The 57,671-nt window shown below is 56.0% G+C and carries 51 protein-coding genes (1 of these 51 running past the window's edge); 31 read left to right on the top strand and 20 right to left on the bottom strand.

Annotated elements, in window-relative coordinates; genetic code table 11:
* Window positions 1-756, top strand: partial view of a zinc-dependent alcohol dehydrogenase gene (locus EU556_RS20495; protein ID WP_135436020.1) — the 3' portion only. It extends 411 nt beyond the left edge of the window; only the last 756 of its 1,167 coding nucleotides appear in the window; its start codon lies off the left edge, out of view; it ends in the stop codon at window positions 754-756.
* A 13-nt stretch (window positions 757-769) separates the two neighbouring features.
* Window positions 770-1,330 (top strand): hypothetical protein, encoded by a 561-nt coding sequence (locus EU556_RS20490; protein ID WP_135436019.1) that lies wholly within the window; start codon window positions 770-772, stop codon window positions 1,328-1,330.
* A gap of 606 nt (window positions 1,331-1,936) precedes the next feature.
* Here EU556_RS20490 and mtgA read toward each other — a convergent pair.
* Entirely contained in the window at window positions 1,937-2,677 is a 741-nt protein-coding gene (gene mtgA / locus EU556_RS20485; RefSeq protein WP_245327815.1) for a monofunctional biosynthetic peptidoglycan transglycosylase, read from the bottom strand.
* A 402-nt stretch (window positions 2,678-3,079) separates the two neighbouring features.
* Here mtgA and EU556_RS20480 point away from each other — a divergent pair, with 402 nt between their 5' ends.
* Window positions 3,080-3,721 carry an LON peptidase substrate-binding domain-containing protein gene (locus tag EU556_RS20480; RefSeq protein WP_135436017.1) on the top strand — a complete coding sequence of 214 codons (642 nt, stop codon included), beginning with the start codon at window positions 3,080-3,082 and terminating at the stop codon, window positions 3,719-3,721.
* A 100-nt stretch (window positions 3,722-3,821) separates the two neighbouring features.
* On the top strand, window positions 3,822-5,066 hold the full coding sequence (locus tag EU556_RS20475) for a metallophosphoesterase (protein ID WP_135436016.1): 1,245 nt from the start codon (window positions 3,822-3,824) through the stop codon (window positions 5,064-5,066).
* 64 nt (window positions 5,067-5,130) lie between these two features.
* On the opposite strand, the gene EU556_RS20470 is transcribed toward EU556_RS20475, so the two are convergent.
* On the bottom strand, window positions 5,131-6,063 hold the full coding sequence (locus tag EU556_RS20470; protein WP_135436015.1) for a diacylglycerol/lipid kinase family protein: 933 nt from the start codon (window positions 6,061-6,063) through the stop codon (window positions 5,131-5,133).
* A 127-nt stretch (window positions 6,064-6,190) separates the two neighbouring features.
* Window positions 6,191-7,000 (bottom strand): M48 family metallopeptidase, encoded by an 810-nt coding sequence (locus tag EU556_RS20465; RefSeq protein WP_135436014.1) that lies wholly within the window; start codon window positions 6,998-7,000, stop codon window positions 6,191-6,193.
* Window positions 7,001-7,181: 181 nt separating this feature from the next.
* On the opposite strand from EU556_RS20465, the gene EU556_RS20460 reads away from it, so the two are divergent.
* Window positions 7,182-7,376, top strand: coding sequence for a hypothetical protein (locus EU556_RS20460; protein ID WP_135436013.1), 195 nt, complete (start codon window positions 7,182-7,184; stop codon window positions 7,374-7,376).
* Window positions 7,377-7,460: 84 nt separating this feature from the next.
* Here the strand turns inward: EU556_RS20460 and EU556_RS20455 are convergent, their stop codons facing one another.
* The gene (locus EU556_RS20455; protein WP_135436012.1) at window positions 7,461-8,270 is read right to left on the bottom strand and encodes a murein L,D-transpeptidase catalytic domain family protein; all 810 of its coding nucleotides are present in this window, start codon (window positions 8,268-8,270) and stop codon (window positions 7,461-7,463) included.
* Between the two features lie 143 nt (window positions 8,271-8,413).
* Here EU556_RS20455 and EU556_RS20450 point away from each other — a divergent pair, with 143 nt between their 5' ends.
* Window positions 8,414-8,806 carry a hypothetical protein gene (locus EU556_RS20450; RefSeq protein ID WP_135436011.1) on the top strand — a complete coding sequence of 131 codons (393 nt, stop codon included), beginning with the start codon at window positions 8,414-8,416 and terminating at the stop codon, window positions 8,804-8,806.
* 86 nt (window positions 8,807-8,892) lie between these two features.
* Here EU556_RS20450 and EU556_RS20445 read toward each other — a convergent pair whose 3' ends face one another.
* Entirely contained in the window at window positions 8,893-9,297 is a 405-nt protein-coding gene (locus EU556_RS20445; RefSeq protein ID WP_135436010.1) for a hypothetical protein, read from the bottom strand.
* A 245-nt stretch (window positions 9,298-9,542) separates the two neighbouring features.
* The gene (locus EU556_RS20440) at window positions 9,543-10,016 is read right to left on the bottom strand and encodes a DUF4199 domain-containing protein (RefSeq protein WP_135436009.1); all 474 of its coding nucleotides are present in this window, start codon (window positions 10,014-10,016) and stop codon (window positions 9,543-9,545) included.
* Between the two features lie 308 nt (window positions 10,017-10,324).
* Between EU556_RS20440 and EU556_RS20435 the strand changes: the two genes are divergently transcribed.
* Window positions 10,325-11,947 (top strand): ABC-F family ATP-binding cassette domain-containing protein, encoded by a 1,623-nt coding sequence (locus tag EU556_RS20435; RefSeq protein ID WP_135436008.1) that lies wholly within the window; start codon window positions 10,325-10,327, stop codon window positions 11,945-11,947.
* Between the two features lie 18 nt (window positions 11,948-11,965).
* Complete coding sequence (locus EU556_RS20430; protein ID WP_135436007.1) at window positions 11,966-12,778, top strand: hypothetical protein; 813 nt, start codon at window positions 11,966-11,968, stop codon at window positions 12,776-12,778.
* 99 nt (window positions 12,779-12,877) lie between these two features.
* Here EU556_RS20430 and EU556_RS20425 read toward each other — a convergent pair whose 3' ends face one another.
* Entirely contained in the window at window positions 12,878-13,048 is a 171-nt protein-coding gene (locus EU556_RS20425; protein ID WP_135436006.1) for a lmo0937 family membrane protein, read from the bottom strand.
* A gap of 344 nt (window positions 13,049-13,392) precedes the next feature.
* On the opposite strand from EU556_RS20425, the gene EU556_RS20420 reads away from it, so the two are divergent.
* Together EU556_RS20420 and msrA are read left to right on the top strand one after the other, a co-directional pair.
* Window positions 13,393-14,283, top strand: a complete 891-nt coding sequence (locus tag EU556_RS20420; RefSeq protein ID WP_135436005.1) for a 3-hydroxyacyl-CoA dehydrogenase family protein — start codon at window positions 13,393-13,395, stop codon at window positions 14,281-14,283.
* Between the two features lie 213 nt (window positions 14,284-14,496).
* The gene (msrA, locus tag EU556_RS20415; protein ID WP_210116351.1) at window positions 14,497-15,039 is read left to right on the top strand and encodes a peptide-methionine (S)-S-oxide reductase MsrA; all 543 of its coding nucleotides are present in this window, start codon (window positions 14,497-14,499) and stop codon (window positions 15,037-15,039) included.
* 79 nt (window positions 15,040-15,118) lie between these two features.
* Here the strand turns inward: msrA and EU556_RS20410 are convergent, their stop codons facing one another.
* Window positions 15,119-15,925: a hypothetical protein gene (locus tag EU556_RS20410; protein WP_135436003.1), complete on the bottom strand. Its 807-nt coding sequence runs from the start codon at window positions 15,923-15,925 to the stop codon at window positions 15,119-15,121.
* 20 nt (window positions 15,926-15,945) lie between these two features.
* Window positions 15,946-16,770, bottom strand: coding sequence for a 2,3,4,5-tetrahydropyridine-2,6-dicarboxylate N-succinyltransferase (locus EU556_RS20405; RefSeq protein WP_135436002.1), 825 nt, complete (start codon window positions 16,768-16,770; stop codon window positions 15,946-15,948).
* Between the two features lie 127 nt (window positions 16,771-16,897).
* Between EU556_RS20405 and EU556_RS20400 the strand changes: the two genes are divergently transcribed.
* The 4 genes from EU556_RS20400 to mnmE all read left to right on the top strand — a co-directional run bounded on the left by EU556_RS20400 (window position 16,898) and on the right by mnmE (window position 21,583).
* Complete coding sequence (locus tag EU556_RS20400; protein ID WP_135436001.1) at window positions 16,898-18,052, top strand: glycosyltransferase; 1,155 nt, start codon at window positions 16,898-16,900, stop codon at window positions 18,050-18,052.
* Between the two features lie 93 nt (window positions 18,053-18,145).
* Window positions 18,146-19,159, top strand: a complete 1,014-nt coding sequence (locus tag EU556_RS20395; protein WP_135436000.1) for a 3-oxoacyl-ACP synthase III family protein — start codon at window positions 18,146-18,148, stop codon at window positions 19,157-19,159.
* A 106-nt stretch (window positions 19,160-19,265) separates the two neighbouring features.
* Window positions 19,266-19,925 carry a metal-dependent transcriptional regulator gene (locus EU556_RS20390; RefSeq protein WP_135436474.1) on the top strand — a complete coding sequence of 220 codons (660 nt, stop codon included), beginning with the start codon at window positions 19,266-19,268 and terminating at the stop codon, window positions 19,923-19,925.
* 266 nt (window positions 19,926-20,191) lie between these two features.
* The gene (gene mnmE, locus EU556_RS20385) at window positions 20,192-21,583 is read left to right on the top strand and encodes a tRNA uridine-5-carboxymethylaminomethyl(34) synthesis GTPase MnmE (protein ID WP_135435999.1); all 1,392 of its coding nucleotides are present in this window, start codon (window positions 20,192-20,194) and stop codon (window positions 21,581-21,583) included.
* A 35-nt stretch (window positions 21,584-21,618) separates the two neighbouring features.
* Here mnmE and EU556_RS20380 read toward each other — a convergent pair whose 3' ends face one another.
* A complete protein-coding gene (locus EU556_RS20380) occupies window positions 21,619-22,455 on the bottom strand; it encodes an aldo/keto reductase (protein ID WP_262709668.1) in 837 nt (278 codons plus the stop codon).
* Window positions 22,456-22,843: 388 nt separating this feature from the next.
* On the opposite strand from EU556_RS20380, the gene EU556_RS20375 reads away from it, so the two are divergent.
* Window positions 22,844-24,136 carry a citrate synthase gene (locus EU556_RS20375; RefSeq protein WP_135435997.1) on the top strand — a complete coding sequence of 431 codons (1,293 nt, stop codon included), beginning with the start codon at window positions 22,844-22,846 and terminating at the stop codon, window positions 24,134-24,136.
* 74 nt (window positions 24,137-24,210) lie between these two features.
* Here EU556_RS20375 and EU556_RS20370 read toward each other — a convergent pair whose 3' ends face one another.
* The 7 genes from EU556_RS20370 to lepA all read right to left on the bottom strand — a co-directional run bounded on the left by EU556_RS20370 (window position 24,211) and on the right by lepA (window position 31,206).
* On the bottom strand, window positions 24,211-24,573 hold the full coding sequence (locus tag EU556_RS20370; protein WP_135435996.1) for a hypothetical protein: 363 nt from the start codon (window positions 24,571-24,573) through the stop codon (window positions 24,211-24,213).
* A 114-nt stretch (window positions 24,574-24,687) separates the two neighbouring features.
* Window positions 24,688-25,059: a hypothetical protein gene (locus EU556_RS20365; RefSeq protein ID WP_135435995.1), complete on the bottom strand. Its 372-nt coding sequence runs from the start codon at window positions 25,057-25,059 to the stop codon at window positions 24,688-24,690.
* A gap of 306 nt (window positions 25,060-25,365) precedes the next feature.
* Complete coding sequence (locus tag EU556_RS20360; protein WP_135435994.1) at window positions 25,366-27,315, bottom strand: OmpA family protein; 1,950 nt, start codon at window positions 27,313-27,315, stop codon at window positions 25,366-25,368.
* Window positions 27,316-27,332: 17 nt separating this feature from the next.
* Window positions 27,333-27,914, bottom strand: a complete 582-nt coding sequence (locus EU556_RS20355) for a 7-carboxy-7-deazaguanine synthase QueE (protein WP_135436472.1) — start codon at window positions 27,912-27,914, stop codon at window positions 27,333-27,335.
* Between the two features lie 293 nt (window positions 27,915-28,207).
* Window positions 28,208-29,119 (bottom strand): bifunctional 5,10-methylenetetrahydrofolate dehydrogenase/5,10-methenyltetrahydrofolate cyclohydrolase, encoded by a 912-nt coding sequence (locus EU556_RS20350; protein WP_135435993.1) that lies wholly within the window; start codon window positions 29,117-29,119, stop codon window positions 28,208-28,210.
* An 18-nt stretch (window positions 29,120-29,137) separates the two neighbouring features.
* Window positions 29,138-29,311 (bottom strand): hypothetical protein, encoded by a 174-nt coding sequence (locus EU556_RS26160; protein ID WP_167855658.1) that lies wholly within the window; start codon window positions 29,309-29,311, stop codon window positions 29,138-29,140.
* A gap of 107 nt (window positions 29,312-29,418) precedes the next feature.
* Window positions 29,419-31,206 carry a translation elongation factor 4 gene (gene lepA / locus EU556_RS20345; RefSeq protein WP_135435992.1) on the bottom strand — a complete coding sequence of 596 codons (1,788 nt, stop codon included), beginning with the start codon at window positions 31,204-31,206 and terminating at the stop codon, window positions 29,419-29,421.
* Between the two features lie 307 nt (window positions 31,207-31,513).
* On the opposite strand from lepA, the gene EU556_RS20340 reads away from it, so the two are divergent.
* The 12 genes from EU556_RS20340 (at window position 31,514) to EU556_RS20285 (ending at window position 45,507) form a co-directional block, all read left to right on the top strand.
* On the top strand, window positions 31,514-31,921 hold the full coding sequence (locus tag EU556_RS20340; protein ID WP_135435991.1) for a GlcG/HbpS family heme-binding protein: 408 nt from the start codon (window positions 31,514-31,516) through the stop codon (window positions 31,919-31,921).
* A 200-nt stretch (window positions 31,922-32,121) separates the two neighbouring features.
* Window positions 32,122-33,972 (top strand): glycoside hydrolase family 15 protein, encoded by a 1,851-nt coding sequence (locus tag EU556_RS20335; RefSeq protein ID WP_135435990.1) that lies wholly within the window; start codon window positions 32,122-32,124, stop codon window positions 33,970-33,972.
* Between the two features lie 129 nt (window positions 33,973-34,101).
* On the top strand, window positions 34,102-34,449 hold the full coding sequence (locus tag EU556_RS20330; protein WP_135435989.1) for a hypothetical protein: 348 nt from the start codon (window positions 34,102-34,104) through the stop codon (window positions 34,447-34,449).
* 285 nt (window positions 34,450-34,734) lie between these two features.
* The gene (locus EU556_RS20325; RefSeq protein WP_135435988.1) at window positions 34,735-37,164 is read left to right on the top strand and encodes a TonB-dependent receptor; all 2,430 of its coding nucleotides are present in this window, start codon (window positions 34,735-34,737) and stop codon (window positions 37,162-37,164) included.
* Window positions 37,165-37,376: 212 nt separating this feature from the next.
* Window positions 37,377-38,084, top strand: a complete 708-nt coding sequence (locus EU556_RS20320) for an ABC transporter ATP-binding protein (protein WP_317128725.1) — start codon at window positions 37,377-37,379, stop codon at window positions 38,082-38,084.
* A 3-nt stretch (window positions 38,085-38,087) separates the two neighbouring features.
* On the top strand, window positions 38,088-39,506 hold the full coding sequence (locus EU556_RS20315; RefSeq protein WP_135435987.1) for an ABC transporter permease: 1,419 nt from the start codon (window positions 38,088-38,090) through the stop codon (window positions 39,504-39,506).
* 4 nt (window positions 39,507-39,510) lie between these two features.
* Window positions 39,511-40,893: an ABC transporter permease gene (locus EU556_RS20310; RefSeq protein WP_135435986.1), complete on the top strand. Its 1,383-nt coding sequence runs from the start codon at window positions 39,511-39,513 to the stop codon at window positions 40,891-40,893.
* Between the two features lie 54 nt (window positions 40,894-40,947).
* Window positions 40,948-42,009, top strand: coding sequence for a M14 family metallopeptidase (locus EU556_RS20305; RefSeq protein ID WP_135435985.1), 1,062 nt, complete (start codon window positions 40,948-40,950; stop codon window positions 42,007-42,009).
* A gap of 250 nt (window positions 42,010-42,259) precedes the next feature.
* Window positions 42,260-42,886, top strand: coding sequence for a DUF1349 domain-containing protein (locus tag EU556_RS20300; protein WP_135435984.1), 627 nt, complete (start codon window positions 42,260-42,262; stop codon window positions 42,884-42,886).
* Window positions 42,887-43,154: 268 nt separating this feature from the next.
* Window positions 43,155-44,009 (top strand): carboxypeptidase-like regulatory domain-containing protein, encoded by an 855-nt coding sequence (locus EU556_RS20295; RefSeq protein ID WP_167855657.1) that lies wholly within the window; start codon window positions 43,155-43,157, stop codon window positions 44,007-44,009.
* Window positions 44,010-44,135: 126 nt separating this feature from the next.
* Window positions 44,136-44,489 (top strand): hypothetical protein, encoded by a 354-nt coding sequence (locus EU556_RS20290; protein WP_135435982.1) that lies wholly within the window; start codon window positions 44,136-44,138, stop codon window positions 44,487-44,489.
* A gap of 58 nt (window positions 44,490-44,547) precedes the next feature.
* The gene (locus EU556_RS20285; RefSeq protein ID WP_135435981.1) at window positions 44,548-45,507 is read left to right on the top strand and encodes a carboxypeptidase-like regulatory domain-containing protein; all 960 of its coding nucleotides are present in this window, start codon (window positions 44,548-44,550) and stop codon (window positions 45,505-45,507) included.
* Window positions 45,508-45,616: 109 nt separating this feature from the next.
* Here the strand turns inward: EU556_RS20285 and EU556_RS20280 are convergent, their stop codons facing one another.
* Window positions 45,617-46,207: a hypothetical protein gene (locus tag EU556_RS20280; RefSeq protein ID WP_135435980.1), complete on the bottom strand. Its 591-nt coding sequence runs from the start codon at window positions 46,205-46,207 to the stop codon at window positions 45,617-45,619.
* 525 nt (window positions 46,208-46,732) lie between these two features.
* On the opposite strand from EU556_RS20280, the gene EU556_RS20275 reads away from it, so the two are divergent.
* Both EU556_RS20275 and EU556_RS20270 read left to right on the top strand, forming a co-directional pair.
* Window positions 46,733-50,209, top strand: coding sequence for a methylmalonyl-CoA mutase family protein (locus tag EU556_RS20275; RefSeq protein ID WP_135435979.1), 3,477 nt, complete (start codon window positions 46,733-46,735; stop codon window positions 50,207-50,209).
* Window positions 50,210-50,290: 81 nt separating this feature from the next.
* Window positions 50,291-51,034 (top strand): hypothetical protein, encoded by a 744-nt coding sequence (locus EU556_RS20270; protein WP_135435978.1) that lies wholly within the window; start codon window positions 50,291-50,293, stop codon window positions 51,032-51,034.
* Between the two features lie 596 nt (window positions 51,035-51,630).
* Here EU556_RS20270 and EU556_RS20265 read toward each other — a convergent pair.
* Window positions 51,631-52,119, bottom strand: coding sequence for a YciE/YciF ferroxidase family protein (locus EU556_RS20265; protein ID WP_135435977.1), 489 nt, complete (start codon window positions 52,117-52,119; stop codon window positions 51,631-51,633).
* 705 nt (window positions 52,120-52,824) lie between these two features.
* Between EU556_RS20265 and EU556_RS20260 the strand changes: the two genes are divergently transcribed.
* Both EU556_RS20260 and EU556_RS20255 read left to right on the top strand, forming a co-directional pair.
* On the top strand, window positions 52,825-54,627 hold the full coding sequence (locus EU556_RS20260) for a peptidoglycan D,D-transpeptidase FtsI family protein (protein WP_135435976.1): 1,803 nt from the start codon (window positions 52,825-52,827) through the stop codon (window positions 54,625-54,627).
* 86 nt (window positions 54,628-54,713) lie between these two features.
* Complete coding sequence (locus tag EU556_RS20255) at window positions 54,714-55,178, top strand: DinB family protein (protein WP_135435975.1); 465 nt, start codon at window positions 54,714-54,716, stop codon at window positions 55,176-55,178.
* 250 nt (window positions 55,179-55,428) lie between these two features.
* Here EU556_RS20255 and EU556_RS20250 read toward each other — a convergent pair.
* A partial coding sequence (locus EU556_RS20250) for a malectin domain-containing carbohydrate-binding protein (protein ID WP_135435974.1) occupies window positions 55,429-57,671 on the bottom strand: 2,243 nt, incomplete at its 5' end.

The following is a 57,671-nucleotide window of genomic DNA, read 5'->3' as shown; positions in this document are numbered from 1 at the left end:
GTGCCCTATGCTGATGTCAGTCCCACTAAAATTCCGGAAGGCATGGACCTGGAGAATGCGGTCCTGCTGACCGATGTGGTGCCCACCGGCTACCAGGCGGCTGAGCAGGCCGGCATCCAAAAAGGCGACACCGTGGTGGTGTTTGGCGCCGGCCCAGTCGGGCTGTTGGCAGCCCGCTTCGCGTGGTTCTTTGGGGCCGGACGGGTAATTGTGATTGACCACCTGGAATACCGCCTGGAGTTTGCCCGCAAATTTTCATTAGCTGAAGCGTACAACTTCAAGGAAATGAATGACCCGGTGCTCTTCTTGAAAAAAGCCACCGATTGGTTTGGCGCTGATGTATGCATCGACGCGGTGGGCTGCGATGCCACAGGCAGTGCCCTACAAAACATCACAGGTAAAGGATTGCTGCTGCAGGCCGGCAATGCCACCGCCCTGCACTGGGCCATTAATTCGCTTAAAAAAGGGGGTATCTTATCCATCATTGGCGTGTATGGCCCGCCCTGGAATCTGGTTTCGGTGGGCAGCTTGATGAACAAAGGCATTACGGTGCGGGCCAACCAGGCCTCCGTAAAACGACTGCTGCCTAAAATGATTGACCACATCATGAGCGGCCGGATCAATCCTAAGGAAATTATTACGCACCGGCTGCCACTGGAAGAAGTGCCTGATGCCTACCGCATGTTCTCCAAGAAACTGGACAACATGATCAAACCCTTGCTAATTCCGCCACGGGCCAACGCCTCTTTCGCTTAACCCCCTTTTTCTCATGAAAAACGCATTAGAAAACCGCATAGAGGCGCTGCAGGACCGCATAATTGCCCAACGCAACATGGAACGCGCCGATGAGATACCCGGGTGGGGCATGGATGCCGATCCGGAGAATGACCCCACGTATCCCATGAAGCATAGCAACGGGGCAGACCACCAGCGGCTCAATTATGAAAAGGCTCCCCAGCAGCCGCTGGATATGGAGATCTTACACTCCATCGAGCGGCCTGGCGTTACGCGCGTGTTCGGCACGTCGACACCTCCGAGCGGCCTGAGCGGGGCCATCCGGCGCTACGCCTACAAGTACAGCGAGGCCACCGCGACACACTGGATGTCGCTCATCCTGGCCGACCGCGTCAACGCAGTTGAAGGAAAACTCGATGATTTGCGGCGCGGCGTTCTTCCCAACCCTTGGGTTGAACGGGGCTGGCGCGCGGAATGGAAGCATAACCGTTCAGGTTTTATTCAGAATGTAGCTACGACGGCGTTGCTGCTAACGGCGGGTATTATGCTGATGAAAAGGAAAAACAGGCGTAAACAACTGTTAAGTAAACGGTAGCCTAACGTAACGCCCCCAAAGTAGTGCAGCCTATGCACACTTTGGGGGCGTTACGTTGATAATGACTTGGGCAGAGTGAAGCCCGTACAGCTGAATAAGGAATCACGGTTATACTGTGACGCTTCCGCACGGCACCAGGGAGCATTAGAGCCTAGTGGCAACAAACAAACACTACTACTTTCGTGCTTTGGAGGCAGAGCAACCACTTAACAGCTAGCCAAGGTGCCTAACCAGATGCACAAAGAGCCGAGATTATGCGTGTTTATCGGTACTGCACCAGCCTGCGCGGACTTACTCGCTTCCTCGGTTTGTCGAGGCAGACTGTCACGACGTCGCCAGAAAAAGTCCGCAGCCTACAGCCGCTAGCCTAGCGCCAGCCGGTTGACAGGTTGGAACGGGTCTGATTTTACTCATTTCTAGGCCACAAGAAGCACGAGGTATGCACTTCGGCTGGCCCACGCCAACCTGCGCAGCAAATAGTGGCCTACACTTCATGGTGCCGCGGACGGCATCTCGCACTTGGACTTAAACAAAATAGTTGCCGTCGGTTCAGCGCATTTTTCGCACTACGTGTAGAATGTCCTTAAATCATCTATATCCTACCCTCTACTCGTCTAGCAATTCCCGCACGTAGGCCTGTCCGCCGAGGCGGCGCATGTTGCGCAGTACACGCTGCTGCTTAGCCCGTGCCTGAGGACCAGGGTTGCTAGCCCGGAACCGGAGCGGATTGGGTAGCACGCCGGCCAGCAGCGCTGCTTCTTGAGGGTTAAGCTTGGCGGCTGATTTGTGGAAGTAAAGCTGAGAAGCGGCTTCAACGCCAAAGGTGCAGTCACCCATTTCGGCCACGTTCAGGTACATCTCCATGATGCGGCGCTTGTTCCAGAGCAGTTCGATGAGCACCGTAAAGTAGGCCTCAGCAGCTTTTCGCACGTAGCTGCGGCCTTGCCACAGAAATACGTTTTTGGCCACCTGCTGCGAAATAGTGCTACCACCGCGCAGCTGCTTGCCACCGCTCATATTTGATTTAGCGGCTTTCAGCAGGGCATCCCCATCAAAGCCGTGGTGGATGAGGAAGCGCTGGTCTTCGGCGGCTACTAGGGCTAGAGGTACGTTGCCGGAAACCTCCTCCATCGTGCGGAAGCGGTAGTTGATGCGCCGGTCTTCCTCCCGAATGCCGTAGTAGCCCTTCCCTACTGGGGCGTGGGCGCGGCGGTCCAGCATCAGCCACGTAGCCGGCGGCGACACCCACCGGTATACAAGTACCCAGGCAATAGAAGTCAGGAACAGCACCGCGGCTACTTGTAGGCCAATCCGACCAGCCCGACGCAGATGTTGCTTGTAATTCATCAACCAAAAAACGACACGTATTGTACCAGGCGCCAAGGCGCAGCGGCAAAAGTAACGGAATTCACTAGTGCCTAAGGCCGCAGTCTTGGAATTTGGCGCGCAAGTAGATGTTGGGGATGGCGTACTTCAAACTCAGCGGGATTCCTGGCTAAAGTCTTACCGCATCATAATAATGTGGTTTTGCCCGAGTGAATCTGGTCAGGCTTTCCTGACGAAGTGGCCTAGAGTGGTTCTAAAGTAACTGTTCAGGTTGTCCCCCTTAATAGTGCCCCCGGCTGACCATGTATTCAGAGCAACTCCCTTTCGCAAAACAAGTATAGCAAAGTAGTCTGGCGCAGCCGGCATGCGGTTTTCCGCAGCTGAAGCGGGTAGACGTGTTGTTCACTCTCTTATTCCTCGAATATGTCTGCCACCAGGTTACTTGCTCTGTTCCCTCTCAACCTCGTGGTATTTCCAGGTGAAAAGCTCAACCTGCACATCTTCGAGCCGCGCTACCGCCAACTCGTGCACGACTGTCTGGAGCAGAATATCACCTTCGGCATCCCTCCTTACCTCAAAGAAGGCATCAGCACATTGGGCACAGAAATGCAGCTGGTGGGCGTGGAAAAGCGGTATGAGTCGGGGGAAATGGATATTCGGACGAAAGCGCTAGGCCTGTTCCGAGTGCAGGAGTTCTACCGGCAAGCCCCCGGCAAGCTTTACGCCGGCGCCGACATCGAGGAAGTAACCGACGACCTAACGGGAGACGTAGTGTTACAAACCCGCATCAAAGAGCAGATCAAGCAACTCTACGATATTCTGGGCCTGCGCCACCTATTTCTGGAGCTCCCTACCGATTTCCGGGTGTATGATATTGCCCACCATTTGGGTATGAACACCGAGCAGGAGTTTGAGCTGCTCACTGCCGCGTCGGAAGTTGACCGCCAGACCATGGTGCTGGAGCACTTAGAGCAGGTACTGCCCATCCTGATGGAAACCGAGCGACTCAAAGAACGCTCCCGGCTGAATGGGCACTTCAAGAACCTGACTCCACCAAACTTTTAACCCTGCTAACCCACGTAGCAAGTAGGTCGCTACCACGTTGCTGCTTAGCAGTAGAACACTCAAGGGCAAGCCTTACGTACTACATACTTTACTCCACCGTATGGCCTTGCCCTATTCTACGATACTACTCAGCCTGCTCGCTTGTGCCATATTGGGGGCCATAGTGTGGCTGTGCTGGCGCTACTGGCTAGAGCGGCAGTACCGACGTAGGCCGTACGTGGCCCCGGCCGTGCTAGACTGGGAGCAGCAGGCCCCTGATGCTCAAACGCCTCCCCTGCACCGCGTAGCCGTACTCGGCGACCCGGGAGCCGTCAGAACTGATGGCACCGACCCCATTCTGCACCTGCTCAGCCACTGGCAGCAAGAAACTGGCCCGGCGGGTACTATTGTAATTCTGGGCGACAACATCTACCCTACGGGCTTGCCCGCTCTCGAACACCCCGGTCGGGCCGCCGCCGAAGCGCGGTTTCAGGCGTTGCTGGCGGCACTAGGCCAGTACCCAGGCAACATTGTGCTACTCAGCGGCAACCACGACTGGAACAAGGGCCGACCCGATGGCTGGGAATACCTGCAGCGACAGGAAGCATATGTGCGGGAACACTTGCCGCGGGCTTACTATCTCCCCACCAATGGCCTGCCGGGCCCGGTTAGTCTACAACTAGCCGATGGGTTGCTATTGGTGGTCCTAAATACCCAATGGTGGGTACAGACGGGGCCCCGGCCGCAGTCAGACTCCAAAGAGCCTTTCCGCCAATTGCAGCAGCTGCTAGAGCAAAACCGGCACCAGCGCGTGGTAGTGGCGGGGCACCACCCATTGTACTCTAATGCTATACACGGAGGGAAGTTTACCGCGAAGCAACACGTGTTTCCCCTTACCACGGTAAATAAGCGGGCCTACGTTCCTCTCCCCATCATTGGCTCGCTGCTGCCACTTTACCGCAAATTGGTGGGCGCCGCCGAAGACATGTCGCACCCCCGGTACCGCAAAATGCGGCGGCGACTTTTGCGGGTGCTTCATCAGTTTCCGGGGGTTATTTACGCTTCGGGCCACGACCATAACCTGCAGTATTTTGAGAAACACGGCGGGCACTACTTGGTTAGTGGCTCAGGCAGTAAAACGGCTTTCGTGCAAAAGGGAGGCCACGCTACGTTTGTGCACGAGAACCAGGGTTTTTTCAGCCTCGATTTTTATGCTAACGGGGAGACTTGGCTGCGCACCTTAGAGCCAGGCCCTAACAGTGGCCTACAAGCAGGTCCGGAGGTATTTCGGCTCAGGCTGCAGCCCACCCATGCCGCTGCACCCGCGGTAGTACCCCTCCCTCTCCTGGGCGATCAAGTGGCTTAGCAGCCCCAACTGAAAGCCTGCTTAAGAGGCAGCCGAAGGAGTTGCTGCTAGGCCACTTGACTGTTTACTTTGTGGGAGGCGCCGGTTCTTGATTTTGGGCTTTAGGAGTGAGTACGCGCAGACTTTGGGGAAGTATTTCTACCTCTACCGGGGTTGGTAAGCGCATCGGTTCTCCATCAATTTGCACCAGCACATTGTCTTTACCGGGTACCGTAATGGTCGCGCGGCTGCAGCACAGGCGCCGGGTGTACGCTGAGTTGTCGAATCCGCTGGTGTAGAGGTTATACAGAATGCCCGGGGCCGCTGCATTCGGGAATGGGTCAATCAGGCAAATCTCGAACTGACCATCATCTAGCTCACCCTCCGGGTTTATCACCACATTGCTCCCAAAGGTGTTGGCATTGGCGATGGTGAGCATAAAGGCCGGCCCCTCCCATTCTTCCAAATCAGTTTTGATGTGATAGTGTTCCGGCTCAAAGTTGATGAACTCCTGGGTGGCAATGCGAATGTAAGCGCCGGGCCCGCGCACGTCACCCTGATCGAAACGCTCCACCACTAGCGCGTTAAAGCCTAAATCAGCGAGGTGCGCCGAGAACTTCCCCCCCACCCGGATGGTGTCCATGGTCAGCACCTCAAAATCCCAGGTCAGGCGCAGGGCTTCCTCTACTTGCTGCGGAATTCCTAGGTCTTTAGACAAGCCGTTGCCCGAGCCAAGCGGAATAATTCCAAGTGGCAGTTCTCCCTCCACCAGTGCCTCCGCCACTAGGCTCACGGTACCGTCGCCACCGGCGGCAAACACGGCATCGTAGGCCACGTGCTGCAGGTGCTCCCGCAAGCGTTCCAAATCATTGTCGCCCGTGGTATGAAAAAATGCAGCCTGGCGGCCTCGCTCATGGCAGTAGCTGCGAATAGTGCCCTCTAAGTCGGCTTTATCAATGTCGCCTGATATGGGGTTTAAGACAAAGAGCAGACTTCGTAATTGAACCGGCGCGGTCATAAAATCGGGAATAAGAAAGAAGAGTATGGGTTGAAGTCACGCATCTACTAAGCGCACCTCAACCCGCCAAAACCAAACGTGACCGGCCGTTGGGCCGGCCACGCTATACGGCCTTTATGAGGGTAAACTAGGGCTTGAGGTTGGCGGGCAACCCCTGGGGATAGTCGGAGGCAATATCTCGCTGTAGCTCCTGAATGCGGTTTCCGGGGTTAGGGTGAGTGCTCAGGAACTCGGGAGGGCTGCTGCCATGGTTTGCCTGCTCCAAAATTTCCATCACCTGAATCATGGCCCGGGGGTCGTATCCCGCCGAAGGAGTGAAATCTACAGCTAGCTTATCGGCCTCCAGCTCGTCCTGGCGGCCATAACGTAGCGTGAGAAGCTTGCCCACCATAGCTGCGGCGGCCGCGCTAACCGCAGTACCTGGCCGATCGGGGTCGTACATACCAATAGCGGCAGCACCCGTGAGGCCCTGCGTGAGCTTAGATTTGGCAATTTGCTCGGCTGAGTGGCGGGCTACCACGTGGCCAATTTCGTGCGCTAATACGCCCGCCACCTGGCCTTCCGTTTTCAGATTTTTCAGCAAGCCAGCCGTAATGAACACCTGGCCACCCGGAAGGGCGAAGGCGTTGATGGTGTTTTCATCGGCCAGCAAGTGAAACTGAAACTTATAGGGCGTTTGGCCAGCCTTGGTGCTGCGCACAATTTGCTGGCCTATGCGCTCAACGGCGGCTCCGGCCTGGCGGTCGGGGTGAATACCGCCGTATTGTTGGGCCATTTCGGGGGCCGCTTGCAGGCCTAGAGCAATTTCTTGGTCGGCAGTCATATCCACGTGCTGCACTTCACCGGTGACTTCGTTTACGGAGCGTTTGCAGTAGTAGGATATGAGCGTTATACCCCCCAGCAAGAGGGCAATGATGTAACGAAGACTTCCGCGCATGATTGGTTGAGAATAGGGAGTGAGAGAAGGGCAAAACAGAGGAGTAAAGCTCCTCCAGGGGTTTGTAACGCGAAGCTTGCGGCAGGGTTGTCTGGTGATGTACACCCAAAATGTACTGATTCCCGTATCAGGCTTACTCTCCCTTTTCTACCACTTCTATCCTCTTAATTCCCTTGTCATCATGAATCAGAAACGCACCTTCGGCAGCATCCTGACTGTTCTTGGCATAATCGGTATTATCATCGCCGCCCTGGCCTTCCTCCAAATTGGTGGCATTGGCCTAAGCAAAATGAACTCAGCCGTTCCCTTTATTGTAGGTCTCATCTTCTTCTTTGCCGGCATCAACCTGGTAAAGACCACCAGCGACCGAGCTTAAGCTCGTATAGTTTCGTACATACAGCAAAACGCCCGGCTATAAGTAGCCGGGCGTTTTGCGTGTTACTGAATAGGTGCTAGGCCACTACCCCGGCAAGCCGGGCAGGCTTTTGCTGCGCGCAAAGGCCAGCAATGCCGGATCAAGCTGCAACCACTCTGATTGGTAGGCCACTGAAGCGGGACCATTAGCAAACACCACCGAGCCTGATTTGATTACTTTAATGATGGCGCTGCTCTGGGCCAGCGGCAGTGCTGGGCAACCCTGGCTACGCCCAAGCCGCCCGTGCTGGCGCACAAACTCTTCGCTTACGTAGTCGGCCCCATGCACCACTACGGCGCGGCTGGCGGCATTGGTATTATACCCTGCATCTACCCCGTTGAGCTTTAGCGAAAGGCCGTGCTTGCCCTGATAGGTGTTGCCGGTCAGGTAAAAGCCCAGGCTGCTTTTTTCAGAGCCCTCCTGATTGGAAAAGCTTTTGGCCCACTGCTCGCCCGTATTCTTGCCGTGGGCTACCAACGTATGAAACACTACATGTGGCTGGGCCACATTAATTACCCACAGCCGTTTCTGACTGCTGGCCCGGCTGAAGTCGATAACAGTTAGCAAGGGTGTAGCTGTTTTCAAGGCTTTGCGCTGCTGCAGGTTGTAATACCCAATCAGCGCTTTGCGGTACACAGGCAACGACAAGCCAGTGTGTACTAAACCAGCCTGTACGTACGTGCGGGTAACGTGCTGCTCAAAAGCGGCAGTATAAGTAGTACGTAGCACCTCATTCAGCACAGGCCTAGGAGCTACATCAGTATGCGGGCGAGGGGCAGGTGCCGCTCCCGCCGAAGTGAATAACGTGAAGAAGGCAACCAATAGTCCGGCAGTAGTAGTCGGCGCGTAAGTCATTGTGTAAACCTGTGTTAGCGGGCAAAAAACAGTACCAATGCGGTGTGGCCATAACGGCGCGTTGTCAAAAATAGTACTTTCGCTCCAACTAGTCACGCTCTTCTCCACTACTTGAGATGAACATGTGCTACGTTTCACCTCCTATGATTACACGCTCTGCCCTCTTGGTGCTGCTTACTGGCCTAGTGCTTACCAGCTGCGGCCACTCCTTGCCCGATTTCCCCGACTTTGACAGCAGCGCGTGGCGCCACGACCCCTATGGCTGCCAGAACAAGCGCCAGGCCCTGCTTCCCGTTCTGGAAAAGCACCGCGACGAGCTATTCGGGGCGCGCATCAGTGCTATTGATGACTTGTTAGGCCACCCCGATGAAGAAGAGCTTAGCGAGCAAAGCGAAAAGGTATACTTGTACTACGTTACCGAAGGCCCCCAGTGCGTTACGGGACACCCGCGGGCAAATGGTCCCCGCCTGATCTTGCGCTTTGGAGCAACCGGTGCCCTCACCGAGTCGTTGTTCCCAGTAGTGACAGCCCGATAAATATTGGCTTAAACCGCACGTGCTACCACAAAAAAAGCCGCTCAGGATAAACTTGAGCGGCTTTTTTTGTGGTAGATATTAGAAATTTACCCGATGCCTCCCTCATTGTTAACGGGTACTTCGGGGGTTTCCTCACGCTTCTGCCCATTATGGTAGATGCTAAGCTGAGAAGGTGTCAGAATGCGGCTGCACTCAGCCTCAAACTGCGACTCCAACTCCATAAGCTTGGCGTCGCGGGTGGGGGCATCATCCTGATACTGCCACTGAATTTCGTCGAGGCGTGCCAGCTTGATTTTGTTTAGGGCACGTAGCCGGATGTACTGTGCCTCATTCAGGCGCAGTTGGTTGCTGATTTGGCGAGTTAGGTCATCAATCCGAGCAGCCGAAGGAGCATCAGAGCCGGGCAACTCAGCGTGACGCTCTCTCATCTGCGCGTTTGCAGAAGTAACCAGCGTTGCTAACAGAAAGAAGGTAGAAAGTAGAAATTTCATATCAGAAGCAAAAGTCATCAGAAGGTAAAAGGTGTGTCAGGGGCGTCAACAAGTAGAAGTAAGAGAAGATTCCCTTGTCAGGCTACCTTATTTTATTCAAAATTATATGCAATAAAGTATATAAGCAAGACCTGTAAATGAAATATTATATCTTTTTATAAAAATATTTATCTTATTAGACATAGGCCAAACAAAAAGCCACACCCTATCTAGGGTGTGGCTTGCAACGTCAAAAGCAGCGTTGTTTACTCGATGCCAGTGATTGGCTTGTGATCGGGACTCTTGTAGTACTGCATCGCAACCAGGGAGATAATCACCCCTGCCATGGCACCTTGCAGCAGAATAGCAAGGAAAGCAATAGTCACCGATAGGTCAAAGCCAAACAAATCTTTCGCCCGGATACCGTCCATGATGTGCTTGTTCAGGACCCCAGCGTATAGAATAAAGAAGAAAGCGAAAGCCAAAGAGGCAATCATGGCCGTGATAATACCTGTGCCAAACCCATGCAGGTAGGGCATCCGGTCGTGGCGGTAGCGCTTATAATTGGCAATGGCCATGCAAATACCAATTGCCAGCACCACGCCATTCAGGAAGCTGAATTCTATCCGATCGGTAAGGTTAAGAAAAGAAGCTACTACAAAGTAGATGACCATGCCAACAGCCGTGAACAGGCCATAACGGATGCCATTGGTTTCGGGCGTAAGACGAGCGTCAGCCATACGTTGAGGACAGTTTTGAAGGTGATGAATAAACAGACGGGCCAGCCTCAGCGGAACTACCATCCCATAAGAAATTGTTGCTTTCCCGACGGCGACGGTGGCCTAGCCAACTCCTCTTATCTATACCGTATTGGCGTGCAGGGGGTTGTATTCTGCCCGCATTTTTTCTGGGTGTATTGCCTCATCTATCGGCATTTATAGATGTAGCCCAATATGGCCGGGGCATTTTGCGTACTTTTGCGCGCTGCACTATAGTGGCCTAGGCCCTTGTATTGCCCTCCTTTTGTGTTTCTCCGCATCTTTTTGATATGATCAGCACCTCCAACGTAAGCCTGCGCTATGGCAAGCGCGTATTGTTTGAAGACGTTACCATCAAGTTCATGCCTGGTAACGTGTATGGTCTTATTGGAGCCAATGGCGCCGGTAAGTCAACTTTCCTAAAAATTCTCTCCGGTGAGATTGAGCCCAACACGGGTTCTGTGGACATGCCCAAGGGCGCGCGCCTGTCGGTTCTGAAGCAGGACCAGTTTGCCGCCGACGCTTTTCCGGTACTCCAGACCGTAATTATGGGTCACACGCGACTGTGGCAGGTGATGGAGGAGAAAGACGCCATCTACGCCAAGGCTGATTTCTCGGATGCCGATGGTGAGCGGGCTGCGGAGCTAGAAGGTGAATTTGCCGACCTGGAAGGCTGGAATGCCGAGTACGAAGCCGCCGAGCTCCTCTCGGGCCTGGGCATTTCGGAAGACAAGCACCACACCCTGATGGGCGACCTTGGCACCTCCGACAAAGTACGGGTACTGCTGGCCCAGGCATTGTTCGGCAACCCCGACGTACTACTGCTGGACGAACCAACCAACGGTCTGGATGCTGAGACCGTGCTATGGCTGGAAAACTTCCTGGATTCATTCCAGAACACGGTAATCGTGGTAAGCCACGACCGTCACTTCCTAGATGCGGTGTGTAACTACATGGCTGACCTCGACTTCTCGAAAATCACCATGTATCCCGGCAACTACTCGTTCTGGTACGAGTCGTCGCAGTTGGCATTGCGCCAGCGCCAGGAGGTGAACAAGAAGACCGAGGATAAGCGCAAGGAACTGGAAGAGTTTGTGCGGCGCTTCTCGGCCAATGCTTCCAAGAGCAAGCAGGCTACCTCACGCCAGAAACTGCTCCAAAAACTTACGCTGGAAGAAATTAAGCCTTCTTCGCGCAAGTACCCCTACATCGCCTTCAAGCCCGAGCGTGAAGCCGGCAACCAGTTGCTGACGGTAGAGAACCTGAGCAAGTCGGTAGATGGTCAGGTGATTTTCCGCAACGTGTCCTTCTCCCTTGACAAGAAAGACAAGGTGGCCATCATCGGCCGCGACGACCGGGCTGCCTCCCTCCTCTTCGACATTCTGTTCAATGAGGTAAAAGCCGACTCCGGCGACTTTAAATGGGGCACCACCATTACGCCCAGCTATTTCCCTAAGGAAAACACTGAATTCTTCAACACCGACCTCAACCTGGTTGACTGGCTGCGTCAGTACAGCACCGAGAAAGACGAGTCGTTCATCCGGGGATTCCTGGGGCGGATGCTGTTCTCGGGCGAGGAGTCGCAGAAGAAGTCGAACGTGCTAAGCGGGGGTGAAAAAGTGCGCTGCATGCTGTCCAAGATGATGATGGAAAGCGGCAATGTGCTGGTCCTCGACGATCCAACCAACCACTTGGACCTGGAAAGCATCACGGCCCTGGATAACTCCCTGCGCGACTTCAACGGCACCCTGCTGTTTGCCTCGCACGACCTGCAGGTTATTCAGAGCGTAGCCAACCGTATTATTGAGCTGACCCCGGATGGTATCATTGACCGCCGGATGAGCTACGAAGAATACCTAGCCGACGAAAACATTAAAGCGCAGCGGCAGCGCATGTACCAACTTGTGTCGTAAACACGTTTTAGCGGGGATATGAAACGACTTTTGTTCCTACTTGGCTTTGGCGGAGCTAGCTTATTGCTGGCTCCGGCTGCCCAGGCCCAGCGCACCGATAGTACGGGCGTGAAGCCGCAACTGAATACCGCACCGCCGGGCTCTGCCCCGCGCCCGGCGCAGCCGGTATATACCCCTCAACCGACGGTACCAGCGCCGCCTCCCGTTTCGGCCCCGTTGCCCTCAAATCAGCAGTACGACCCCAACCGGCCGTCGGGGTTAGACTTCCCGAACCGGCCTGGTGTGGCAGCGCCCCCACCACCCGTACGGAAGTACTTTATCTACTCCAACTTTGGATTGGGTTATAGCAGCTCATATGGATTTGGGGTGTTTAATGCCAGTGTTGCACCTGCCCTAGGATATCAAGCAACCGACCGTTTTGCCTTCGGACCGGGGTTCAGCTACATCTACAGCAACTACTCCTTCCCGAACTCTTACCGGCAATTCGGCTATCCTTCCAGCTTAGGGTTAAATAGCTTCGGCCTAAAAGCCTTTGCGCAGTACCGGGTAATCGACCAGTTCTTCATCCACGCCGAATATGAGGTAACAAATGCGCAGGCGTTGGCAGAACGTCAAATCGGGCCGCAGCAGGTAGAACTTGTGAAGGTTAAGCGAACCTACTACACCCCGCTGGCTGGCGTTGGCTATCGTCAGCAGCTAGGAGAGCGAGTAGCCGCCGATATTCTCCTGCTTTACAACTTCAACAACGGCATTGATAATTATGGTAACCGTACGTCACCCTACGGTCAGCCTGAAATTCGCTTCAATTTCCTGTACCGATTTGGTCGTTAAGGCATACTAAAACACAAAAAAGCCTTGCTCAAGTTGAGCAAGGCTTTTTTGTGTTTTTTCGGATCTGGCAAATTATCCACTACCAGAATGGAGAAGTAACTAGGCCACTCGCCCGCCCCGAATTACTCGCAGCAGAATAGCGATGATAGCAATTACCAGCAGAATGTGGATCAAACCATTACCCTGAATGCCGGTACCTAGTACACCGAAGAAACCAAGGGCCCAGATGAGAATGAGAATGACAGCGATGATATACAGGAGATTTCCCATGATGATTGTAGTGTTGGGTTGGAGAGAGAAGATTGGGTACTAAAAAGGACCTAGCAAAAAAACCAATCCGGGGATTGAGTCTGGAAAGGAAGGCCATTTGCGGATTTGTACGCGGGTATAGCGAAAAGGATATTATTCGATGAAAAAAATTTCTGAAAATGTTGCTAAAAATGACGTAATGCCTTACTACAGCAGGTTTTTGGTGCATGTGGTTTTCCACAAAATTTCTTGATTCGGGACATGAGCGCCACACTGGGCCGGTTTACCCTGCGTAGTTTTGGCGTAGCTTTAGGCCTTGTTTACTGGCCTAGCGCCATTTTCATCCACCCCCACCCACCTTCTGTATGATGAATGTAGCCGTAATTGGTTCTGGCACTATGGGCAATGGTATTGCTCACGTATTTGCTCAACACGGTTTCACAGTTGCCCTGATTGATATCAACCAAGCGGCCCTGGATAAGGCGTTGGCCACCATCGGCAAAAACCTCGACCGCCAGCTAGCTAAAGGCGCCCTCTCTGAAACGGATAAAACTGATACCCTGGGCCGACTGACTACCTACACCAGCATGGCTGAGGGCGTACAAAACGCCGACTTAGTAGTAGAAGCTGCCACGGAAAACGTAGAGTTGAAGCTGAACATCTTCCGGGAATTAGACCAGCACGCCCCCGCCCAGGCCATTCTGGCTTCCAACACTTCCTCTATCTCCATTACCAAAATTGCTGCCGTTACGAAGCGCCCCGCACAGGTAATTGGCATGCACTTTATGAACCCAGTGCCGGTAATGAAGCTGGTAGAAGTGATTCGGGGCTATGCAACATCTGATGAAGTAACGGAGCGAGTGATGGAGTTGTCTAGGCAGCTAGGCAAAACGCCTACCGAGGTAAATGACTACCCCGGCTTCGTGGCCAACCGCATCCTGATGCCCATGATTAATGAGGCTATCTACTCCCTATATGAAGGCGTGGCCGGCGTAGAAGAAATTGACACGGTCATGAAGCTGGGCATGGCCCACCCCATGGGCCCCCTGCAGCTCGCCGACTTTATAGGCCTAGACGTGTGCTTGGCTATTCTGCGCGTTCTGCACGAGGGTTTGGGCAACCAGAAATATGCTCCTTGCCCGCTGCTGGTGAATATGGTCACTGCTGGCCGCTTGGGCGTAAAATCAGGCGAAGGCTTCTACTCTTGGGGCCACGGCTCTAAAGACTTGGTGCTAGCTGAACGCTTTCGTAAGTAAGACCACGTATTGAGCTATCAGGCTTGTTTAAGAGGCCTACCGCATCAGGCGGTAGGCCTCTTGTGCTTTACGGCAGCCGAAGAGTGTAAACTTTTTTGCCTCAATTTACCTTGTTAGCGTATGACCGTTGAGCTATGGCTTTTTGCTGTGGCACTGCTGCTGGCACGTATTAGGGCCACGCGCAACATCATCACTTCTGAACTTGATAAATACATGGAACAGGCAACATTTGGGGCTGGCTGCTTTTGGTGTGTAGAAGCAGTTTTTCAGAATCTTAACGGGGTTGAGAAAGTAGTCTCTGGCTACACGGGCGGCAAAATTGCTAACCCTACTTATAAGGAAGTATGCAGCGGCCTCACGGGCCATGCCGAGGTTATTCAGATTACCTACGACCCCGCTAAAATTACCTTTGAGGAGTTGCTGGAAATTTTCTGGAAAACCCACGACCCAACCACCCTCAACCGCCAGGGTGCCGACACCGGTACCCAATACCGCTCGGCTATTTTCTACCACAATGAGGAGCAGCGTCAGTTGGCAGAGGCCTACAAGCAAAAGCTCAATGAGGCACACGCTTTCCCCAACCCCATTGTAACGGAAATTGTGCCCCTGCCCACCTTCTACGCGGCCGAGAACTACCACCAGGACTATTACAACCAGAATGGGCAACAGCCTTACTGCCAGTTCGTGGTGAAGCCGAAGGTTGACAAAGTACGGCAGGTGTTTGGCCACAAGCTCAAGTCGGCAGCTGGCGTTTAGTTCACCGGCTCCAAAGCAAAAGGCCGTTCCAACTTTGTTGGAGCGGCCTTTTTATGGTTCAGTGCCTTAATAGACTGGCCTAGGAAGCTACTCCTTGCTCAATCTGGAACGGTCCATGTTCACGGCCCAGCACATAGTACATGGCCAGCTTGTTGTAAAGCAACCGGATATAAGGCTGAGGCTCATTAATTTCCAGAATCTGGTTGTCCTTCACGGCAATAAAGCCAGTGAGCTGCCCTGGGTACGCCCCATCCTCGCCTACTGCCGGAATAGGCTCGAATGGCGACATGTTGGTGATAGGAATGTAAGCCTGTTTCGGTAGCTCGAACAGTGTCTTCTCTCCAATCGGAATAAAGCCTTTCACGGAGGAGTAGCGGTAGTTGGGGTTCCAGAGCCAGTGTCCATCAAAGATATAGTACTCCTGGGTGCCTAGGCGCAAGAACTCCCGCAGCTGAATGTTGACGCCAATCCGCCAATTCGTACGCTCCTGCAAGGCACTCTGAATTACCGAAAGGCGCACGGGGTCGGGTGCATCGGAGAGGGGCTGTGTGAGGCGGGCATGCACCACCAGCTCGCAGCCGGCATACAGATTTATTAGGTGCTGGCGCCAAGCATTCACGGGGCCCAGTTCGTAGGCCTCTTGGCGGGTCAGCTCAAAGAAGTTGTAGGTATACGGACCAGCAATGGCCACACCATCGCGGCCGTTGGGCTCAGCCCACTCTACCAGAAAGCACGGGCGCGATTTACCGTCGACCCAGGGCAGCTCCCGGTTAAAAGCAACCCGCATCTGGATGGATTCGGGCTCAATTCCTAGTTCCTGGGCTATGTAGTCGCGCACTTCATCGCGGGCCTGCGCCGCGGACACTACTTGGGGGTGTTTGCTCATGGAAATGAAAATGAGGCGCGTTAAACGGCTACGTTGTGCTCGCGCAACGCATCGTTGAGGGACGTTTTCAGGTCGGTGCTGGGCTTGCGCTGACCAATGATGAGGGCGCAGGGCACGTGGAACTCACCCGCCGGGAACTGCTTGGGCAAGGAACCCGGGATTACCACCGACCGGGCTGGCACGTAGCCGCGGTACTCCTTGGGCTCAGTACCCGTCACGTCAATGATGCGGGTGCTCCCCGTGATGGTTACGCCGGCCCCGATTACGGCCTCTTTACCCACGAAGCAGCCCTCCACCAGAATGCTGCGCGAACCTACGAAGGCGCCGTCTTCCACAATTACCGGAGCAGCCTGCACGGGCTCTAGCACGCCGCCAATGCCTACCCCACCACTTAGGTGCACACCCGCGCCAATTTGCGCGCACGAGCCTACGGTAGCCCAGGTATCCACCATGGTGCCCTCGCCTACCCAGGCGCCAATGTTTACGTAGCTCGGCATCATAATCACGCCGGGCGCCAAGTAGGCACCGTAGCGAGCCACCGCTGGGGGCACTACCCGCACACCCTGCTGCTCGTAGTTGCTCTTGAGCTGCATTTTGTCGCGGAACTCGAAGGGGCCCACCTCAATGGTTTCCATCTGCCGGATGGGGAAGTACATGATAACGGCCTTCTTCACCCAGTCATTCACTTGCCAGTCGGCCCCTTCGGTTGCGCCGGGCTGGGCTACACGTATGCGGCCCTTGTCAAGTTCTTCAATAATGTGCTGAATAGCTTCAATAGTAGCAGCCTGCTGCAGTAAGCTACGGTCGTTCCAGGCGGCTTCGATGGTGTGTTGGAGGTCGGACATGAAAAAGGAGGGTGTCAGTAAATAGAGTCAGTTTTGCGTAGTAAGCTCTCGGTACAGGCGGGCAGACTGACAACCGCTGGCCAACACCTGACAACTCACAAGCAAACTTACCATCTTCACGGCCAATATGCCGCGTCTCGTCACCATTTTACTCGCTTCCGTACTCAAGCCCCTCGATGACACCCGTATGCTGGGCAAATTTGCTCGCACGCTGGCCGAGCGCCCCCACACGGAAGTCCACGTGGCCGGGCGCCTCGCTCCTACCCCTACTAGCCTACCTGACAATGTACATACGCACGCATTGCTGGCGGGAACTCGTCTGAGTTGGGCCCGCCTGCGGGCCCAATGGCGCTATTGGCAGTTGCTCCGACACGTACAGCCCACTGTCGTGTTTGTGCATGCCCCCGAGCTGCTCCCACTTACCGTGCTGTGGCAGGCCCTAGGCCAGGGAAGGCTTTTTATATATGATATGCGGGAAAACTATGCACTTAATATCCAGACGCAGCAGGTGTACCCTGGCTGGGCGCGGGGCCTGCTAGCGGGGCTCATCAGGCGGTTGGAAGCCCTAGCGGCGCGGCGCGCTACGGCTGTGCTGCTGGCCGAGCGGAGCTACGCCGAGGAGCTACCGTTTCTGGTACCCGAGCGCACCATCATCATGGAGAATAAGTTTCAGCCCTACTCCTCACAGCATCAGCCTCTGGCGCTAGGCCACCTTCCGGCCGCCACTGCGCCACTGCGCCTATTGTACTCCGGCACTATCTCCGAACTAAATGGGGTATTTGAGGCCCTGACCTTCTGGCGCCAGGTTCGGCAGGTTTGGCCGCTGGCCCACCTTACCATTATCGGGTTTTGTCAGCAGCCAGCCGAGTTGGCGCGCCTGCGGGCCGCCGTAACCACAGCTGGCACCGGGGTAACGCTCATTGGCGGAGATACGCTCGTGCCGCATACCCGCATTGTAGCTGAAATAGAGCGTAGCCACCTAGGCCTGTTACCCTACCGGCCGCACCCGAGCACGGCCCGCTGCATCCCCACCAAGCTGTTTGAGTACCTAGCGCATGGCTTGCCCATTGTCATTCCTCCCAACCCACATTGGCGGAGCCTCGTGGAACCATCACAGGCTGGGGTCTGTCTCGATTTTCAAGCCCTAGGCCACTCCCCGCTTCCCGAGGCGGTTTTAGCAACTCTCCTTCAGCAACCTTTTTACCCGAACGGCGTCCCTGCCGAAGCATTTTGGGCTACTGAAGCGGAAAAGTTGCACCGTCTGATGCATTCTATAAAGTAACTGCCGACCTTTGCGGCCCGTTTACGAGGTAGAAAAGCGAATTTCTTTACATTCGGCTCCCTTTTTCGTTCTGTACCTCGCAACTCCCACCTGATGAATAACACCCTACGATTTTCTGAAATAGCCGGAGTAGGCCACTACGTGCCCGACCGTGTAGTTACCAACGCCGACATCACCACCCTGATGGATACCACCGACGAGTGGATTCAGGAGCGCACCGGCATCAAGGAGCGCCGCTGGTTTGAGGAAGGCAAGGATACTACCGCCAACATGGCTGCCAATGCGGCCCGCAAGGCCCTGGAAATGGCCGGTCTCACCCCCGACGACGTGCAAATGATTGTCTTCGCCACGTTGTCGCCCGACTATTTCTTCCCCGGCTCTGGCGTACTACTGCAGCGCGAGTTGGGCATCAAAGCGCCCATCCCGGCCTTCGACGTGCGCAACCAGTGCTCGGGCTTCGTGTACTCGCTTTCGATGGCCGACCAGTTCATCAAAACAGGTATGTACGATACAGTGCTGGTAGTAGGCTCTGAGATTCACTCTTCGGGCCTCGACATAAGCACCCGCGGCCGGGCCGTGTCGGTTATTTTTGGGGATGGCGCTGGCGCCGTGGTGCTACGCCCCAGCACCGAGGAAGGCCACGGTATCCTGAGTACTCACTTGCACGCGCAGGGCGAGCACGCCGAGGAACTGATTGTAAAGGAGCCCGGCTCTAACCGCAACAACCGCGTGCAATACGTGGTAGACAATGAGCTGGACATGTATCCATACATGAACGGTCAAAATGTGTTCAAGCACGCCGTAGTTCGCTTCCCGCAGGTAATCAAGGAGGCACTTGACCAGAACGGCTACCAGCCCCAGGACATCGACTTGCTCATTCCGCACCAGGCTAACCTGCGCATTACTCAGTACGTGCAGCAGAAAATGGGCCTCACCGATGACAAGATCTTCAGCAACATTCAGCGCTACGGCAACACCACGGCTGCCTCAGTGCCCATTGCGCTTAGCGAGGCATACCAGGAAGGCCGCATCAAGCGCGGTGACTTGGTATGTCTGGCGGCCTTTGGCTCCGGCTTCACCTGGGCGTCGGCCCTAATCAAGTGGTAAGCTAACCGAAGTACCAAAGCCCACTGAATGATGAGCAATGAAGCTGTTGGAAACGCTTTCCGACGGTTTCATTGCTCATTACTCATTCTTAACCGCTCACTGCCCCGTGCCCAGCTACACCGAGGAGAACTATTTAAAAGCCATCTACAAACTGGCCGAAGCCCAACCCGGAGTTGAGGTCAGCACCAACCGGGTTGCGGAGGTGCTGCAAACGCGCGCGGCTTCTGTCACGGACATGCTGCGCCGCTTGGGTGAAAAAGGCCTATTGCACTACACCCGCTACCGAGGCGTATCCCTGACGGAGGAAGGCCGCCGCTTGGCACTGCTCACTATTCGCAAGCACCGGTTGTGGGAAGTGTTTTTGGTGCAGCAGCTCAACTTCAGTTGGGATGAGGTGCACGACGTGGCCGAGCAGATGGAGCACATCGACTCCGACCTGCTGATTCAGCGCCTTGATGAGTTTTTGGGCTTCCCGCAACTCGACCCCCACGGTGACCCAATACCCACGGCTGAAGGTGCTATCCTGCGCCCCCAGCACCGCCTCGTGGCCGACCTAGTACCCGGCGACCGGGGTACCGTGGTGGCCGTCAAAAACACCTCCGTTCCTTTCCTGCAGTACCTCGACAAGGTCGGCCTTAACCTCGGCACCAAGCTTGAAGTACTAGATAAGATCTTGTTTGATAACTCATTGGAAATTAGAATCAATAACGGAGATAAATATCTTATATCCTCAGAGGTAAGCCGGAACTTATACGTGACCGATTGAGGCTTTAACAGCCGAATCACTCCCTGCCATACGAGGCACAATCAAGCTGTTTGTACGACAGGAATTATTGCATTTCAGTGGTAGGAAGACTGGCCTAGAATGAACCTTGCTGGACTGTCTTAGCAACTGAAGTTCAGAGGGCCCTTCAACGGGACCTAGACACTAAGCTTTACGGTTGCCTCTGCACTTCCTAGTAGCTATACTGGCAGTTAGTGGCCTAGGCCAGTACCTCGTACCTTTGTAGTTGCATCACTTATTCAGTTCCTGTGGCCTTACCCCTTCCTGTTTCGCTTTCCGATACCATTGTTGCGCTGTCTACCCCACCGGGCACGGGTGCCATTGCGCTGGTTCGGTTGTCTGGTCCTGAGGCTATCAGCATTACGGATGAGGTGTTTGGCGGGAAGGCTCTGCGCAACCAAGCTGGGCACACTCTCCACTTCGGCACCATTCGCGACGGGGCCCGGATACTTGATGAGGTAGTAGTGTCGCTGTTTCGGGGGCCGCACTCCTATACCAAGGAGGACGTGGTAGAAATCAGCACCCACGGCTCCGACTTTATTGTGCAGGAGCTATTGGCTTTACTGGTCCGCCGTGGGGCGCGCTTAGCCGAGGCGGGCGAGTTTACGAAACGGGCCTTCTTACACGGGGCCTTCGACTTGGCCCAGGCCGAAGCCGTAGCTGACCTAATTGCCGCCGACTCGGCGCTGTCGCATCAGGTGGCCATGCAGCAAATGCGTGGGGGCTTCTCGCAGGAACTGCGCGACCTGCGCGCACGCCTGGTACAATTTGCGGCCCTGCTGGAGCTTGAGCTAGACTTCGGCGAAGAAGACGTGGAATTTGCCGACCGCACTGGCCTAGTGCAGCTGCTGCAAGAAGTGCAGGCGTTAGTTCGCCGACTGCTTCGCTCTTTTGAACTAGGCAACGTCATCAAGCACGGCGTAACTACAGTTATTGCCGGCCGGCCCAACGCGGGCAAGAGCACGTTGCTGAACGCCCTGCTCAACGAAGAACGCGCCATCGTGTCGGAGGTGGCCGGCACCACCCGCGACCTGATTGAGGACGAGGTTAGCCTCGACGGTATCCGGTTTCGCTTCGTGGATACGGCCGGCCTGCGCGACACTACCGACGTGGTAGAATCTATTGGCGTAGAGCGCACCCGTAAACGAGTTCTACAGGCTGCACTAGTTGTATATCTATTTGATATTACGACTACTACTCCCCAAGAGCTTCAAGCAGAAATTGAAGCTCTACACCTTCCGGCTTCCGTACCCGTGCTGGCGGTTGGCAACAAGCTCGACGTAGCTTCTGATGCCGAACTTGCTGCCTTCCAGGCTCGCCCCAGCACCGTCCTGATTGCCGCTTCCCGCGGTGACGGGCTTGATGAGCTACGCGAAACTCTGCTCACCCTGGTTCGCGGCGAAGGGCTCGACCGAGCTAGCAGCAGTACCATTGTTACGAACGTGCGCCACGCCCGCAGCCTGGAGCAAGCCGCCCATCACCTCGATGCCGTCCTGACAGGCCTAGCCACCGGCCGCGGTACCGAGCTGCTAGCCGCCGACCTGCGCCACGCCCTAGCCGACCTTGGCCAGATTACCGGTGAAATCAGCAACGACGACTTGCTGACCAGCATCTTCACCCAGTTCTGTATTGGCAAGTAAATCAAGGGGCTCCTAGGCCACTCAAGGAGCATGCGTTAGCGGTGTTGCTCATAGGCAGTAGCTGGCGCGGCCGCCTGCAGTTCCGCCAGCTCGGCCGCCGTCAGCTCCCGACTATTGGCAATCCGGAGGGCATCGGTGAGCTGCTCGGGCATTCGGATACCCAGCACCGCCGCAGTAACGGCCGGTTGAGCTAACACATACTGGGCTGCTATTTCAACCGGACTAATGGTAGTGTCGGCCAGACGTTGTACTGCGGCGCTGGCTCGAGCTACGGTTTCAGCAGAATGCTGCAGATATGGGGCGGCGGGCTTAGTTACCAACAGGCCCTGCGCTAGAGTGCCCCGGGCTAAAACACTGATCTGGTGCTCCTGCAATAGGCCTAGACAGCTTTCTTCGGGTCGCCGATCCAGCAGGCTGTATTGCATCATCACGCTGATGATGTGGGAACGGCGCGCGTATTCCCGAATAACGTTTGGCCGAATGGAGGAGATGCCGTAGCCCCTGATTTTGCCTTGCTGCACCAACTGCTCGAAGGCCTCAATAATCTCATCAATCGGGTCGTCGAGGGTTCCGCCGTGCAACTGATACAGGTCGAGGTAGTCGGTCTGGAGCCGGCGCAGGCTTTGTTCCACTGCGGCCAGAATGTACGCCTTGGTGGGGTTCCAGTCCCAGCCGCTGCCATCGGGGCGCCATTGATTGCCTACCTTGGTAGCTAACACAATGTGGCTCCGCTGACCTTTCAGCGCCTTACCCACCACCGCTTCGTTCTCTCCGTGCTGGTATAAGTCGGCCGTATCGAAGTACGTGATACCGTGGTCGAGAGCTCGGTGCAGGAGCGCTGTAGCCGGTCCAAGCTCAGGAGCCAGTGACATGCAGCCAAAGCCGACTTCGCTGATTTGAATGCCCGATTTTCCAAGTGACCTATACTTCATAAACAATTGCTTTACCAGGCCAAAGCAGCCTTACTTAGGCAGAGTACGTCAGTAAGGGCCTAATGACTTATCTGGGGTCAGCCACAGGAGAAAATGCGTTGACAACGTACCGAGGTAAAGGCAGTTAGCCCTGCTTAGTTATATTCCTTCACCAAAAAAACAGTATCCATACCACATATTTCCCACGTGGTCCTTTTCTTTGTGACTTCACCTCAACGGCAAACAACAACCGGGCGGGTTTTGTAGTATAGACGCCAACTGCTCATGGGGAATTTGATTACTGGTTCTCCGTAATCCGACCCCACAACCCACCCTCTAACCCACGCTTATGGCAGAATCTGCTGAACTTATCCTCGACGGGAAATCTATCTCTCTCCCCGTTATTGAAGGTACCGAACACGAGAAAGCATTCGATATCGGCAAACTGCGTGACCAAACGGGCTACGTAACCCTGGATTCAGGCTACAAGAACACGGGCGCCACCAAAAGCGCCATCACCTTCCTGGATGGTGAAGAAGGCATCTTGCGCTACCGTGGGTATCCCATTGAGCAGTTGGCTGAAAAATCTACCTTTATTGAGGTGGCCTACCTGCTGATCTACGGCAAGCTGCCCACGCAGCCGGAGCTCGACAGCTTCAGCAATCAGATTACCAAGCATACCCTGGTGCACGAAGACGTCCGGAAGATTTTTGACGGCTTCCCTTCGGCGGCTCACCCCATGGCTATTCTGAGCAGCCTGATCTGCGCGCTGACGGCTTTCTACCCTGAGAGCGTATCGCCGGATCTGAGCAAGGAGGAAATTGACCTGAATGTGATTCGGTTGATGGCCAAGCTGCCGACTATTGCTGCTTGGACCTACAAGAACCAGATGGGTCACCCGCTGAACTACCCGCGGAATGACATGGACTATTGCTCTAACTTCCTGCACATGATGTTCAGCTTCCCTACCGAGAAGTATGAACTGAACCCGGTAGTGGTAAGCGCCCTCAATAAGCTCCTCATTCTGCACGCCGACCACGAGCAGAACTGCTCTACTTCTACCGTTCGCTTAGTAGGCTCGGCCAATGCTTCGCTATATGGCTCGGTATCGGCTGGCATCAACGCCCTGTGGGGCCCGCTGCACGGTGGAGCCAACCAGGAAGTAATTGAAATGCTGGAGGCCATTGAGCGCGACGGTGGCGACACCAGCAAGTTCATTGCCAAGGCTAAAGACAAGAACGACTCGTTCCGTCTGATGGGCTTCGGTCACCGCGTGTACAAGAACTTCGACCCCCGCGCAACCATCATCAAGAAGGCTGCCGATGAAGTCCTGACCGCCCTAGGCCTAGAAAACAGCCCCCTGTTGAAGATTGCTAAGGAACTGGAGCAAGCGGCCCTTACCGACGAGTACTTCGTTCAGCGCAAGCTCTACCCCAACGTAGACTTCTACTCCGGCATCATCTACAAAGCACTGGGTATTCCTACCGAAATGTTCACGGTGATGTTTGCCCTGGGCCGCCTCCCCGGCTGGATTGCTCAGTGGAAAGAAATGCGCGAGAACAAGGAGCCAATTGGCCGTCCGCGTCAGATCTACACCGGCGAGACGGAGCGTGACTACGTCTCCCTGCAGGACCGCAGCTAGTCTGAGTAATTAGTCTGCCAACAAAAAAGCCCGCTATTTGCGGGCTTTTTTGCGTTCTGACGGTAGTAGTACCCCTATTGTAGGTTCACGGCCGTCATGCTCAGCTTCGTTTGATCATAGAGCGCCATTTGACGTGGCCGCAGAATAGTAGCCAAGTCCCACTCATAGCGCATCTGCATATTTGCCAACGCCTCGTCGAGCGCAGTAGCATCAGCGCCGAACTGCTTGCGAAGCTCAGCCGTTTCCGTCAGCAAGCGCAGGTTCAACTGACGGACCTTAATGTACTGTCCCTCACTCAGAGGCATCTTCTCGGCCATCTGGCGAGTCATGGTTTTGGCCCGCTCGCTCATGCGTGAGCCATCAGCTGGAGCTGCGGCTTGGGCGCTTCCGGCGCGGCACATTGCACCAAGCAGCAGAATAGTAGCGAAGTTTTTCATGATGGGTAGGGTTGGTTATGGGTTGGAAGATGAACAACATGCTAGCGAAACATTGCCAGCCAAAACCTACCGGCCTGCCTACCCTCATGTGAAGGCAGGCCGGTAGTGGAAGAATTAGTGCTTGTCGCCTAGAGCTGTCATGCTCGTGCGAGCCTGCTGATACATGGCAACCTGATTGGGACGCAGCAAAGACATCAGATCGGCCTCGTACTTGGCTTGCGCATCAGCCATGCGCTGGTCGAGGGCAGCAGGGTCGCCGGCTAAGCGGGACTTGAGATCCTCCATTTCGGTTAACATTTGGGTGTTGAGCTGCTTAACCCGGAGGTATTGTCCTTCGTCAAGGCGGGCCTTCTCAGCAATTGTGCGCGTAAGAGCAGTAGCCCGAGCTTTTATGCTAGTAGTACCATCGCCTTCTGACTTAGGTGATGCCAGTGCTACGCCTTGCATTACAGCCATCAGGCAAGCGAAAAAGTAGGCTTTTTTCATAGTAAGGAAAATGAAGAAAGAATAAGGATGAAAAACAAAATGCAATTCAACATGCCGAAAACACTGGCTAGGCCTCGTATCAGCCTCCTATGATTCAGATACGTCGATATCCAAATATACAAATCACTATTTAATAAAAAAATGATTTTTTATAACTATTCTACTCTATCACTTTCACAAGATCATAGTACAAATCACATTCTCAGCTTATTAATCTTTAACACGACAAGAAGTGCTAGAAACGAAAAAAAGTCTATCTGCCGAGCGGATAGACTTTCTAGAGTTGATAGGACGAAACTGGGAGGGCTACAGGATTCGCAGCTCTATACGCCGGTTTTGTTGACGATGGACATCTGAATCGTTTGGCATGAGAGGCTTTGTCTCGCCGTAGCCTTTAAACCGTAGCCGATCTGCTTTCACCCCTTGCCCTACCAAGTAGGTATATACCGACTTTGCTCGGTTCTGCGAAAGAGAGAGGTTATCATCGTCGGAGCCGACGTCATCGGTATGACCCGAAATTTCCACTTGTATGTCCGGGTACTGCTTCATAAACGCAATGAGGCGGTTCAGCTCCGTACGGGACTTAGGCTTCAGCTCAAACTCTTTGGTATCGAAGAATAGGTTGTTCAGCACTATGCTGCGTCCTGCTCGTACGGGCTCCAAGTAGATATCCAGCGTCAGTGGGTCAAAGGTCCGTTTGTCGCTGTAATCAAAGCTCAGGCTCTTCATCAGGTACTTGTTGGCAGCAGCGTACATGGCGTACTGCCGGCCTTCATTTAGTACCACGGTATATTCCCCATTCTCAGCATCGGAGCCCACGTACTGCACCAACTCATCGGTGTTTAGGTCATAGAGCTGCACGTCGGCCTGAATCGGCTTCTTCGTTATGGCATCAAATACCCGACCTTGCGTGTATGTGCTCGTTTCGCGGGCCCTGATAATTTCAGGCACTTCGAAGCCGAACAGCTCCACGGGTCGGTCGCGCTCCTGCTTTACGCCCGGCTCTGCAGCGCGGGACCGGGAGCAGAACCCCCGGCGGTTGTCGGAGCTAATGAAAAGGGATGCTTCGTTTTCGAATGTATTCAGCGGGTACCCCAGGTTAGTAGGAATGCTCCACTTGTTGGGCGCCTGCAACTCACACCGATAAATGTCTAGGCCACCCATGCCCACTAGGCCATCGGTAACATAATAGAGGGTAGTGCCGCTGGCATGAATGAACGGAGCCATATCCTTTCCGGACGTGTTAACTGGCTCCCCTAAGTTGCGGGCTGGCGTCCAATTCCCTTGGGCGTCAAGAGTAGTCACGTAGATGTCTTCCTGCCCCTTACCACCGCGTCTAGTACTAGTGAAGTAGAGCGTGCGGCCGTCGGCGGAGAGAGTAGGTTGTGAATCCCACTCCGGCGAGTTCACGCTACGGCCTAGGTTCTGAGGCTTGCTCCAGGTGTTGCCCGTGCGACGCGAAATATATAAGTCGCAATTGCCAACGGAATTAGGCCGGTCGCAGGAGGCAAACACCAAGGTTTTACCGTCTCCGGAAATAGTGCCGGCCCCTTCGTTATAGGGTGTGTTGATTGCCGGTGAAATGGAGGTTGGCTCTCCAATGGTACCCTCCTTGGTGAATCGGCTCACGAACAGATCTTCCCCGCTGTCGGCCGCAGGCCTGCCCGTAAAGAGCAGAAAGCGGCTATCAGCCGTTAAGGCCGGGAAGTATTGGAAACGAAAGTTGTTCAGTGGCTGCCCTAAGCGTTCAGGCTGCGGCCCCGTAGGTGCCGCCATGGCCTTTTGGGCAAACTCGCAGTTTTGCAACTGACGCTGCACGCGAGGCGTATTCCGCAAGTTCTTAGCCCCCGACTTGAGGTACTTCTGATAGCTGTCGGCGGCCGTTTTATATTCCCCGAAGCTCATAGCCAACTCGCCCAACGTAAAATAATCGTTGGCACGGCTGGAGTTTAGGGGCACTTTGCTGACCCCATCCCGGTAAGCCTCAAACGCCAGGCTGTTTTCGCCCATTGCTTTCAGCAAGGAGCCCTTCATGAGGTAAGGCTCTCCCAGGGAAGGAAACTTCTCGTTGAGTTGCTTGAGGGTTTCGAGCGCCTTAGTAAAGTCTCGGTCCTTCGCCTGGCTTTGTGCCTTGTCCCACAGGTTTTTGGCTTTGGTATTTGTGGTTGCCAGCGGGGCCTGTGCTACGGCACTTGTGGGCAGTATCCCGCCGGCCAATAGTAGTACAAACAACGGAGCAGTAAGCAGACGGCGCATAAAGAAGCAGAAGGAGGCTACGGGATATCGAGAAACTTATGGGTTTGTAACGACACCTGCCACTTCGGGTTCTCCTTCACATAGTCAACAATAAGTGGCATCATCTGCGGGGCTTTACTCCACTCGGGCTGTAGATACAGCCGGCAGTTGGGGCTAACCATGGCGGCGTGCTGCTCGGCCCAAGCGAAGTCAGACTTGTTGAACACGATGATTTTCAACTCGTGAGCTGCAGCCAACACTTCGGGTAGAGGAGCCTTAAACTTTTTGGGCGACACACAAATCCAGTCCCATTCTCCACTAAGAGGGTAAGCCCCGGAAGTTTCAATCCAGTTCTGACAGCCAGCTGCGTGCAAGGCCGCTGTGAGGGGGCCTAGATCGTGCATGAGCGGCTCGCCGCCGGTAATAACCACATTGCGCCCGGTATGGGCAGTGGCGTTAGCCACGATGTCAGGAATGCTCATTTTCGGATGAGCATCCGCATCCCAAGACTCTTTCACATCGCACCAGACGCAGCCCACGTCGCAACCGCCGAGCCGGACAAAATAGGCAGCCCGGCCGGTGTTGTAGCCTTCGCCCTGAATGGTGTAAAACTGCTCCATCAAGGGCAGCGCAGGTGCCGGAGCCCCACCTGTCGGGGCCACCGACGCAATAGGAAGTACGTGCAGCAAAACGGGTATTCTGAAAACGGTAAAGCCGGGTCACCAGAAAGGCGGGAACAACTCAGCTCCTAGCCTATTTTCTGGCGGCCCGACTTTAAAAGTAGTACAACGCCCCGAAATCTAAAAGCCTGACATGGCTTTAATTGGATTTTAAAAGGCGAAGCTGTGATTGAAGTGCTTCTTATGCAGTTTTGGTCAGCTAACTAGAAAGCATATGAAGCAGCCTAGCTTGTTTATTTAGTATACACTTCACCCTTCGCGGCCCGCAACGTATTTAGCAACAGCATAGCAATGGTCATCGGGCCTACGCCACCAGGAACCGGGGTAATGTAGGAGCTCAACGGTGCTACCTCCGCGAAGTTTACGTCGCCCTTCAAAGCCCAGCCCGATTTCTTGCTGGCGTCTTCCACGCGGGTGGTACCCACATCAATAATTACGGCACCGGGCTTCACCATATCGGCCGTTACAAACTCCGGCCGGCCTAAAGCTGCTACCAAAATGTCGGCGGTGCGAGTAATTTCGGCTAGGTTCTGGGTGCGTGAGTGGCATAAAGTAACGGTACAGTTACCAGGCTCTAAGTTCTTAGCCAACAGTATGCTAACTGGCGTACCTACAATATTAGACCGCCCGATCACTACGCAGTGCTTGCCATCAGTGGGCAACTCGTAGCGACGTAGCAGCTCCACAATACCCGAGGGAGTTGCCGGCAGCAAAGCCGGTAGGCCAGCTACCATGCGGCCTATATTCATGGGGTGGAATCCATCTACGTCCTTCTCGGGCCGCACGGCTTCTATCACCTTGTTGGTATCAATGTGGCGGGGAAGCGGCAGCTGTACAATGAAGCCGTCGATTTCAGGGTCATTGTTTAGGTTGTCTACCTGGCGCAGCAGTTCGGCCTCCGTAATATCGTCCTCAAAGCGCAGCAACGTGGAGCCGAACCCCACCCGCTCGCAGGCCAGTACCTTATTGCGCACATAGGTTTCAGAACCGCCATCGTGGCCTACCAGGATGGCGGCCAGGTGCGGCACCTTTTGGCCCGCGGCTTTGCGCTGGGCTACCTCGGCGGCAATTTCTTCCTTGATGTTTTCTGCGGTCTGCTTGCCGTCGATGAGTTGATAGGCCGTGGCGTTAGGGGCAGTGATCATGCGGTTTTACTGTTATACTTAGTCTGGTTTTTTCTGGGCTTCGTGAGCGGCAATGGCGGCGGTACCGGCAGCTTGCAGCGCGGCTTCCATAGTAGGCCAGTCATCACGCCACCGGAACTTACGCTCCTGTCCTTTAATAATTTTTTCGAGCTGCTCTGGGCTAGTACAGTTCTTGGTTAGGCTGTTGGTCATAAGATTGAAGTAGTCATACCACGCCGTGTCAAGAAGTGTATGAAGTGAGAAAAAGGAAGCAAGTGCAAACAAAAAAGCGCGGCCTTTGAGAGCCGCGCTTTTCACTTCTAGTCAATTTTTAAGACAGCCAAAAAGGCCTCTTGAGGAATTTCTACGGAGCCTACTTGGCGCATCCGTTTCTTACCCTCTTTCTGCTTTTCCAGCAGCTTGCGCTTCCGCGAGATGTCGCCGCCGTAGCACTTGGCCAGTACGTTTTTGCGCAGGGCCTTCACAGTTTCACGGGCAATAATCTTCTGCCCGATACTAGCCTGGATGGCAATTTCGAACATCTGGCGGGGCAGCAGCTCCCGGAGCTTTTCGCAGAGGCGGCGTCCCCACTCGTACGACTTGCTGCGGTGCACAATGGCCGATAGGGCATCGACCTTCTCTCCGTTCAGCATGATGTCGAGCTTCACCATGTCCGACTCGCGGAAACCGATCAACTCGTAGTCGAGGGAGGCGTAGCCGCGGGAGATAGTTTTGAGCTTGTCGAAGAAGTCGAACACGATTTCCGAGAGTGGCAGCTCAAACGACAGCTCTACCCGCTCACTGGTCAGGTAGCTCTGGCCTTTGATGATGCCACGCTTCTCCATGCACAGCGTGATGATGGGACCTACGTAGTCGGCAGCCGTGATAATCTGGGCCTTGATGTAGGGCTCCTCAATCATCTTGATGGAGTTCGGCTCTGGCATCTCCGACGGCGCGTTGATAGTCAGGTGCTGATCCTTGGTGCCGGTGGCGTGGAACTGCACCGAGGGCACCGTGGTAATCACCGTCATGTTGAACTCGCGCTCCAGACGCTCCTGCACAATTTCCATGTGCAGCATGCCCAGGAAGCCGCAACGGAAGCCAAAGCCGAGGGCCGCCGAGGTTTCTGGCTCCCACACCAACGAGGCATCATTAAGCTGCAGCTTCTCCATAGAGGAGCGCAGTTCTTCGTACTCGGTAGTATCAACCGGGTAGATGCCGGCGAATACCATGGGTTTCACGTCCTCGAACCCGTGAATGGGTTCCGTGGTAGGCCTTGCTACGTGCGTAATCGTGTCGCCTACTTTTACTTCGCGGGCTTCTTTGATACCCGAAATCAGGTAGCCTACGTTGCCAGCGCTGATTTCCTGACGGGGCTCCTGGTTGAGACCCAGAATACCAATTTCATCGGCGCCATATTCCTTGCCGGTCGCCATGAAGCGAAGCTTGTCGCCCTTGCGCATGGTGCCGTTCTTGATACGGAACAGTACCTCAATACCCCGGTAGGAGTTGAATACCGAGTCGAAGATGAGAGCTTGCAGAGGCGCTTCCGGGTCGCCTTTGGGGGCCGGAATCCGCTCACAGATGGCGTTCAGGATGGCTTCGATACCAATGCCCGACTTACCCGAGGCGGGAATAATCTCGTCCCGGTCGCAGCCGATCAGGTCAACAATCTCGTCGGAAACCTCCTCCGGCATGGAGTGAGGCAGGTCGATTTTGTTGAGTACCGGGATGATGGTCAGGTCGGAGCCGATGGCCAGGTACAGGTTTGAAATCGTCTGGGCTTCAATTCCCTGGGAGGAGTCCACAATCAACAGGGCGCCTTCGCAGGCAGCAATGGAGCGGGATACCTCGTAGCTGAAATCGACGTGACCGGGCGTGTCGATCAAGTTAAGCGTATACATTTCCCCTTTGTAGGGGTACTGCATCTGGATGGCGTGGCTCTTGATGGTAATGCCCCGCTCCCGCTCCAGATCCATATTGTCGAGCAGCTGAGCTTGCATATCGCGCTTCGAAACGGTGCTGGTAAATTCCAGCAAGCGGTCGGCCAGGGTGCTCTTGCCGTGGTCGATGTGAGCGATGATGCAGAAATTGCGGATGTTCTTCACTAGAGGCAGTTTTTTCCAAGGGCGAAGGTACGAAGACGGGCCCGTAAAAGCTAACTGAAGCACGCTCTACCCTATTGTAACAGCCAACTACCACTCATCAGTGGCCTAGCCATTGCCCTGCTCCTAACTCTTGCCAAACAGTACCGGCTACCAGAGCGCGAGGTGGCCTAGCCGAAGAAAAGCACCAGCAACCGGCAGAGCTGGTCAGCCTAACTGGTTGCTAGGCAGCAAACGAGTTGGCCACTGCCAATGAAATACCGTTTAAGGCAGAAGCTTTTCTCATTTTCTCCTCTCACCAATCAATTGTATGGGTATTTCTCTCGAATTAGCACAACAAGCCATCCACGCCGCCCACCAAAAGGCGCTCGATCTGGGCGTGAAAATGAATATTGCCGTGGTGGATGCTGGCGCCAACCTCACCGCCTTCATTCGGATGGATGATGCCTGGCTAGGCTCCATTGATATTGCCATTCGGAAGGCCAAAACGGCGCGCTTCTTCGATATGCCCACCGGCGACCTAGGCCAGGCTTCCCAGCCCGGCGGCTCGCTGTACAACATTGAGCACTCCAATGGGGGCCTCATCACCTTTCCCGGCGGCATTCCCATTCTCGATGCCAACGGCCGCGTAGTGGGGGCCATTGGGGTGTCGGGCAGCACTGTGGAGAACGACCACGCGGTGGCCGAAGCGGGGGTGCACGCCGTAGAAAATCAATAGTGGCTTAGGTCGCCTCCGCACTAGGCTTAGCAGCCGGATTGCCTCTGAGGTGATCCGGCTGCTCTGCGTTTGCCTAGGTGCTAGGCCAGGTTGTGCGCATTAGGCACGCTGTTCGACAGGGGTAAAATCCGGGCATACCTCGGCATTTAAGCTCGGTTATCCGTTAGAACTTACTCCTCAGTACCTCAGCCCTATCATATATGCCCGACTATTTGCCGCTGGAAGACTATGGCCTGATTGGCAACCTGCACACCGTAGCGCTGGTGTCGAAGGTGGGCTCCCTCGACTATCTGCCCTTCACCCGCTTCGACTCCCCCACCATTTTCGCGGCTTTACTAGATGCCAAGAAAGGTGGCTCCTGGCTCCTGCAGCCTGTGGGCGATGATGTGCGGAGCAAGCAGCTGTACTTGCCAGATACGGGTATTCTGCTGACCCGCTTTTTCACCGGTGAAGGCATTGCGGAACTCACTGACTTCATGCCCGTGAAGCGCCACGCACAGAATTGCGCCGTGGTGCGCACAGTGCGCGTTATCAAAGGCACTATGGAGTTTCAGATGCGCTGCAGTCCGCGCTTTGATTATGCCCGCACTGCCCACGAGGCCCAGCCGCAGGCGGATGGCTCCATCCTGTTTAAGAGCCACGGCGACGATGGATTTCAGTTCCGGCTGTTGGGGAACCAACCCTTTGAGTTGGCCGACCAAGTAGATGCTACTGGTAGCTGGCGCCTGCACGCCGGCGAAACGGCCAGCTTCGTGATTGAGGCAACTCCCGTCGACGACTCTACCTTTATTGCCCGCGACCTAGGCCACTACACGGAAGCAGCCTTTGAGGACACCCTGAGTTTCTGGCGCGAGTGGGTGGACAGCAGCACGTACACCGGCCGCTGGCGCGAAACTGTGCTTCGCTCTGCCATTACCCTGAAGCTACTTACCTCACTGCAGCACGGCTCTACGGTCGCCGCCGCCACGTTTGCCTTGCCAGAAAGCCCCGGCGGAGAGCGAAACTGGGACTACCGCTACACCTGGATCAGGGACGCGGCCTTCACTATGTACGCTTTCCTGCGGCTGGGCTTTACGCAAGAGTCCAAAGCCTTTTTACGCTGGATTATGCAGCGCTGCCAGGAGCTTACCGATGCCGGCGACCTGCAGCTCATGTACGCCGTTGATGGCACCGCCGACCTGCCCGAATTGGAGCTAGGCCACCTCAGCGGCTACCGCGACTCTCAGCCGGTGCGCATAGGCAACGGCGCGGCTAAGCAGTTTCAGCTGGATATCTATGGGGAGCTGATGGATACCATTTACCTCTACAACAAGTACGGTGGCGGCATCACCTACGACTTCTGGCAGCAGGTCTGCCGCTTAGCTACCTACGTGGTGGAGAATTGGCGCCGCCCCGACCATGGTATTTGGGAGGTGCGCGACCAAGAGCGGGAGTTTCTTTCGGGCAAGATGATGTGCTGGGTAGCCCTAGACCGGGCCATCCGCATTGCCCGCGACCGGTCGTTTCCGGCGCCGCTGGTAGAGTGGCTGCGGGTGCGCGACGAGATTTATGAGGAGGTATACCACAACTTCTGGAGCGAGGAGAAGCAGGCCTTCGTGCAGCACAAGGGCAGCCAGGTTATTGATGCCGCCGTGCTGCTCCTGCCCCTCATGCGCATGTTTAGCCCCGCCGAACCACGGTGGCAGTCGACTATGCGCGCCATTGAGAAGGAGTTGCTCCTTGATTCGCTGATGTTCCGCTACCACGCCGAGGGCGGCGCCACCGACGGCCTCACCGGCGAGGAAGGCACGTTTACCATGTGCTCATTCTGGTACATTGAAAACCTTTCCAGAGGCGGCGAGCTGGATAAGGCCCGTTTACTGTTTGAGAAGTTGCTGGGCTTTGCCAGCCCCCTAGGCCTCTACTCCGAGCAGATTGGGCCGCAAGGGGAACAGATCGGCAATTACCCCCAGGCCTTTACCCACCTGGCTCTCATTAGTACGGCCTTCCAGCTTAACCGCGACTTGGATGCCCGTCACAACGGCACCGTGGGCGGCCACCAGTTCGTCTAGGTCTAAGCCTCAGCAAACCGCCTTGTGTTTAAGCCAAGCTCAGCAGTAGGCATTGCTTTTATTCTTGCAGCATTGATGCAAGAATAAAAGCAATGCCTACATTTGTTCTTCATCTGCATGGTGTAAGGCTTGCTCAAACAACGAAACATAGTAGCATGGTGGCTATTACTGCTGCTGGCCCGGGTGCTAACCCCGGAAGCTGCCTTGTTGCGCCTGCACTTCCACCAGCATACCACTAAAGAGGTAGCTATTCCGCAGCAAGGCAAGGCCGCCGGCAAGAAAGTGCTCACGGCCCAGCACCTGCACTGCCACACCGAGCAGCTGTACGATGTACCCTTTCAATCCGCTGACCCCGTTAGGCTGACGGAGGTAATGCGGGAACTGCAGTTTGCGCGCTACCGGGTACCGGCCTCCGAGGCACCTACCCTGCATCTGCTCGACGGCGCTTCGCTGCGCGGTCCGCCCGCCCGGGCCTAGATACCAGCTTTATTTCTTGCTCACTCCTGCCTTCATGGGAGTGGCCTAGCGGGTGCATAACACCCTCACTAGTTCAGTTGCGCCCGTCTACACCAACTGTCGAGGTAGAGCCGCGCCCTTGTTTTCCGAGTAGGTCATTGTGCGCCCTGTCCCTCAGGTGAGCACTGGGTACCGTGCGCTCCATTGGCCGCATGGGCATGGCTTCATCATTCCCCTCCCCTTCATTCTTCATGTCTGCACCGCCAGGAGCCATTGCTGCTCACTGGTCCGGCACGCCCTTTTTCTATGTCCCGACTTTTAGTCTTTCTGCTATTGTTTTTTCCTCTGCTGGCGTCGGCCCAAACCCTGGGCCGCATTACCGGGCGCGTGACCAACCCGGCCGGCCAGGCCCTAGATGGGGTTACTGTGGTAGAACATACCGGCCGCTTTATATCCCTGACCGGGGCTGATGGCAAGTTTTCGCTTGATCAACTCCCCTTGGCCGAGTACACCCTCATTACCCGCAGCCTAGGCCACCAGGAGCAGCGCCGCACGGTGGTGCTGAGCCTCGAAACCCCAAACATAACTGTTGATTTTACGCTGCAGAGCAGCACCAATGCCCTGCAGGAAGTGGAGGTACTGGGCCGCAAGGAAACCAGTTACAAGAGCGACTATAGCTTTGTGGGGACCCGTACAGCCACGGCCCTCATTGACGTGCCGCAGTCCATTTCTACGGTGACCAAGGAGCTGATGGAAGACCGGCAGGCCTACCGCCTTACCGAGACGGTGCGCAACGTGGCCGGCGTAACCCAGTACTCCCACTACGATGACTTTACAATTCGGGGCTTCCGAAACGGCTACGAGAGCGGCTTCCGCCTCCTGAACGGTCTGCGCTCCGGCTTCAGCTACGGCAACTCGTTCACGCAAGCGCCGCTCACCGTGAATCTGGAGCGCGTGGAAGTTCTGAAAGGACCCGGTGCAGCTTTGTTTGGCGACATCAACCCCGGCGGCACCATCAACATGGTGACCAAAAAGCCGCTTGATGTAGACCGCAAGGCGGTGACCTTCTCCACCGGCAGCTTCAACGCCATCCGCTCCACTGTTGACTTCACCGGCCCCCTGAACGAGCAGAAAAACCTGCTCTACCGCTTCAATGCAGGCTACGAGAAAACCAACACCTTCCGGGACGTGAATGACACGAAGTCGCTGATGATTGCGCCCACCGTGACGTTTCTGGTATCGCCCAAAACCACACTGAATGCCGAGTTGGTGTACACCCACATTGATGGCTACCTCGACCGGGGCCTGCCAATCAAGGGTAATGACTTGTACGCCGTGCCCCGCTCCTTCACCCTGAGCCAGCCCAGCGACTATTTCCGCACCAACACCACCTACCTCAACGCCTCGCTCACCCACAAATTCACCGACTGGCTCTCGTTCAACGCCTCTTACCTCGACTTCACCTACAACGAGAACCTGAGCGAACACCGCACCCTAAACAGCTACGCCGATGCGCCCGCCAATACGGTGATGAACCTGCGCTACTTCGACCGCCGGGCCGAGGAATACACCAAAAACCTGTCGGGCTACTTCTCGCTGAGCCGCAACACGGGCTCTCTGGCCCACAAAGTAGTAGTTGGGGCCGACTACATCCGCTTCAACACCGACAAGCAGAGCACCATGTTTGAGGCCCGACAGAAGCTGGTGAACGGCGTGGCTACGCCCCTGACATTCGACCTGAAAAGCCCGCTTTACGAAATCCAGGACCCCACGAAGTACGTTCGCCGGCCCCTGCCCCAGTTCTTCGTTGACTACATCAACTCCGTGTACCACACCGTAGGCCTCTACGCCCAGGACCAAGTAGATGTCACCTCGCGCCTAGGCCTGCTGCTGAGCCTGCGCTACGAGCTGTTTGCCGATGAGCGCGACTACGGTGACGGCTCCACCACCATTCCGCAGCGCAAGCTGCTGCCCCGTGCCGGCCTTACCTATGCCCTACGTGATAACCTGAACTACTTCGTCAGCTACAGCTCCGGCTTCCGGCCGCTCAAGCCCGAGTACATCCGCTTCCCCGAGCGCTACGGCCGCAGCACGGCCTTCAGCCCCGAAACTAGCTACCAGGTAGAAACTGGTCTGAAGGGCGAATTCTTCAATAAGGCCCTATTTGGCACCGTGGCAGCCTACCAGATTGTGAAGCGCAATCAACTGGTCAGCACCGGCTCGCTGACGGCCGATGGGGCCCCGGTTTACCGTCAAAACGGACAGGCCCGCTCGCGCGGCGCGGAAGTAGAAGTTACCGGCAACGTGCTCCCCAACCTGAGCCTGAACGCCGCCTATGCCTTCAACCACACCGAAGTGCTGCAGGCCGACCTCCCGGCCGAAAATGGCCAGCCGCTGGCCAACGCGCCCAAGCACTCGGGGGGGCTGTGGGCCAAGTACACCTTTACCACGCCGGCCCTGCGCGGGCTGGGCATTGCTGTAGGCGGCAACCACGTAGGCCAGCGCCGCACCGAAAACCAGATTCGGGCAGTGGGCACCGGCGAGCTGTACTGGGGCCACTGGCCTAGCTACACCGTGGCCGACGTGGCCCTATTCTACAATACGGGCCGGTTCAACTTCCACGCCAACCTCAACAACGTGTTCGACAAGTATTACTTCGTCGGCGGCTACGATTTCTTCCGCGCCAGCCCCGGCGCCCCCCGCAATTTCATGGCGACCCTGGGGTATTCCTTCTAAAGGTTTGGCTTGGAGCACACGAAGAGCTATAGACTAGAACTAGTTCCCCTCCTCAGCTGAGGAGGGGTGAGGGGTGGTTGACTGGCCTAGAACAGCAACTTGAACTAGACTCTAATAGACGTGCAACGCTCCGGTCAACCACCCCTAGCCCCTCCTTTCCAAGGAGGGGAACTAGATTACCTCTAGTAATAAAAACATCAATCACACTGCGAATGACGTACATTTTAGAAGCCAAGGACTTGCGCAAGCAGTACCCCGATAAGCTGGCCTTGCGGGGACTAAACCTGCAGATTGAAGCGGGGGAAGTGTTCTGCCTACTCGGGCAGAATGGGGCGGGCAAGTCCACCACCATCAACCTGTTTCTGGGGTTTGTGCAGCCTACCTCGGGCGCGGCGTACATCAACGGGCTGGAAGTGGCCAAGAACCCGCTGGAAATCAAGCAGCACCTGGCCTACATTCCGGAGAACGTAATGCTCTACCCCCACCTGACTGGCCTGGAGAACTTGAACTTGTTTAGTCGGCTGGCGGGCTTTGCCTATGCGGAAAGCGAACTGCGCCGCTACCTGGAGCACGCCGGCCTGCCCGCCGAGGCGGTGCAACGCCGGGTAGGCACCTACTCCAAGGGCATGCGCCAGAAAGTGGGCATTGCCATTGCGGTGGCCAAGCACGCCAAAGTACTGCTGCTCGATGAGCCCACCTCCGGCCTCGACCCCAAAGCCAGCAATGAGTTTTCGGAGCTGCTGCGCCAGCTTAGCGGGCAGGGCACGGCCGTGTTCATGGCCACCCACGATATTTTCCGGGCCAAGGAAGTGGGCACCCGGGTGGGCATTATGCGCGAGGGTGAATTGGTGGACGTGCGCCCCACCACCCTGCTCAACGCCAACGAGCTGGAGCAGCTTTACCTCCACTACACCCACTAGCCCATGATGCAGAGCATTGCCCAGAAAGAGTTTGTGAGCACCCTGCGCGACCGACGCTTCGTGGTGCTGAGCGTGCTGGTGCTAGGCCTGTTGCTGGCCGCCACGCTGGTGGGCCGGGCCAGGTACCGCACCCTGCAGCAGGAGCGCGCCGTGGCCCAGCAAACCGTAAATGACCAATTCCACCACCAACCTAACCGCCACCCCCACCGGGTGGCACACTACGGCTCCTTTGCCTTCCGGCCAAAGTCGGGCCTGAGTTTGCTTGACTCGGGGCTGGATTCGTTTACCGGGGCCTCCGTGTTTCTGGAGGCCCACCAGCAGAACAGCGTCAACTTCAGCCAGGCTCAGCAGTCGGGCTCCCTCATCCGGTTCGGGGAGCTGACGGTTGCCTTCGTGCTGCAACAGCTGGTGCCCCTGCTGATTATATTCCTGTGCTTTAGTGCCTTCACCGAAGAGCGCGAAACTGGTACCCTCAAGCTGCTGCTGAGCCAAGGCGTGTCGCTGCGGCAAGTGGCCTGGGGCAAGGTGGCGGGCTACGGCCGGGCGGTGGCTTTGGTGGTAGCACCTGCCCTGCTGCTGGCGGCTTGGCTGCTGTTTGGGCAGGAAGAAGTAGCCGGCAGCCCCGATGTATGGACGCGGCTAGGCCTGTTCGTGCTGAGCTACGCGGTGTATTTCTTCCTCTGGATAGTAGGCTCGGTCGTAGTATCGGCCTGGCAGGAGCACGCACGATCAGCTCTTATTACGCTGTTGGGCTGCTGGATGCTGGGCACCATCATTCTGCCCAAAGCCACCGCCAACGTGGGCGCCCACCTCTTCCCCACCATCACCAAAGCCCAGATGGATGCCGAGGTGCACGAGCAGGCCCAGCGCGGCATCAACGGCCACGATCCGCAGGACAAGCGCTCGGCGGCGCTCAAAGAAGGCCTGCTCAAGAAGTACGGGGTGACTTCGGAAAAGGAACTGCCCGTGAGCGTAGCCGGCTTGGTGATGGCCGAAAGTGAAGCCTACACCAGCAAGGTGTATCAGCAGCACTTCGCGGACCTCACCCGCACCTACGAGCGCCAAAACGCCCTGTCTACCTGGGCGGGTCTGCTGAACCCCTACCAGGCTATCCGGCCGCTTTCCATGGGTCTGGCTGGCTCCGACTTTGCCCACTACGTGCACTTCCAGCAGGCCGCCGAAGCCTACCGCTACCAGTTGGTACAGCGCCTTAACCAGTTGCAGGCCGGCATGGGTTACGGCGACAAGGAGCGCAAGCTGGATGCGGCCACCTGGCGGGCCATTCCCACCTTCGAGTACGAAGCCCCGCCCTTGGGTTGGGCCTTGGGCTACCTGCTGGTACCCACGCTGGCCCTGTTGCTGTGGGCCGTGGGCCTGTGCTGGCTGGGCCTGAAGGTGATTGATAACACAAGAGTTGCGTAAGTCGATGAAGACATTCTGGATTTTGTTTGCCGCCGAGTGGCGCCACTTCAGGGCCGCCAAAGGTCTAGTGCTGCTAACCAGCCTAGTGCTGCTAGTAGGCCTATACGGTATCTACTACGGCACTTCTGAAATAAACCGGCAGCGCCAGCACCTGGCCGAGTTGCCTGCCCTAGCCCGCCACAACGTGGAGGAGCTGAAAGTGAAGTTCCCCGACGAGGCCGATGCCGGCGAAATCGGGTACTACCACACCACCTTTGCGGTGCACCACCCCACGCCCTGGGCCAGCCTCGCCCTGGGCCAGCGCGACGTGAACCCCTACTACGTGAAGCTGCGCCTGCTAGGCCTGCAGGGTCAGCTCTACGCCTCCGAAAACGTAAACCCCACCAAGGCCCTTAGTGGCAACTTTGATCTGGCCTTCGTGCTGGTGTACCTGTTTCCGCTCCTGATTATTGCCCTCTGCTTTAATCTGCTCTCTTACGAAAAAGAACAGGGCATTCTGACGCTGCTGCTAGCTCAGCCGGTGAGTGCCGCCACCCTGGTGGCGGCCAAGCTGGCGTTCCGCGTGGCGCTGGTGCTGGGCCTGGTGCTGGTACTGTCGGGGGTGGCCATGTTGTGGGCCCAGGTGCCGCCAGATGGGCGCGTAGGCCTGTGGCTGGCGCTGGTGGTACTGTACTGTCTGTTTTGGTTTGCGGTGGCCTTTCTGGTTACCAGCTGGCAGCGCACCTCGGCCTTCAACGCCGTGGCGCTGGTGGGCGTGTGGCTGGTGCTGGTGGTGCTGGTGCCGGGCCTGCTGAACGTGTTTGTAAGTGCCGCCCGCCCCGTGCCCCAGGGCCTGGAGCTGACCATCAAGCAGCGCGACGAAATTCATGGGGGCTGGGACAAGCCCAAGACCGAAACCATGAACCGCTTTTTTGCCCTCTACCCGCAGTATCGTGACACGGCCACTATTAAAGAGCGCTTCGTGTGGCGCTGGTACTACGCCTTCCAGCACCTCGGCGACCAGTCGGTGCAGGAACTGGCTTCTGCCTATACCGATGGCCTGCGCCAACGCTACGAGCTGGTGAACCGCCTCAACTGGCTTTCGCCCGCCATCAACGCCCAAACTAGCCTCAACGCCCTCGCTGGCACCGATTTGCCCGCTCACCTGGCGTTCCAGCAGAGCGCCACCCGCTACCACGATGCGCTGCGCGGATTCTACTACCCCTACCTCTTCCACAAAGTAGCCTTCACCCACGCCGACTACGCCAAGGAGCCCACCCACACTTTCACCAGCACCTCCGACCCCACCACCGCCCTCAGCGGCCTGGGCAAGCTGCTGGTGAGCACGGGAGCCGTGCTGGTAGCCGGGCTGCTGTTGTTCCGGGCGCGGCCCGTCAACCCGCGCTAGGTGGCCTAGCCAGCCGCTGCTGGCCGGGCCGATTGTCCACTATTTCTTTTTCGCATGCCTTTCCGAGTTCTGCTTACCATCTTCCTTTTCGCTTTTCAACACCTGGCTCTCGCGGCCGTAAAGCCATTTTCTTTCCGCAACGAAACCATTAAGCCCGGCACTAAACGCTCCATGCTGCTGTCGGTGGTAGCGGGCCGCGACAGTACCGTGATTCCGGTTACCGTATTTCACGGCACCAAACCGGGGCCGGTGCTGGGCATCACGGCTGGCGTGCATGGCTACGAGTACCCGCCCATTCTGGCGGCCCAGCAGTTTGCGCAGGCCCTCGACCCGGCCCAGCTCAGCGGCACCCTTATTCTGGTGCACCTGGCCAACGTGCCGGGCTTCCTGGGGCACCGCACCGACGTCAACCCCCTCGACAACAAAAACCTGAACCGGGTATTTCCGGGCAAGGCCGACGGCACCATTACCGAGCGGATGGCCTGGGTGCTGAGCAACGACATCATCGGCCGCTGCAACTACTTCGTGGATGTGCACGCCGGCGACGCCCCCGAAGACCTACGCCCCTACTCCGGCTACTACAACTACTTCGACCAGCCCGAAGCCTCGGAAAAAGCCCGCCAGATGGCCGTGGCCATGGGCTTCCCCTACGTGGTGCAGTTCGGCAATGAGCCCACGCTCAAGGAAGAAAGCATCTATTGCTCGCGCGAAGCCACCAAGCGCGGCATTCCGGCCGCCGATATTGAGTGCGGCCGCTTGGGCCTCCCCGAGGCCGAGAACGTAGCCCAGATCAAGCAAGCCCTGCACCGGCTCCTAGGCCACCTAGGCCTCACGGCCAACAAGCCTGCCCCCAATCAGCCCCTGCTCATTGCCCGGCGCACCACCATCAGCAGCACCCTTACCGGTTTTTTCTACCCGCAGGTAAAGGCCGGCGAGTACGTGTACAAGGGCCGTACGCTAGGCCACCTCACCGACCTGTTCGGCAACCACCTGGCCGACGTGGTGTCGTCGGTGGATGGGGTGATACTCTACATGAGCAGCGCCCCTCCCATCAGCAAAGGCGAGGACCTGTTCAGCATCGGCAACATCCCGCCGGGGGGTCAGTCGCAGCGCTGAGGTTGCCCCAGTATTAGGCAGAATATATATGTATTGAAGTGAACGTCATGCTGAGCTTGCCGAAACATCTCTACCGCGTCTCTAGGCCTGTTGGTTAGCCAGAGGTAAAGATGCTTCGGCTTCGCTCAGCATGACGTCCCTTTGTTACAGGAAGGTGTCAATTCATCAGGGACGGTACTCGGCCATCAAGAGTACAGATGCGTTTTTTCTGACTTCCTTGCAATACGATAAGCAGCCCGCCTTCCCTCCTATGAAACTACTCTTCTGTTCCGCCGCGCTTTTCCTCACGGCTTCTACCGTCATGGCTCAATCTCTTACTGGCCTACGCTGGCAAAACGTCCCGGCCAAATCCACCGTTTCTGCGTCTAAACTGCAGGTGCAGGTGGAAGGCGGCACCGACTTCTGGCGCGTGACCCACTACGGCTTCATCCGCGACAACGGCCACTTCTACTACCAAGAGCAGGAGGGCGACTTCCTCGCCAAGGTGAAAGTGGTAGGCCAGTACAAGGAGCTGTATGATCAGGCCGGCCTCATGATTCGACTGGATGAGAAGAACTGGATCAAGACCGGCATCGAGTACGTGAAGGGCGTGCAGAACGTCAGCGCCGTGGTAACGCGGGAGGTGTCTGACTGGTCGGTGGTGCCGCGCCAGGATAGCCCCAAGGCCGTGTGGCTCACCCTGCTGCGCAAGGGCGACTACGTGGAAATTCAGTATTCTTTCGACAACAAAGACTTCAAGATGCTGCGCCTAGCCTACTTCCCGCCCACCCCCGGCAAGAAAGTGCAGATAGGTCTGATGTGCGCCGCCCCCGATGGCAAGGGCTTCCCCGTAGAATTTGAGGAGTTTTCGATTACGCCCGTTACCGCCACCAAGTAGGCGTTTCCGTTTAAGTAAATAGTGAGAAGCAGTAGGCCTGTCTGGATGCAGACGTGAGCTTACTGCTTCTTTGCTTTTCAGGAACTGAATGGCCTAGGCCAGTCGGGAGTTTGGCGGCAATGCAACTGACTGGCCTAGCCAGCTACTCTACACCGGACACTGCCTATTCTTTCGCTTGTCCTGTATGATGTTCAACTGGCTTCACGCTCTATCCTTCATCACCTTCACTACTCATTCGTCAGCAAGCCGCTTCAGGCTAGGCCTTAGCTTGAGCGCAGTTGTTTTCCTCTACTTCATTACGGCTACCCAGGCGTGGGCCCAAACGGCGCTAGGCCACATCACCCGCGCTGACTCAGGTGCCCCAGTACCCTACGCGTCCGTGGGAGTGAAAGGCAAGCCCCTTGGCACCGTAGCCAACGAAGCCGGGCAGTTCCGACTCCAGACGTTGGAGCAGGCCCTTCCCACCGATACTGTGGTGGTTTCCTGTGTTGGTTTCTTGCCCCAGCAGCGCCTAGCCTCTGAGTTGAGGCTGCACCCGGCGGTTGTGCTTACCCCGCAAGCCACCCAGCTTAAGGAGGTAGCTGTCCGCCACGGGAAGCTAACCCCGCACGTGTTGGGCCGGGAAGCCGCGGGGGGCATGGCGCACTGGGGCAACTGGGCCCCCAAAGACAGCTTACCCAAGGACAAGCGCGGGTGGGAAGTCGGCACCTTTCTTACGCCATCGGCCAACTGCTTTGTCGATGCCTTCTCGCTGTATGTAGAGCGCAATAACTTTAGGTTTGTGCGCTTTCGCATAAAGCTCTACGCCGCGGAAGGCAACCACCCTACCACCCTGCTCACCGACCAGGACATGCAGTTTGTGCTTGGCGACCAGCAACTGGGCTGGGTGAAGGTCGACCTCCGCCCCTACAACCTCCACCTGAAAAAGGACCAGAAGATTGCCCTGGCCCTGCAGTGGCTTGATAACGACGAGCCTGTGACTACGGGCAAGCACCTGAGCGTACCGGCCGCCTTCCCCGACCCATTCCGCCGCGCCTACGTCCGCGACAAGAGCGAGGCGGGGTGGCAGCTGTATCCGGTTAACCCCAGCATGAACCTGAGCGTGCAGGCCTACAAAGAGTAAGAGGTGGCCTAGGCCACTGGGGGCAGGCTTCGGGCTTAGCTCGGCTTTAACAGAAAGCAACCTGAAGCGTAAGTAGTTAGAGCCGCCCGCCGGCCTTAACTACTGCTTCACCTAATTTCTCCCCTCATGAGCCTTAAACTAAATCCTGCCGCCGTACAATTCGCTAAACGCCTTATTGAAGAAGGCAAGCTCAAGAACGACGAGGGCCACTGGGGCCAGCACAACCCCGATACCTCCGCCGAAAACAAGTTTCTGGATAGCCACGAGATTCAGGAGTACAGCCAGTGGCACCTGGGCCTGGATATGAGCAAGGGCGAAGACACCAAGGGCCGCTACCACTTTCCCTACGGCGACTTCAAAACCGTGCACCGCGACGGCCTGATTGCCGCCAAGGAGCGCGCCGCCCAGCAGGGCTACCACGATATTGAAAAAGCTGCCGACGAGCTGCTGCAGACCCTGGAGCAGAAAGCTGCACAGTAATTGCTCCAAGCAAAATACCCCAACACCTGGGCCGCCACGCAGCCCAGGTGTTTTTTATGTGTACCTAGCTCTCCGCCCCCGTTACTGCGCCGGCTTCCGGCCTACCTTTGCCGCCGATGTTCATCATCTGCTCGTAGGCTGCTCTGCCAGCCTATTCCTCTCCATGCCGCACAAGCTTACTTTCCTGCTTCCCCTCCTGCTCACTAGCCTTAGCCTCCGGGCCCAAACCACCGTTCTCGAAGGGCGCGTTCTGAATACCAAAACCGGCGAGCCGGTGCCCTTTGCCACCCTGGGCGTGCCGCACCGTAGCATTGGCACCGTGGCCGATGAACAGGGCCGCTATCTGTTACGCCTGCCCGCAGGTCTGACGGATACGCTGGTGGTAACCAGCGTGGGGTTTTCTCGGGAAGTAGTACTCCCGAGGGCCTTGGCCGCCGGTCAGCGTGAGTTCCGCCTCCTGCCGCAGGAACAAGCCTTGCGCGACGTAGTGGTAGAACACCGCCGCGTGCACCCTGCCCTGCTAGGCCGCAACAGTGCCAAAGGAGACATTCTGTGGCTAGCTGGCTCCAGCGGCAAGGAAACCGTGGACGATGAATGGGGCTGGGAGTTTGGCACTTTGCTTAAGCCTGCCAAGCGCACTTACCTAGAGGAGTTTCACGTGTTTCTGGCCACCAACACCTACGAGCACCTGCGCTTTCGCCTGAACCTATACGCCGTGGAACAAGGTCGACCTGGCCGGGTACTGGTTACCCGCGACATTCAGCTAATCTGCACTAATAAGGAACACGGCTGGCAAACCATTGATTTGCGCCCCTACGCCCTGGAGCTAGAGGCCCGCCCCGTCTTTGCCACCATACAATGGCTGCAAAGCGAGAAGAAAGACCCCTGGGACAAGTACTTCTCCATACCCGTCACGCGCCAACCCAAGCAGGTGGTGGTAGAACGCGAGAACAGCGAAGCCGCCTGGACCACCCACCCCATGCAGCCTAGCCTCTACTTCACCGTGATGACGGAATAATCAGGCGCTAGGACAGTTGGTACCTAAACCGGTGCAGGACTTTGACGACGAACTGGCCAGTCAAACGGTACTACCGGGCTTTCAGCTGCAGCTCGCGAAGTCGCGGTAGCTACTGTAACTTCTGATTGAAGGCCTGCAAGTGGCCCGCTCGCAGTACCAGTAGCAGATATATAAACAGTAAAACCACGGGTATGGTCAGGTGGTCACCATCGATGATGGTCGAGATGGAGTACAGTCCCACTATCAGCAGCCATACGCCGCACAAGCCTTCCACCAGAACAGACTGCCATGTGTAGGCCAGTGGTTTCACCAGCAAGTGCCCGCCTAGTTGCACAGGCCACAGCACCAGCAGCCATAGAAGATTCAGTACCGGCCAAAAGACCAACAGGCCTATCGTGCCATAATAAAGCGGAATACCGATAGAGTCAGCAAAGGGCGGGAAGTCACCTCGGACGCCTCTATAATGGTAGTACCAGTGCAGCGCCGCGAATAGCACCACCCACCCGGTATTGAACCAGATAAAAAACTGCCGCTTGTTCGGGGTCCTGAGCTGACGCAGTTGCGCAACGGCTCGAAGGCCTTTTCCGACGACAAACAGCCAGAGGGTAATACTGGCAATGGCAATGCCTGAGCCGGCATCTAACAACTCATTCCGATTGGTGCGTAGCGCTTTCTCATTCTTATAATAAACGGCCTTCATCTCCTGATATGAACCAAACTAGTGATAGTGCGAGTACACCTCCTCTATGGTTTTACCATTTTTATAAACCAGCATCCGGCTTGCATATAACCAAATTGTGGCCCCTAGTAAAGCAAAACCACATAGTACAGCGCGCATTCCCATAGATTATTAATAGTGCTTAGGCAGCAAATAGCAAAGTCATGAAATTTGCTATTTGCTCCTACTAGTATGCAAAGCAGAAATAGTAGCACTAGTGTAATCACCACATTACTAAACGTATCATCCAGATAATCGAGATACGTGCGTTTTGTGAGGCCCAATAGACCACGGAAAAAGGCCCAACGAACTGAGCCACCTACTAGAGCAAAAAAGCTTTTGACAATTACTTCACCTAACTCTTCATCCACCATCGTATGGATATTGATATATAAAGCTCGAATGTAGAAAAGATTAGTAGGACTATATACAAAAAGCCCTAGGCCACCCCGCCGGGGCTTTTTTCGTACCTTCGCTACCCCAAATCCACCCAAATTCCCCCGCGCTATGCAAGCAGCTCCCGTAGCTCCGTATAAGCCTCAGAACCACATCCGCATCGTGACAGCGGCCGCCTTGTTTGATGGGCACGACGCCGCCATCAATATCATGCGCCGCATTATTCAGAGCAGCGGTGCCGAGGTTATCCATCTAGGCCACAACCGTTCGGTGCAGGAAATCGTGGACTGTGCCATTCAGGAAGATGCCCAGGCCATTGCCATTACCTCCTACCAAGGCGGCCACAACGAGTACTTCAAGTACATGTATGACCTGCTGAAGGAGCGCGGCGCCGGCCATGTGAAGATCTTCGGCGGCGGCGGCGGCGTCATTCTGCCCTCTGAGATTGAGGAGCTAGAGGCCTACGGCATCACCCGCATCTACTCCCCCGACCATGGCCGCGCCATGGGCCTGCAGGGCATGATCAACGACCTGCTCCAGAAGTCGGACTTCCCCACCGGCCAGAACCTCAACGGCGAGGCCGGCCACGTAAAAGAAAAAGACGCCCGCAGCATTGGCCGCCTGATTTCCGCCGCCGAGAACTTCCCCCAGGAGTTTGAGCGTGTAAAAGGCCAGCTGATTGCTGACTTCCAGAAGTCGGAAGCCGGCAACGACCAGCGTATCGACCCTTCTCCGGCCGCAAGCAAACGAGCGCCCATCCTCGGCATCACGGGTACGGGCGGCGCAGGTAAGTCGTCGTTGGTAGATGAGCTGGTGCGCCGCTTCCTGCTCGACTTCCCGGAGAAGACTATTGCCATCATCTCCGTAGACCCCAGCAAGCGCAAAACTGGCGGGGCCCTGCTCGGCGACCGGATTCGGATGAACGCCATCAACTCGCCGCGAGTGTACATGCGCAGCCTGGCCACGCGCCAGAGCAACCTGGCCCTGAGCAAGTACGTGCAGGACGCCGTGGACGTGGTGCGCGCCGCCGACTTCGACCTGATTATCCTCGAAACCTCGGGCATCGGGCAGTCGGACACCGAAATCATTGAGCACTCCGACGCCAGCCTCTACGTGATGACGCCCGAGTACGGCGCTGCCACTCAGCTGGAGAAAATCGACATGCTCGATTTCGCCGACGTCATTGCCCTCAACAAGTTCGACAAGCGCGGCGCCCTCGACGCCCTGCGCGACGTGCGCAAGCAGTACCAGCGCAACCACCAGCTCTGGGACAAGCCCCTGGATGAGATGCCCGTGTTTGGCACTATCGCCTCGCAGTTCAACGACCCCGGCATGAACCGCTTGTACCGGACCGTGCTGGCTACCGTAGAAGCCAAGACGGGCGCGGGCTTTGCTTCCCACCTCAAAACTTCCGCCGAGCAGTCGGAGAAGGTGTATATCATTCCGCCCCACCGCACGCGTTATCTTTCTGAAATAGCCGAAACCAACCGCCAGTATGACCAGTGGGTTCAAAAACAAGCTGACACCGCTCAGCAGCTCTACGGAATCAAGCAAGCCATCGGAGCCGTCGAAAGCCTCGGGAACAACGCCGCTGGAGGACATGGCGCTGGGAACGGCAGCCACGGAAGCCAACCCGGAGGCCTCGTGGCCGGCCTGGAGAGCACCTTCGAGGAGATCAAGCTTCGGCTGGACGGGCAGAACTGGAAGCTTCTGGAGACCTGGCCGCAAAAGGTAGCCGCCTACAAAGCTCCGGAGTTTGTATTCAAGGTACGCGACAAGGAAATCCGCATCCAGACGCACACCACCAGCCTCAGCAACCAGCAGATTCCGAAGGTTTCCCTCCCCCGCTACACGGCCTGGGGCGACCTGCTGCGCTGGCAGCTTCAGGAAAATGTGCCCGGCGAGTTCCCTTATACTGCGGGCGTGTTTCCCTTCAAACGTGAGGGCGAAGACCCTACCCGTATGTTTGCCGGTGAAGGTGGCCCTGAGCGCACCAACCGCCGCTTCCACTACGTATCGGCGGGCCTGCCGGCCAAGCGCCTGAGCACGGCCTTCGACTCGGTGACGCTTTACGGCGAAGACCCCGACCACCGGCCCGACATCTACGGCAAAATCGGTAACGCTGGCGTGAGCATTTGTTGCCTCGACGATGCCAAGAAGCTGTACTCGGGCTTTAACCTGGCCAACCCCACCACCTCGGTGTCGATGACCATCAACGGTCCGGCGGCTACGCTGGCGGCTTTCTTCATGAACGCGGCCATCGACCAGCAGTGTGAGCTGTATATCAAGGAGAATGGCCTAGAGGCGGAGGTTGACGCCAAGATAGACCAGATTTACCAGGAGAAAGGCTTGGAGCGCCCCCGCTACCAGGGCGAGCTGCCCGCCGGCAACGATGGCCTCGGCCTCATGCTGCTCGGCGTAACCGGCGACCAGGTGCTGCCCGCCGACGTGTACGCCACCATTAAGGCACGCACGCTCAGCCAAGTGCGCGGCACCGTGCAGGCTGATATCCTGAAGGAAGACCAGGCCCAGAATACCTGCATTTTCTCCACGGAGTTTGCCCTGCGCCTCATGGGCGACGTGCAGGAGTACTTCATCAAGGAGAAGGTTCGCAACTTCTACTCGGTGTCGATTTCCGGTTACCACATTGCCGAGGCGGGCGCCAACCCCATTACCCAGCTGGCCCTTACGCTCAGCAACGGCTTCACCTTCGTGGAGTACTACGTGAGCCGGGGCATGGACGTGAACGACTTCGCGCCCAACCTGTCGTTCTTCTTCTCCAACGGCATCGACCCTGAGTACGCCGTAATTGGCCGCGTGGCGCGCCGCATCTGGGCTAAGGCCATGAAGCTGAAGTACGGCGCCAACGCCCGCTCGCAGATGTTGAAGTACCACATCCAGACCAGCGGCCGGAGCCTGCACGCCCAGGAAATCGACTTCAACGATATCCGCACGACGCTGCAGGCTCTCTACGCCATCTACGACAACTGCAACTCCCTGCACACCAACGCCTACGATGAAGCCATTACCACGCCCACCGAAGAGTCGGTGCGCCGGGCCATGGCCATCCAGCTCATCATCAACCGCGAGCTAGGCCTGGCCAAAAATGAAAACCCGCTGCAAGGCTCCTTCATCATCGAGGAGCTCACCGACCTGGTAGAGGAAGCCGTATTGGCCGAGTTCGACCGGATTACGGAGCGTGGCGGCGTGCTGGGCGCCATGGAAACCATGTACCAGCGCGGCAAGATTCAGGAGGAAAGCATGCACTACGAGATGCTCAAGCACACGGGCGAGTATCCCATCATTGGCGTGAACACCTTCCTCTCCTCGAAAGGCTCGCCCACGGTGGTGCCCGCCGAGGTTATCCGCGCCACGGAGGAGGAAAAGCAGTATCAAATCACAATGCTCCAGAACCTGCACGCCCGCAACCAAGGCACCACCGAGCAGCGCCTGAAGCAGCTGCAGCAGGTAGCAGTAGCCAACGGCAACCTCTTCGAGGAGTTGATGGAAACCGTGAAGTTCTGCTCTCTAGGCCAGGTGACCAATGCCCTATTTGAGGTAGGCGGCCAGTATCGCCGGAATATGTAGGCTAAGGTAGCTTTGGCTGAATAGAAACGGGTGCTACCTTGTGAGAGGTAGCACCCGTTTTAACGTTAACAGTTTTCAAAAATGACCACGAAGCCATTAGTAACCATTTCATACTGGGCATACCCGCTCAATGATGGTAAAATGATAGACTTGGAGGGAATAGATGATTTCGAATCAGAATTATCCAAAAACTTCAACTTATTTATAAGTGGAAAGCCCTCTGACGCTTTAGGAGGTGGATTATATGAAATGATAATGACCGTTTACCATAATGAAAACATACACGACCTAATCGTTTTCGGAAGCGGCATGGTAAGTGAAGCGGCAAAAGACATAATTAAGGACACTGTTAAAGAAGTACTCGTTAAGTATATAGCAAATCCTATAAAAGACGCTTTTTCAATAATTAAAGAAAGAGACAAAGATAAGGAACCAGATATTGATCAGATAAATATCAAGTTTAAGGATATAGACATTAGCATATACAACGTACATGTCGATGGTATTGCGAAGAACATCAACATTATTATGGATGTATTATCCAGCCGAGTCCAAAGCTTTATTTTAGATAATCAGCTTCCTTACCAAATCTTCATTCCAATCTTTAAAGACAGGGAAGCAGAAAGCCAAGATTGGAAACAAAAACCTGTTTTTCGAACGCTTCAAAAAATCGACGAACCGATTCAAAATGTCACCAGTGATGCCTACTTCGATTATTGGGGCTTGTTCTACACCACTCAAGAAGACCAGTTTAAAGCTTATAACGTTCGAACATATGAAATGACTAATATCGATTTTACTATGCCTGAAACTGGCTCGTATTAATCTTAATATAAATTCAATCACCCATAAAAAAACATTGAAACATGTCTAACTCTAAGTAACCCGAGAGATTTATAGCAAGACTCCTCTTTTCGTATTCCGGCGACAACGAGCGAAGTATTTGCTATATCTATAATAGAGAAGATCTTGACGAACTTTTAAATATTGAAAGACACACATGGGATAACTCACAATTTATTTCTATCGGTGACATCGTTACTTTGGAGGGATACAAGTGCGAGGTAGTCAGCATGAACTTTAAACTCGAAGAAAAATTGCAGATAATGAACAATGATTATGGAATAAACTTAATGTCGCCGTCCGATCCAACAGATTTTAATTGTCAGATCGGTATTTTTGTAAAGCGTAATTCTAAAGTATAACCTTTGTTTGGTGTGAGCTTTATGCAATGTAACTCATGCCTCCCACAGCCGCTTTAGCGGCCAGCAGTACCGCGCGGCTTGGAGTCGCCCGGGCCGCGCAGTTTCCTTGGGTATACTCTGGTAGCCACAATATTCTAAACCACAACCGCGCCGCTTGAATACCTCCAAGCGGCGCGGTTGCGTTACGGTTAGCAGGAATGCTGTAAAGAACTGACTTTACTCTTGACCTTGCTCGACGAGGATGCGCTGCGCAATGTCGGTGTGCTTGTCGTCGGCCTGTTTGGCTTCCTGCACGCAGGCTTTCAGGTTTTGTTCGGTTTGGGTGAGGCCGGCTGAGGAGGCGTACGAGGCTACCGTGCCGAAGGAAGCAATCCAGTAGTGCAGGGCCAGTTGTCCGCTGGCTATGATGCCCAGGTCGCGCGTCGTGTCGGAGGTAGCTTTGCCCCGGATTTCCTTGCTCACCCGGTAGTGGGCCTCCAGAATTTCATTGTTCTGGTTCTCGGCGCCGCCTACTTCGGCAATGGCATCCTCAATACGTTGGGCCCACTTCTTGGAGGTTTCGTTGCCTTCCTGCAGAGCGGCTTTCAGCTCGGGGTGCTTGGCGTCGTTGAGGATTTCGTCGGTGGCCTGGGCTGCCACCTGGCTGCCAGCGCGCTGGGCCGAGAGGCCGTCTTTGATGAGTTGTTTCAGGTCGTCTGTGTTCATAGCTCAGAAGGATATGGGGTCAAGAGCAAGGTTTGCTTGCTCAGCTATTCCAACGGACTCTATTTCACTTGGTTGGCCGCCGATGTCATCAACAAACACCGCACATTTGTTTGGCTTTACAGGCTTGTTATCAACATTTTACACGGGTAGAGCACTTGTTTAGGCCCAGCAGCGAAGTAGTATACTCACCGCTTGTTATTCCCTAAATACAATTACGGTTGCTACCTAATGGTTGGCCTACTATTACAGCACCCTATTTACATACATATCACTGATTTACAGAACTCTACAACCAATATCAAGAGGCATGTAGTTTGAGCTATCAGGCTACACCTTCACGCGCAAATCGCACTTTAATAATACTCTCCTGTCACTTAAGGATAAGCTAAAGGGGAAATGTTAAGAGTTGGTTAACTCACCTTCAAGGCCTAGCAAACCAGAGTGAGTAAGCTGAAAATGACAAGATCCTGTAGGTGACTCTGCGGCAGTAAAGCGTCTACGTCTTGAAAGTGAAGCAGGTACGTTTCGCCTGATCTTGTGACAGAGCGTTGAGCGAAGTAGAAGCCATGGAGAGCCTAGCGGCGGTCCTCTCAGTATTGGCAGCAGATAACCCGCACTCCCTGGTTTGGGCGACACATCTAGGAACTCGGCAACTGCGTAAAGAACCCCGAATGCCCGTGGCCTTACCTGTTTGCAATTTGAAGAATGAGTTTACTAACCGTGTTTTTGGTGCTGGTCACCTGTTCCTCATTTCAACAGCCGCAAACTGACATCCCGCCTCAGGCTCCCGATACGAGCATTGTGTACACCAAACGGCGTATTGTGCTGCCCGAGGTGCCCCAGCGCGGCCGCATCCTCGACCGCCACGATTCGGTACTGGTAGCCACCCGTCCGCAATACCTACTCAAGCTGCCGCGCCGCCCCCCACTCGATACCCTGGCCCTAGGCCAGTTGCTGGGCTGGGGACCCACCACCCTCCGCAAGCGCATTGCTGATGCCCTCCCCTATGAGGAAGCCCCGGCCGGGTACCCGGTGCAGCTGCGCCTCACCGCCGCCGAAGCAACGCGGGTACGCCGCAAAAGCCGCGACTGGCCTACCCTCACCCTGACCGAAAGCCGCCAGCGCACTTACACCACCAGCGTGGGCGCTCACGTGCTGGGCTATTCAGCAGCCGAGGCCGAAGCCTTCTATAATCAAGCCAGGCGCTACCGCCGCGGCCGTTTCTACCAGCTGCGCAACAGTGGCCTAGAGGGCTATTATAACGGCATCCTCAATGGCCGCCGGGGCACGCTGCACCCCTTGGTGGATGAGCAAGGCCAGACCCACGGCAGCTGGGCCCCCGACACCACCTTCCAGCAAGGCCAGGACCTGCACCTGACCCTTGACGTGAAGCTACAGGCCTACGCCGAACAACTCCTGGGCCGCCGCAAGGGGTACCTGGTGGCGCTTGATCCGCGCACCGGCGAGATACTGGCCTACGTGTCGGCGCCCATCTACAAGCCCGCCACCATCACCGCCCCCGATTTGGCCGGGGTGCGCGCCAAGCTGCTGCAACAGGAAGGTATGCCGCTGATCAACCGACCCGCTATGCGCGCCAATCCACCTGGTTCGGTGTTTAAGCTGGTGAATGCCGCCGTGGCATTGCAACTAGGTGCCATCACCCCTACTACCGGCTTCCGCTGCGACCAAAAGCTCGTCAGCTGCGTGCATAAGCACCCGGCCCCCAACAATCTCACCGCCGGGCTTAAGTATAGCTGCAACCCCTATTTCTATCAGGTAATGGGGAAACTCATCAACTACGTGCCCGATAGTTTAGTGCAGGACACTGTAGCCGCTCGCCACGTCAACCTAGCCGAGTGGCGCCGCTACGTACGCTCGTTTGGCCTCGACTCAGTGCTGGGGGTAGATATACCGCGTGAGGCGCCGGGTTTCCTCCCCACCCCTGAGTACTACGACAAGGCCCGGGGCACTACCCGGTGGCGGTACCGCTCCATTTATTCACTAAGTATAGGCCAAGGCGAAATAAACCTGACAGGCCTACAAATGGCTAATATGGCGGCTATCATTGCCAACCGCGGCTGGTATTACACGCCCCATTTAGTGCGCAGCGTAGGCGCAGGTGGACCGCTGCCCCGCTTCACCGAGAAGCGTTATACTCTAGTGGATAGCGCCCATTTCGCAGCCCTCCTCCCCGGCATGGTGGCCGTAATGCAGAAAGGAGGTACGGCGGATGCCTCCAGCCTAGAAGACATAGGCATTACGGTGGCGGGCAAAACCGGCACGGTAGAAAACGACGAGGGCGACGACCACGCTGCTTTCGTTGGCTTTGCCCCAGCCAATAATCCTCAGATTGCCGTAGCGGTGTACATCGAGAACGGAGGCTTTGGAGCCGATGCTGCGGCGCCCTGCGCGGCCTTGGTGATGGAAAAGTACTTGCGTGGCACCATTGCCCCCAAGCGCAAACGTTGGGAAGCCCGTATTCAGAGCCGGGCCCGGCACGGGTACTAGCTGGTACTGAGATGCACTGGTGTATACCTTTTCAACCAACTACCAAAGCAAACCCAAGCGCTGTCCAAGCAAACGACCTACTGTATATGCTACTTGATACTCTCCGCCACCTGTTCCAACGGGACCTGAACCGGGTGCAGCAGGAACTCACCTTGTACAACGATGAGCAATTGATCTGGCACGTTGAAAAAGGTATAGCCAATTCGGCCGGCAACCTATGTCTGCATTTGGTCGGCAATCTGAATACCTATATCGGAGCTGAACTTGGCGGCATACCGTATACCCGGCACCGCGAATTGGAATTCTCGCTAAAAAACGTTCCTCGCCTAGAGCTGCTGGAAATGCTACAGGACACCAGCCGCAGAGTAGATGCATCACTAGAGCAAGTAGACCCCAACATGTTGGCGCGGGAATACCCCCTCCTGGTTTTTGACCAGAAGACATCGACCGAATATTTCCTGGTACATCTGGCCACTCATCTGGCCTATCACTTGGGCCAGATTAATTATCACCGGCGCTTACTCGACTCCGGGCAGCAGCAGCCAGGTTAGCTACGCGCATAAGTAGTAGCTCAAACTTATGGCCTGCGTGGCCCTGCTTCGGTGGCAGCGGGATTATTGACTATCTGTGTGGCCACAACCTGTCGGGCATGGCCTAGCTCACGGAAGAATTCGCCAGTATTCTCTGCCTAGCCTGGCCAAGCCACTGACAGCTGCTCATGTATAACACAACAGCCGCTCCCGGGTAGGGAGCGGCTGTTGTATTGTAGGCATCCGAAAGCAGTTTAGGCTGCAGATCCGGTTAGTGCTGAATTACCACTTTACTGGTTTGTCGAACACCCTGCGTAGGCTGCAAAATCAGCTGGTACATTCCCTCCGGCACTTGCTGCGCGTGTACTGGCATTTCGTTCTGCCCCGCTGTTAGCGTCACGCGCTGGGTCAGGACTACTTTGCCTAGGGCATCAACCAAGGTAAGTGTGGCCGGCTGAGCTGTTGCACTCACGCAGGCAACCGTGAACATCCCGGTTGAGGGGTTCGGATAAGCCGTCAGAGCCGTGCGGACTGTTTCTGCAGTACCACTACCCGACAACACTTGCATGGCCGAGCTGGAAGTTGCGCTCAACGAAGTACTAGCGGGTAGAACTTCAATAGCCGAAATCTTGGCAGCGTCTACCCCACCATCGCTGGCCAAGGAGCTGAAGTAAAGATTCAGCACCCCATCGGTGACGTTGACGGTGAATGTTTCGGTGGTACCCGTTAGGGCCCCCACCTTCTTGAAGATGTCGTAGTTATCAAGCACCTTCTGGTTTTCCAGACTCACGTCAAACACCCGGCGGCCCGTGGCATTCCAGTACAGCTCGGCAAAGTGCAGCACCACCTTATACTGCCCATTGGTTACGGGGAAGGCATAATTCATCGTACCAGTGTTGCCGTAACGTTCCGTCTGGTACAGAGCATCAATGCCATTGATAAGGGCGGTAGTGGAGTGTGTGCTGCTGCTACCAGTGTAGTAGCTATCAGCGGAGAAGGTACCAAGGGTAGTGCTCACCTGAACGCCCCCACTATTCACGCGATAGGTGCTTGTTCCTACGGGCGCGGGTGCGGGCGCAGTTCCGCTAGTAGTAGGCACCAGCTCCAGAGCCGAGATTTTCGGCTGATCTGCGCCGCCATCGCTGGCCAGCGAGCTGAGATACAGGTTAAGGGTTCCATCAGCAACGTTGACAGTAAACGTCTCCGTTGTGGCCGTGTTAACGCCTACTTTTCTGAAGATGTCGAAGTTATCGAGCACCTTCTGGTTTTCCAGGCTTACGTCGAATACTCGGCGGCCCGAGGTGGTCCAGTACAGTTCCGCGAAGTGCAGCACCACCCGATACGTGCCGTTGGGCACGGGTACTGCATAGCTCAGAGTGCCGTTGCTGCCGTAACGTTCCGTCTGGTAGAGCGCCCCATCAGTAGTACCGGCAATAGCCGAGCTGGTAGAGTACGTATTGCTACCGGCCGAGTAATAGTTATCGGGAGAGAAGGTACCTAGGCCAGTGCTGAGCTGTCCGCCGCCAGCGTTGATGCGGAAGGCGCTGCCAACCGATGGTGCGGGAGCCGTTGGTGGGGCAACGGAAGTTGTACCTCCCCGGCGCAGTGCCGAAGCCGGAATAACCTGCTTGGGTACGCCGGGCCCTTGGTAGTTTACGTTGAGCAATTGCCCACCCCCGCTCTGGAAGTACGTTACCGTGAAGGCATGGGTGCCCGCTTTCAACCCAATGGACCCCGATTTTTCTGAGTTGCCCTGTGAGTTGTTGTTATACAGTACCTCCGTGGAGCCAATAAATACTTTGGACCCGTCATCGGAATTTGTGAAGAAGGTATACATACCGTCCTGGGGCACCGTAATAAAGCCTGTGAACTGCACCCCGTAGCCAGAGTCACGTTGCCGCATACTCAAATCAAAGTTGGCCACCTGGCCCGTTTTGATCGGCTTCAGGGTATTGAAATCAGGCAGCTGGCTCCAGTAACCTTCGTAGTACTTATAGTCTAGGCCTGCCGCTGTGCCCGAAGGGTTTTCCGGCGTCCGGAGGGCTTCTCCAGCCACTGCCAAACACGCGGCCGTATTGATGGAAGCCTGGGTGCTGTTCGGTAAGGTACGGTCCTCTACGAGGTTGCCGACATTGTTAAGAGTGGTCGAGCAGAGCAGCGTGTTATTAGCCCCAGTACTCAGGTAAAAAGCGTTGGCCGTGTTGCGGGCCGTGTTGTTCTGGAAGATAGTGCCCAGGGTAATGGCCGCGTCAGTAACGGGGCCGTTAAACTGAGCCAGGAAGTAGTTGTAATATCCCTCCGTGCCCAACACGTTATTATTCATGGTTGAGCGGACGTAAGAGGGCCGGGCGACAAGGGTGTTGTTCTTGACTTCCACGCCCACGGCCGCCGTGCCCAGGCTCTGGCTCACCCCGTACTGGTAGGGCAGCAGCCCGATGTAGGCCGGCGCCCCCGTGTTGGTGCGGTCCTCCACGTTCTCCACCCAGTTGCCCACCAGCTGCGTGTTATACACCA

The organism is Hymenobacter fodinae, from assembly GCF_004745825.1.
GTDB lineage: Bacteria > Bacteroidota > Bacteroidia > Cytophagales > Hymenobacteraceae > Hymenobacter > Hymenobacter fodinae.
This window is presented reverse-complemented; position numbering and strand designations above follow the sequence as displayed.

Coding starts and splice junctions, on each gene's coding strand:
- EU556_RS20490 (WP_135436019.1), top strand. CDS start 770: ATGAAAAACGCATTAGAAAACCGCATAGAGGCGCTGCAGGACCGCATA.
- mtgA (WP_245327815.1), bottom strand. CDS start 2,677: ATGAATTACAAGCAACATCTGCGTCGGGCTGGTCGGATTGGCCTACAA.
- EU556_RS20480 (WP_135436017.1), top strand. CDS start 3,080: ATGTCTGCCACCAGGTTACTTGCTCTGTTCCCTCTCAACCTCGTGGTA.
- EU556_RS20475 (WP_135436016.1), top strand. CDS start 3,822: ATGGCCTTGCCCTATTCTACGATACTACTCAGCCTGCTCGCTTGTGCC.
- EU556_RS20470 (WP_135436015.1), bottom strand. CDS start 6,063: ATGACCGCGCCGGTTCAATTACGAAGTCTGCTCTTTGTCTTAAACCCC.
- EU556_RS20465 (WP_135436014.1), bottom strand. CDS start 7,000: ATGCGCGGAAGTCTTCGTTACATCATTGCCCTCTTGCTGGGGGGTATA.
- EU556_RS20460 (WP_135436013.1), top strand. CDS start 7,182: ATGAATCAGAAACGCACCTTCGGCAGCATCCTGACTGTTCTTGGCATA.
- EU556_RS20455 (WP_135436012.1), bottom strand. CDS start 8,270: ATGACTTACGCGCCGACTACTACTGCCGGACTATTGGTTGCCTTCTTC.
- EU556_RS20450 (WP_135436011.1), top strand. CDS start 8,414: ATGATTACACGCTCTGCCCTCTTGGTGCTGCTTACTGGCCTAGTGCTT.
- EU556_RS20445 (WP_135436010.1), bottom strand. CDS start 9,297: ATGAAATTTCTACTTTCTACCTTCTTTCTGTTAGCAACGCTGGTTACT.
- EU556_RS20440 (WP_135436009.1), bottom strand. CDS start 10,016: ATGGCTGACGCTCGTCTTACGCCCGAAACCAATGGCATCCGTTATGGC.
- EU556_RS20435 (WP_135436008.1), top strand. CDS start 10,325: ATGATCAGCACCTCCAACGTAAGCCTGCGCTATGGCAAGCGCGTATTG.
- EU556_RS20430 (WP_135436007.1), top strand. CDS start 11,966: ATGAAACGACTTTTGTTCCTACTTGGCTTTGGCGGAGCTAGCTTATTG.
- EU556_RS20425 (WP_135436006.1), bottom strand. CDS start 13,048: ATGGGAAATCTCCTGTATATCATCGCTGTCATTCTCATTCTCATCTGG.
- EU556_RS20420 (WP_135436005.1), top strand. CDS start 13,393: ATGATGAATGTAGCCGTAATTGGTTCTGGCACTATGGGCAATGGTATT.
- msrA (WP_210116351.1), top strand. CDS start 14,497: ATGGAACAGGCAACATTTGGGGCTGGCTGCTTTTGGTGTGTAGAAGCA.
- EU556_RS20410 (WP_135436003.1), bottom strand. CDS start 15,925: ATGAGCAAACACCCCCAAGTAGTGTCCGCGGCGCAGGCCCGCGATGAA.
- EU556_RS20405 (WP_135436002.1), bottom strand. CDS start 16,770: ATGTCCGACCTCCAACACACCATCGAAGCCGCCTGGAACGACCGTAGC.
- EU556_RS20400 (WP_135436001.1), top strand. CDS start 16,898: ATGCCGCGTCTCGTCACCATTTTACTCGCTTCCGTACTCAAGCCCCTC.
- EU556_RS20395 (WP_135436000.1), top strand. CDS start 18,146: ATGAATAACACCCTACGATTTTCTGAAATAGCCGGAGTAGGCCACTAC.
- EU556_RS20380 (WP_262709668.1), bottom strand. CDS start 22,455: ATGTCACTGGCTCCTGAGCTTGGACCGGCTACAGCGCTCCTGCACCGA.
- EU556_RS20375 (WP_135435997.1), top strand. CDS start 22,844: ATGGCAGAATCTGCTGAACTTATCCTCGACGGGAAATCTATCTCTCTC.
- EU556_RS20370 (WP_135435996.1), bottom strand. CDS start 24,573: ATGAAAAACTTCGCTACTATTCTGCTGCTTGGTGCAATGTGCCGCGCC.
- EU556_RS20365 (WP_135435995.1), bottom strand. CDS start 25,059: ATGAAAAAAGCCTACTTTTTCGCTTGCCTGATGGCTGTAATGCAAGGC.
- EU556_RS20360 (WP_135435994.1), bottom strand. CDS start 27,315: ATGCGCCGTCTGCTTACTGCTCCGTTGTTTGTACTACTATTGGCCGGC.
- EU556_RS20355 (WP_135436472.1), bottom strand. CDS start 27,914: ATGGAGCAGTTTTACACCATTCAGGGCGAAGGCTACAACACCGGCCGG.
- EU556_RS20350 (WP_135435993.1), bottom strand. CDS start 29,119: ATGATCACTGCCCCTAACGCCACGGCCTATCAACTCATCGACGGCAAG.
- EU556_RS26160 (WP_167855658.1), bottom strand. CDS start 29,311: ATGACCAACAGCCTAACCAAGAACTGTACTAGCCCAGAGCAGCTCGAA.
- EU556_RS20340 (WP_135435991.1), top strand. CDS start 31,514: ATGGGTATTTCTCTCGAATTAGCACAACAAGCCATCCACGCCGCCCAC.
- EU556_RS20335 (WP_135435990.1), top strand. CDS start 32,122: ATGCCCGACTATTTGCCGCTGGAAGACTATGGCCTGATTGGCAACCTG.
- EU556_RS20325 (WP_135435988.1), top strand. CDS start 34,735: ATGTCCCGACTTTTAGTCTTTCTGCTATTGTTTTTTCCTCTGCTGGCG.
- EU556_RS20320 (WP_317128725.1), top strand. CDS start 37,377: ATGACGTACATTTTAGAAGCCAAGGACTTGCGCAAGCAGTACCCCGAT.
- EU556_RS20315 (WP_135435987.1), top strand. CDS start 38,088: ATGATGCAGAGCATTGCCCAGAAAGAGTTTGTGAGCACCCTGCGCGAC.
- EU556_RS20310 (WP_135435986.1), top strand. CDS start 39,511: ATGAAGACATTCTGGATTTTGTTTGCCGCCGAGTGGCGCCACTTCAGG.
- EU556_RS20305 (WP_135435985.1), top strand. CDS start 40,948: ATGCCTTTCCGAGTTCTGCTTACCATCTTCCTTTTCGCTTTTCAACAC.
- EU556_RS20300 (WP_135435984.1), top strand. CDS start 42,260: ATGAAACTACTCTTCTGTTCCGCCGCGCTTTTCCTCACGGCTTCTACC.
- EU556_RS20290 (WP_135435982.1), top strand. CDS start 44,136: ATGAGCCTTAAACTAAATCCTGCCGCCGTACAATTCGCTAAACGCCTT.
- EU556_RS20280 (WP_135435980.1), bottom strand. CDS start 46,207: ATGAAGGCCGTTTATTATAAGAATGAGAAAGCGCTACGCACCAATCGG.
- EU556_RS20275 (WP_135435979.1), top strand. CDS start 46,733: ATGCAAGCAGCTCCCGTAGCTCCGTATAAGCCTCAGAACCACATCCGC.
- EU556_RS20270 (WP_135435978.1), top strand. CDS start 50,291: ATGACCACGAAGCCATTAGTAACCATTTCATACTGGGCATACCCGCTC.
- EU556_RS20265 (WP_135435977.1), bottom strand. CDS start 52,119: ATGAACACAGACGACCTGAAACAACTCATCAAAGACGGCCTCTCGGCC.
- EU556_RS20260 (WP_135435976.1), top strand. CDS start 52,825: ATGAGTTTACTAACCGTGTTTTTGGTGCTGGTCACCTGTTCCTCATTT.
- EU556_RS20255 (WP_135435975.1), top strand. CDS start 54,714: ATGCTACTTGATACTCTCCGCCACCTGTTCCAACGGGACCTGAACCGG.